At 66.3% G+C, this 56,833-nt stretch carries 56 protein-coding genes and 2 pseudogenes (1 of these 58 cut by a window edge); 32 read left to right on the top strand and 26 right to left on the bottom strand.

The annotated features are described in order from the left end of the window. The first annotated feature begins 66 nt into the window (after nt 1–66). The 4 genes from HYG95_RS10460 to HYG95_RS10475 all read left to right on the top strand — a co-directional run bounded on the left by HYG95_RS10460 (nt 67) and on the right by HYG95_RS10475 (nt 9,563). On the top strand, nt 67–429 hold the full coding sequence (locus HYG95_RS10460; RefSeq protein ID WP_181697798.1) for a hypothetical protein: 363 nt from the start codon (nt 67–69) through the stop codon (nt 427–429). 292 nt (nt 430–721) lie between these two features. Next, complete coding sequence (locus HYG95_RS10465; protein ID WP_181697799.1) at nt 722–6,178, top strand: carboxyl transferase domain-containing protein; 5,457 nt, start codon at nt 722–724, stop codon at nt 6,176–6,178. 331 nt (nt 6,179–6,509) lie between these two features. Continuing rightward, a complete protein-coding gene (locus tag HYG95_RS10470) occupies nt 6,510–7,550 on the top strand; it encodes an acetyl-CoA carboxylase biotin carboxylase subunit family protein (protein WP_225280910.1) in 1,041 nt (346 codons plus the stop codon). Nucleotides 7,551–7,562: 12 nt separating this feature from the next. Further along, the gene (locus HYG95_RS10475) at nt 7,563–9,563 is read left to right on the top strand and encodes a hypothetical protein (RefSeq protein ID WP_181697800.1); all 2,001 of its coding nucleotides are present in this window, start codon (nt 7,563–7,565) and stop codon (nt 9,561–9,563) included. Here the strand turns inward: HYG95_RS10475 and HYG95_RS10480 are convergent. After that, complete coding sequence (locus tag HYG95_RS10480; RefSeq protein ID WP_181697801.1) at nt 9,560–9,832, bottom strand: hypothetical protein; 273 nt, start codon at nt 9,830–9,832, stop codon at nt 9,560–9,562. The two genes, HYG95_RS10475 and HYG95_RS10480, sit on opposite strands and share 4 nt — an antisense overlap. A 222-nt stretch (nt 9,833–10,054) precedes the next feature. Between HYG95_RS10480 and HYG95_RS10485 the strand changes: the two genes are divergently transcribed. Both HYG95_RS10485 and HYG95_RS10490 read left to right on the top strand, forming a co-directional pair. After that, on the top strand, nt 10,055–10,444 hold the full coding sequence (locus tag HYG95_RS10485; RefSeq protein WP_181697802.1) for a hypothetical protein: 390 nt from the start codon (nt 10,055–10,057) through the stop codon (nt 10,442–10,444). Then, a complete protein-coding gene (locus HYG95_RS10490; RefSeq protein ID WP_181697803.1) occupies nt 10,441–10,908 on the top strand; it encodes a hypothetical protein in 468 nt (155 codons plus the stop codon). The genes HYG95_RS10485 and HYG95_RS10490 overlap by 4 nt, the downstream gene beginning before the upstream one ends. Nucleotides 10,909–10,911: 3 nt before the next feature. Here HYG95_RS10490 and HYG95_RS10495 read toward each other — a convergent pair whose 3' ends face one another. From HYG95_RS10495 to HYG95_RS24805, 3 genes are all read right to left on the bottom strand, one after another. Further along, a complete protein-coding gene (locus tag HYG95_RS10495) occupies nt 10,912–11,307 on the bottom strand; it encodes a RidA family protein (RefSeq protein ID WP_181697804.1) in 396 nt (131 codons plus the stop codon). Between the two features lie 119 nt (nt 11,308–11,426). Beyond that, entirely contained in the window at nt 11,427–13,259 is a 1,833-nt protein-coding gene (gene glmS / locus HYG95_RS10500) for a glutamine--fructose-6-phosphate transaminase (isomerizing) (RefSeq protein WP_181697805.1), read from the bottom strand. 10 nt (nt 13,260–13,269) lie between these two features. Continuing rightward, nucleotides 13,270–13,647, bottom strand: coding sequence for a hypothetical protein (locus HYG95_RS24805; RefSeq protein WP_255495183.1), 378 nt, complete (start codon nt 13,645–13,647; stop codon nt 13,270–13,272). Between HYG95_RS24805 and HYG95_RS10510 the strand changes: the two genes are divergently transcribed. Beyond that, nucleotides 13,646–13,825, top strand: coding sequence for a hypothetical protein (locus tag HYG95_RS10510; protein ID WP_067497001.1), 180 nt, complete (start codon nt 13,646–13,648; stop codon nt 13,823–13,825). The genes HYG95_RS24805 and HYG95_RS10510 overlap by 2 nt on opposite strands. Nucleotides 13,826–13,927: 102 nt before the next feature. Continuing rightward, the gene (locus HYG95_RS10515) at nt 13,928–14,521 is read left to right on the top strand and encodes a hypothetical protein (protein ID WP_181697806.1); all 594 of its coding nucleotides are present in this window, start codon (nt 13,928–13,930) and stop codon (nt 14,519–14,521) included. Here HYG95_RS10515 and HYG95_RS10520 read toward each other — a convergent pair whose 3' ends face one another. The 3 genes from HYG95_RS10520 to HYG95_RS10530 all read right to left on the bottom strand — a co-directional run bounded on the left by HYG95_RS10520 (nt 14,522) and on the right by HYG95_RS10530 (nt 16,830). Continuing rightward, on the bottom strand, nt 14,522–16,120 hold the full coding sequence (locus HYG95_RS10520) for a carboxylesterase/lipase family protein (RefSeq protein ID WP_181697807.1): 1,599 nt from the start codon (nt 16,118–16,120) through the stop codon (nt 14,522–14,524). 78 nt (nt 16,121–16,198) lie between these two features. After that, entirely contained in the window at nt 16,199–16,630 is a 432-nt protein-coding gene (locus HYG95_RS10525; protein ID WP_181697808.1) for a MarR family winged helix-turn-helix transcriptional regulator, read from the bottom strand. 17 nt (nt 16,631–16,647) lie between these two features. Next, nucleotides 16,648–16,830 (bottom strand): hypothetical protein, encoded by a 183-nt coding sequence (locus tag HYG95_RS10530; RefSeq protein ID WP_220139303.1) that lies wholly within the window; start codon nt 16,828–16,830, stop codon nt 16,648–16,650. Between the two features lie 283 nt (nt 16,831–17,113). Here HYG95_RS10530 and HYG95_RS10535 point away from each other — a divergent pair, with 283 nt between their 5' ends. Beyond that, nucleotides 17,114–18,340: an MFS transporter gene (locus HYG95_RS10535; RefSeq protein WP_181697809.1), complete on the top strand. Its 1,227-nt coding sequence runs from the start codon at nt 17,114–17,116 to the stop codon at nt 18,338–18,340. Nucleotides 18,341–18,345: 5 nt separating this feature from the next. Further along, nucleotides 18,346–18,708, top strand: coding sequence for a helix-turn-helix transcriptional regulator (locus HYG95_RS10540; protein ID WP_181697810.1), 363 nt, complete (start codon nt 18,346–18,348; stop codon nt 18,706–18,708). 422 nt (nt 18,709–19,130) lie between these two features. Here the strand turns inward: HYG95_RS10540 and HYG95_RS10545 are convergent, their stop codons facing one another. The 4 genes from HYG95_RS10545 to HYG95_RS10560 all read right to left on the bottom strand — a co-directional run bounded on the left by HYG95_RS10545 (nt 19,131) and on the right by HYG95_RS10560 (nt 21,691). Then, complete coding sequence (locus tag HYG95_RS10545; protein WP_181697811.1) at nt 19,131–19,538, bottom strand: arsenate reductase ArsC; 408 nt, start codon at nt 19,536–19,538, stop codon at nt 19,131–19,133. Continuing rightward, entirely contained in the window at nt 19,535–20,632 is a 1,098-nt protein-coding gene (gene arsB / locus HYG95_RS10550) for an ACR3 family arsenite efflux transporter (RefSeq protein WP_181697812.1), read from the bottom strand. Before arsB ends, HYG95_RS10545 begins: the two co-directional genes overlap by 4 nt. Then, the gene (locus HYG95_RS10555) at nt 20,629–20,967 is read right to left on the bottom strand and encodes an ArsR/SmtB family transcription factor (protein WP_370465756.1); all 339 of its coding nucleotides are present in this window, start codon (nt 20,965–20,967) and stop codon (nt 20,629–20,631) included. Before HYG95_RS10555 ends, arsB begins: the two co-directional genes overlap by 4 nt. A gap of 94 nt (nt 20,968–21,061) precedes the next feature. After that, complete coding sequence (locus HYG95_RS10560; protein WP_181697814.1) at nt 21,062–21,691, bottom strand: helix-turn-helix domain-containing protein; 630 nt, start codon at nt 21,689–21,691, stop codon at nt 21,062–21,064. Between the two features lie 58 nt (nt 21,692–21,749). Here HYG95_RS10560 and HYG95_RS10565 point away from each other — a divergent pair, with 58 nt between their 5' ends. Continuing rightward, nucleotides 21,750–22,655: an alpha/beta fold hydrolase gene (locus HYG95_RS10565; protein ID WP_220139304.1), complete on the top strand. Its 906-nt coding sequence runs from the start codon at nt 21,750–21,752 to the stop codon at nt 22,653–22,655. A gap of 94 nt (nt 22,656–22,749) precedes the next feature. Here HYG95_RS10565 and HYG95_RS10570 read toward each other — a convergent pair whose 3' ends face one another. Then, the gene (locus HYG95_RS10570; RefSeq protein ID WP_370465757.1) at nt 22,750–24,063 is read right to left on the bottom strand and encodes an FtsX-like permease family protein; all 1,314 of its coding nucleotides are present in this window, start codon (nt 24,061–24,063) and stop codon (nt 22,750–22,752) included. Then, nucleotides 24,060–24,833, bottom strand: coding sequence for an ABC transporter ATP-binding protein (locus tag HYG95_RS10575; protein WP_181697816.1), 774 nt, complete (start codon nt 24,831–24,833; stop codon nt 24,060–24,062). Before HYG95_RS10575 ends, HYG95_RS10570 begins: the two co-directional genes overlap by 4 nt. 70 nt (nt 24,834–24,903) lie before the next feature. On the opposite strand from HYG95_RS10575, the gene HYG95_RS10580 reads away from it, so the two are divergent. Together HYG95_RS10580 and HYG95_RS10585 are read left to right on the top strand one after the other, a co-directional pair. After that, on the top strand, nt 24,904–25,464 hold the full coding sequence (locus tag HYG95_RS10580) for a TetR/AcrR family transcriptional regulator (protein WP_181697817.1): 561 nt from the start codon (nt 24,904–24,906) through the stop codon (nt 25,462–25,464). 66 nt (nt 25,465–25,530) lie between these two features. Beyond that, a complete protein-coding gene (locus HYG95_RS10585) occupies nt 25,531–25,956 on the top strand; it encodes a hypothetical protein (protein ID WP_181697818.1) in 426 nt (141 codons plus the stop codon). Nucleotides 25,957–26,068: 112 nt separating this feature from the next. Here the strand turns inward: HYG95_RS10585 and HYG95_RS10590 are convergent, their stop codons facing one another. The 3 genes from HYG95_RS10590 to HYG95_RS10600 form a co-directional block, all read right to left on the bottom strand. Further along, complete coding sequence (locus HYG95_RS10590; protein WP_181697819.1) at nt 26,069–26,467, bottom strand: hypothetical protein; 399 nt, start codon at nt 26,465–26,467, stop codon at nt 26,069–26,071. Between the two features lie 160 nt (nt 26,468–26,627). Then, nucleotides 26,628–27,323: a class I SAM-dependent methyltransferase gene (locus HYG95_RS10595; RefSeq protein WP_181697820.1), complete on the bottom strand. Its 696-nt coding sequence runs from the start codon at nt 27,321–27,323 to the stop codon at nt 26,628–26,630. Nucleotides 27,324–27,370: 47 nt separating this feature from the next. Then, nucleotides 27,371–28,495: an NADAR family protein gene (locus HYG95_RS10600; RefSeq protein ID WP_181697821.1), complete on the bottom strand. Its 1,125-nt coding sequence runs from the start codon at nt 28,493–28,495 to the stop codon at nt 27,371–27,373. 507 nt (nt 28,496–29,002) lie between these two features. On the opposite strand from HYG95_RS10600, the gene HYG95_RS10605 reads away from it, so the two are divergent. Further along, nucleotides 29,003–29,626, top strand: a complete 624-nt coding sequence (locus tag HYG95_RS10605) for a hypothetical protein (protein WP_181697822.1) — start codon at nt 29,003–29,005, stop codon at nt 29,624–29,626. Nucleotides 29,627–29,848: 222 nt separating this feature from the next. After that, on the top strand, nt 29,849–30,424 hold the full coding sequence (locus tag HYG95_RS10610; RefSeq protein WP_181697823.1) for a dihydrofolate reductase family protein: 576 nt from the start codon (nt 29,849–29,851) through the stop codon (nt 30,422–30,424). Here HYG95_RS10610 and HYG95_RS10615 read toward each other — a convergent pair. Then, nucleotides 30,406–31,026, bottom strand: a complete 621-nt coding sequence (locus HYG95_RS10615; RefSeq protein WP_220139306.1) for a helix-turn-helix domain-containing protein — start codon at nt 31,024–31,026, stop codon at nt 30,406–30,408. The genes HYG95_RS10610 and HYG95_RS10615 overlap by 19 nt on opposite strands. A 171-nt stretch (nt 31,027–31,197) precedes the next feature. Here HYG95_RS10615 and HYG95_RS10620 point away from each other — a divergent pair, with 171 nt between their 5' ends. From HYG95_RS10620 to HYG95_RS10690, 15 genes and pseudogenes are all read left to right on the top strand, one after another. After that, entirely contained in the window at nt 31,198–31,707 is a 510-nt protein-coding gene (locus tag HYG95_RS10620; RefSeq protein ID WP_181697825.1) for a DUF1990 family protein, read from the top strand. 132 nt (nt 31,708–31,839) lie between these two features. Next, entirely contained in the window at nt 31,840–32,487 is a 648-nt protein-coding gene (locus HYG95_RS10625; protein WP_220139307.1) for an SMI1/KNR4 family protein, read from the top strand. A 346-nt stretch (nt 32,488–32,833) separates the two neighbouring features. Beyond that, the gene (locus tag HYG95_RS10630; RefSeq protein WP_181697827.1) at nt 32,834–33,367 is read left to right on the top strand and encodes a hypothetical protein; all 534 of its coding nucleotides are present in this window, start codon (nt 32,834–32,836) and stop codon (nt 33,365–33,367) included. A 99-nt stretch (nt 33,368–33,466) separates the two neighbouring features. After that, nucleotides 33,467–33,946, top strand: a complete 480-nt coding sequence (locus tag HYG95_RS10635) for an ankyrin repeat domain-containing protein (protein WP_181697828.1) — start codon at nt 33,467–33,469, stop codon at nt 33,944–33,946. Between the two features lie 731 nt (nt 33,947–34,677). After that, nucleotides 34,678–35,349: a TetR/AcrR family transcriptional regulator gene (locus tag HYG95_RS10640; protein ID WP_181697829.1), complete on the top strand. Its 672-nt coding sequence runs from the start codon at nt 34,678–34,680 to the stop codon at nt 35,347–35,349. Between the two features lie 6 nt (nt 35,350–35,355). After that, entirely contained in the window at nt 35,356–36,366 is a 1,011-nt protein-coding gene (locus HYG95_RS10645) for an SDR family NAD(P)-dependent oxidoreductase (RefSeq protein WP_181697830.1), read from the top strand. Continuing rightward, a complete protein-coding gene (locus HYG95_RS10650; protein ID WP_181697831.1) occupies nt 36,356–38,008 on the top strand; it encodes an AMP-binding protein in 1,653 nt (550 codons plus the stop codon). The genes HYG95_RS10645 and HYG95_RS10650 overlap by 11 nt, the downstream gene beginning before the upstream one ends. A gap of 29 nt (nt 38,009–38,037) precedes the next feature. Next, the gene (locus HYG95_RS10655; RefSeq protein ID WP_181697832.1) at nt 38,038–39,540 is read left to right on the top strand and encodes an NAD(P)/FAD-dependent oxidoreductase; all 1,503 of its coding nucleotides are present in this window, start codon (nt 38,038–38,040) and stop codon (nt 39,538–39,540) included. A 19-nt stretch (nt 39,541–39,559) separates the two neighbouring features. Further along, nucleotides 39,560–40,408 (top strand): annotated as a pseudogene (locus tag HYG95_RS10660) (SDR family oxidoreductase); the annotation flags it as partial. 44 nt (nt 40,409–40,452) lie between these two features. Further along, entirely contained in the window at nt 40,453–41,379 is a 927-nt protein-coding gene (locus tag HYG95_RS10665; RefSeq protein ID WP_181697834.1) for a patatin-like phospholipase family protein, read from the top strand. Between the two features lie 340 nt (nt 41,380–41,719). Continuing rightward, complete coding sequence (locus HYG95_RS10670) at nt 41,720–43,033, top strand: lipase family protein (RefSeq protein WP_370465747.1); 1,314 nt, start codon at nt 41,720–41,722, stop codon at nt 43,031–43,033. 59 nt (nt 43,034–43,092) lie between these two features. Beyond that, nucleotides 43,093–44,586: an NAD(P)/FAD-dependent oxidoreductase gene (locus HYG95_RS10675; RefSeq protein WP_181697835.1), complete on the top strand. Its 1,494-nt coding sequence runs from the start codon at nt 43,093–43,095 to the stop codon at nt 44,584–44,586. Nucleotides 44,587–44,611: 25 nt separating this feature from the next. After that, entirely contained in the window at nt 44,612–45,514 is a 903-nt protein-coding gene (locus HYG95_RS10680; RefSeq protein ID WP_181697836.1) for a short-chain dehydrogenase/reductase, read from the top strand. Nucleotides 45,515–45,574: 60 nt separating this feature from the next. Continuing rightward, entirely contained in the window at nt 45,575–47,236 is a 1,662-nt protein-coding gene (locus tag HYG95_RS10685) for an aldehyde dehydrogenase family protein (protein WP_181697837.1), read from the top strand. Nucleotides 47,237–47,251: 15 nt separating this feature from the next. Next, nucleotides 47,252–48,094 carry an SDR family oxidoreductase gene (locus tag HYG95_RS10690; RefSeq protein WP_181697838.1) on the top strand — a complete coding sequence of 281 codons (843 nt, stop codon included), beginning with the start codon at nt 47,252–47,254 and terminating at the stop codon, nt 48,092–48,094. A gap of 138 nt (nt 48,095–48,232) precedes the next feature. On the opposite strand, the gene HYG95_RS10695 is transcribed toward HYG95_RS10690, so the two are convergent. From HYG95_RS10695 to HYG95_RS10725, 7 genes are all read right to left on the bottom strand, one after another. Then, the gene (locus HYG95_RS10695; protein ID WP_181697839.1) at nt 48,233–49,303 is read right to left on the bottom strand and encodes a tyrosine-type recombinase/integrase; all 1,071 of its coding nucleotides are present in this window, start codon (nt 49,301–49,303) and stop codon (nt 48,233–48,235) included. A gap of 273 nt (nt 49,304–49,576) precedes the next feature. After that, complete coding sequence (locus HYG95_RS10700) at nt 49,577–50,440, bottom strand: phosphotransferase enzyme family protein (protein WP_181697840.1); 864 nt, start codon at nt 50,438–50,440, stop codon at nt 49,577–49,579. Nucleotides 50,441–50,459: 19 nt separating this feature from the next. Then, nucleotides 50,460–51,839, bottom strand: a complete 1,380-nt coding sequence (murF, locus tag HYG95_RS10705; protein ID WP_181697841.1) for a UDP-N-acetylmuramoyl-tripeptide--D-alanyl-D-alanine ligase — start codon at nt 51,837–51,839, stop codon at nt 50,460–50,462. Nucleotides 51,840–51,964: 125 nt separating this feature from the next. Further along, complete coding sequence (locus HYG95_RS10710) at nt 51,965–52,777, bottom strand: SAM-dependent methyltransferase (protein WP_181697842.1); 813 nt, start codon at nt 52,775–52,777, stop codon at nt 51,965–51,967. A gap of 87 nt (nt 52,778–52,864) precedes the next feature. Next, nucleotides 52,865–53,008, bottom strand: coding sequence for a hypothetical protein (locus HYG95_RS10715; RefSeq protein WP_181697843.1), 144 nt, complete (start codon nt 53,006–53,008; stop codon nt 52,865–52,867). A 68-nt stretch (nt 53,009–53,076) separates the two neighbouring features. After that, nucleotides 53,077–53,553: a DNA-directed RNA polymerase subunit beta gene (locus tag HYG95_RS10720; RefSeq protein WP_181697844.1), complete on the bottom strand. Its 477-nt coding sequence runs from the start codon at nt 53,551–53,553 to the stop codon at nt 53,077–53,079. A gap of 166 nt (nt 53,554–53,719) precedes the next feature. Beyond that, a complete protein-coding gene (locus HYG95_RS10725) occupies nt 53,720–53,935 on the bottom strand; it encodes a helix-turn-helix domain-containing protein (RefSeq protein WP_181697845.1) in 216 nt (71 codons plus the stop codon). Between the two features lie 338 nt (nt 53,936–54,273). Here HYG95_RS10725 and HYG95_RS10730 point away from each other — a divergent pair, with 338 nt between their 5' ends. Then, a complete protein-coding gene (locus HYG95_RS10730; protein WP_181697846.1) occupies nt 54,274–55,467 on the top strand; it encodes a transcriptional regulator in 1,194 nt (397 codons plus the stop codon). Here the strand turns inward: HYG95_RS10730 and HYG95_RS10735 are convergent. Both HYG95_RS10735 and HYG95_RS25145 read right to left on the bottom strand, forming a co-directional pair. Beyond that, nucleotides 55,464–56,111 carry an HAD family hydrolase gene (locus tag HYG95_RS10735; RefSeq protein ID WP_181697847.1) on the bottom strand — a complete coding sequence of 216 codons (648 nt, stop codon included), beginning with the start codon at nt 56,109–56,111 and terminating at the stop codon, nt 55,464–55,466. The two genes, HYG95_RS10730 and HYG95_RS10735, sit on opposite strands and share 4 nt — an antisense overlap. A gap of 119 nt (nt 56,112–56,230) precedes the next feature. Next, nucleotides 56,231–56,387 (bottom strand): annotated as a pseudogene (locus HYG95_RS25145) (hypothetical protein); the annotation flags it as partial. Between the two features lie 26 nt (nt 56,388–56,413). Between HYG95_RS25145 and HYG95_RS10745 the strand changes: the two are divergent. Continuing rightward, nucleotides 56,414–56,833: the 5' portion of an inositol monophosphatase family protein gene (locus tag HYG95_RS10745; RefSeq protein WP_181697848.1), read on the top strand. The gene runs 507 nt beyond the window's last position; only the first 420 of its 927 coding nucleotides appear in the window; the start codon lies at nt 56,414–56,416; its stop codon lies off the right edge, out of view.

Below are 56,833 nucleotides of genomic sequence, written 5' to 3' on the forward strand. Positions count from 1 at the left end.
GTTCATGCTGTGGCGACGCAGCTACGACACCCCCCCCCCGCCCCCCGCCGCCCCGACGAACTACCGGTGCGGGTCTTCGCCGACGCGCGGCTGTCGGAATACACCGACGAGCCCGATGCCGCGCACTGGCTGGTGGTGTGTACCCCGCGCGACACCCGGCTCTCCCAGCTGCGGGCGGGCGAGGCGACGAGCGCCATCCTGCTCGAAGCCACCCGGCTCGGTCTCGCCACCAGTCTGCAGTCCGAACCCCTCGGCATGCTCGACCTGCGCGACCAGATCCGCACCACGGTCCTGCAGAAATGCGCCTTCCCGCATGTGATGGTCCGCCTCGGCGTCATGCCCCACGCCGCCGCGCCCCTGGAATCCACTCCTCGCCGCCTCGTAGACGACGTCATCGAGTACGACGAGACCGTGTTCGCCATGGCCTAGTTCCCCCGCCCGGCAGTTCCCGTCAGCGCCGCCGCCCGATCCGGGTGTGCGGCGCTGACGTGCGTTCGGGCTCGAACGAAATCGGCTCGCCATCCGTAATCATCTCTGTCACGCGGCGATATACGACTGTATCGCCAGACGCGTACTGCCGCTTCGGACAACGATACGTGCGGGTAACCCTGCCTCGCGGTACACATACGTGGCAGAAGAGGGCAGACTGCCAGCAATCGCGAGTTTCGCAACCTCACCCGTCCGGGCCAGGTCCTTGGAGAATTGTGGAAGGAGTCGGCGAGTGTTCAGCCGTATCGCCATCGTGAATAGGGGAGAGGCCGCCATGCGCCTCATCCATGCCGTGCGTGATCTGGCGGCGGCGACAGGACTACCGATCGAAACGGTAGCCCTGCACACCGACGTCGACCGCACCGCGACCTTCGTGCGCGAGGCCGACATCGCCTACGACCTCGGGCCCGCCGCGGCCCGCCCGTACCTCGATCTCAAGGCCCTCGAGAAGGCACTGGTCGCCACCAAGGCCGACGCCGCGTGGGTCGGCTGGGGCTTCGTCGCCGAGGACCCGGCCTTCGCCGAGCTGTGTGACCACATCGGTGTCACCTTCATCGGCCCGAGCGCCGACGCCATGCGCAAGCTGGGCGACAAGATCGGCGCCAAGCTGATCGCCGAGGAAGTCGGCGTCCCGGTGGCGCCGTGGAGCCGCGGCCCGGTCGACACCATCGACGACGCCATCGAGGCCGCGGGCCGCATCGGATACCCGCTGATGCTGAAGGCCACCGCCGGTGGTGGTGGGCGCGGTATCCGCGTCATCACCAACGAAGCCGAACTCGTCGACGCCTACGAGCGCACCAAGCAGGAAGCCGCCCGTGCCTTCGGCAGCGGCGTGGTGTTCCTCGAGCGCCTGGTCACCGGCGCCCGCCACGTCGAGGTCCAGGTGATCGCCGACGGCCAGGGCAGCGCGTGGGCACTTGGCGTGCGCGACTGCTCGGTGCAGCGGCGCAACCAGAAGGTCATCGAGGAGTCGGCGTCGCCGGTGCTGAGCGCCGAGCAGACCGCCGATCTGAAGGCCTCGGCCGAGCGGCTCGCGATCGCCGTCGGCTACTGCGGCGCGGCCACCGTCGAATTCCTCTACCACCCCGGCGATCAGCTGTTCGCGTTCCTCGAGGTGAACACCCGACTTCAGGTCGAGCATCCGATCACCGAGATCACCACCGGTTTCGACCTCGTGCACGCCCAGATCCGCGTCGCCTCGGGGATCAAGCTCGAGGGCGCCGCGCCCGCCGAGCGCGGCCACGCGATCGAGGCCCGCCTCAACGCCGAGGACCCGGACCGCGATTTCGCGCCCGCCCCGGGCCGCATCGTCCGCCTCGACCTGCCCGCGGGCCCCGGCATCCGTGTCGACACCGGTGTCAGCGAAGGCGACACCATCCCCGCCGACTTCGACTCGATGATCGCCAAGATCATCGCCTACGGTCGCGACCGCGACGAGGCGCTCGGCCGTTTGCGCCGGGCCATGGCCGAGACCCGCGTCGTCATCGAGGGCGGTGCCACCAACAAGAGCTTCGTGCTCGACCTGCTCGACCAGCCCGAGGTGATCGACGCCAGCGCCGACACCGGCTGGATCGACCGCGTGCGCGGCGAGGGCCGCCTGGTCACCCACCGCCACTCCACCGTCGCGCTGGCCGTCGCCGCGATCGACGCCTACGAGGAAGACGAACGCGCCGAACAGCATCGGCTGCTGTCGACCGCGTCCGGTGGCCGTCCGCAGGTGCAGCACCAGAGCGGTCGCCCGCTCGACCTGAAACTGCGCGGCGCGAGCTACCGCGTGCGGGTGGCCCGCATCGGCGCGCACCGTTTCCGCGTCGGCATCGAGGCCGGCGCCGACCTGCGCACCGCCGACGTGGATCTCGATCGTTTCGATCGCCACACCGGCCAGATCGTCGTCAACGGCACCCGGTACCGCCTGATCACCGGCACCCACGGCCCCACCCACGTGGTCGATGTCGACGGCATCACCCACCGCATCAGCCGCGACGAGGGCGGCGTGGTCCGGTCGCCCGCGCCCGCGCTCGTCGTCGGCACCCCGCTGGAAGTCGGCGCCGAGGTCGAGGCCGGTGCGCCGGTGCTCGTGCTCGAGTCGATGAAGATGGAAACCGTGCTGCGCGCGCCGTTCCGCGCCCGCCTCAAGGAATGCGCGGTCTCGGTCGGCACCCAGGTGGAGACGGGTGCGCCGCTGCTGCGCCTGGAACCGCTGGCCGACGACGACGCCGAGGAGACCGCCGCCATCGGCACGGTCGTCCTCGACCTGCCCGCCGAGCCGACCCCGCGCAGCCCGCACGAGCGGATGTCGCGTGGCCTCCAGGACCTGCGCAGCCTGCTGCTCGGCTTCGACGTCGACCCGCACGACAACAGCCGCGTGCTCGACGACTACGTCACCGCGCGCAAGGAAACCGTCGCCGACAACATCCGCCCGCTCGGCGAGGAACTCGAACTGGTGCAGGTCTTCGCAGACCTCGCCGAACTGAGCCACAACCGGCCCGCCGACGACGACGGCGCCCACAGCCACGTGCACAGCGCCCGCGAGTACTTCCACACCTACCTGCAGAGCCTGGACGTGGAGCGGGCCGGGCTGCCCGAGTCCTACCAGGCCAAGCTGTCGGCCGCGCTCGGCCACTACGGCATCACCGAACTGGATCGCACGCCCGATCTCGAGGCCGCCGTCTTCCGGATCTTCCTGGCCCAGCAGCGGCCCGCCGAGACCGGCGCGGTGATCACCACACTGCTGCGCGAATGGCTCACCGAGCCCATGCCCGATCAGGTGCTGCGCGAGCCGGTGGGTCTTGCCCTCGAACGGCTCGTCGCCGCCACCCAGGTCCGTTTCCCCGTGGTCGCCGACCTCGCCCGCGGTCTGGTGTACGCCTGGTACGGCCAGCCGCTGCTGCGCCGCAACCGCGCCCGCGTCTACACCAATGTCCGCAGGCACCTGAGCTACCTCGACGCCAACCCGCAGGCCTCCGACCGCACCGAGCGCATCGCGGAGATGGTGCGCAGCACCGAACCGCTCGTCCGGTTGCTCGGCCAGCGGCTGCAGCGCGGCAAGCCCGACCACACCGCCATGCTCGAGGTGCTCACCCGCCGCTACTACGGCAACAAGGGCATCACCGGGGTTCGCACCGAGCAGGTCGGTTCGACCACCTTCGTCGTCGCCGAACGCGCCGGGTCGAGCCTCGTCTCGACCGCGGTGAGCTTCGCCGCGCTCGGTACCGCCCTGGACGGGCTGGCCGAGCTGGCCCGCGGCGCGGTGTCCATCGACGCCGACATCTACCTCAGCTGGGAGGACCAACCCGAGGACTTCGACGCCATGGCGGTGGCCCTGCAGGAAGTGCTCGGCGCGCACCCGCAGCCGAACCAGGTGCACCGCATCACCGCGACGGTCGCGGGCAGCGGCGGCTCGGTCATGCACCACCACTTCACTTTCCGTCCCTCGGTCACCGGCATGGCCGAGGAGCGGCTGATCCGTGGCCTGCACCCCTACATCGCGCAGCGCATGCAGATGGAGCGGTTGCGCAAGTTCGACCTCACCCGCCTGTCGTCCTCGGACGAAGAGGTGTACCTGTTCCGTGCCGTGGCCAAGGAGAACCCCTCCGACGACCGCCTGATCGCCTTCGCCCAGGTGCGTGACCTGGCGGCGCTGCGTGAGCAGGACGGCAGGCTGGTCGCGCTGCCGACGGCCGAGAGCGCCATCGCCACCTGTGTCGATTCGATCCGCCGGGCCCAGTCGCGGCGCCCGTCGGCCAAGCGGCTCAACACCAACCGCATCGTGATGTACATCTGGCCGCCGATGGACGTCACCCGGGCCGAACTCGAGACCATCGGTGGTCACGTGCTGCCGTCGGCGGCGGGTGTCGGTCTCGAGGAGATCCTGCTCATCGCCCGCCAGCGCGATCCGCAGACCGGCGAGCTGAACAAGATCGTTGTGCGCATCTCCTTCGACGCCACCGGCGGCACCGAGGTGACGGTCGGCGAGCGGACCGACGAAGCCGTCGAACCGCTCGACGAATACCGCCAGAAGGTGCTGCGCGCGGCGGCCCGCAACACGGTCTACCCCTACGAATTGACCGGACTGCTCGGCGAATTCGCCGAGTACGACCTCGACGAGAACCATGCGCTCGTCCCCGTCGACCGGCCGAAGGGCCACAACAAGGCGGCGCTCGTGGCCGGTGTGGTCACCACGCCGACCCCGCGTCACCCCGAGGGCGTCACCCGGGTGCTGCTGCTCGGTGACCCGACCAAATCCCTCGGCGCCCTGTCGGAGCCGGAGTGCCGCCGGGTGATCGCGGCACTGGATCTGGCCGAGCAGATGCGTTTGCCGCTGGAGTGGTACGCCCTGTCCTCGGGTGCTCGTATTTCGATGAGCTCGGGCACCGAGAACATGGACTGGGTCGCGGCCGCGCTCAAGCGGATCGTCGAATTCACCCAGGACGGCGGCGAGATCAACATCGTCGTGGCCGGGATCAACGTCGGCGCCCAGCCGTACTGGAACGCCGAGGCCACCATGCTCATGCACACCAAGGGCGTGCTGGTGATGACTCCGGATTCGGCGATGGTGCTCACCGGCAAGCAGTCGCTCGATTTCTCCGGTGGTGTGTCGGCCGAGGACAACTTCGGCATCGGCGGTTACGACCGGGTGATGGGCCCCAACGGTCAGGCGCAGTACTGGGCGCCGAACCTCGGCGCGGCGCGCGATGTGCTGATGTCGCACTACGAGCACACCTACGTCGTCCCCGGTGAGTCCGCACCGCGCCGGGCCACCAGCACCGACCCCGTCGACCGGGACATCTCGAGCTTCCCGCATGTGTTGGCGGACAGCACCTTCGCCACCGTCGGCGAGATCTTCTCGGCGTCCGCGAACCCGGATCGCAAGAAGCCCTTCGACATTCGCACGGTGATGCGCGCGCTGGCCGACCAGGACCACCCGGTGCTGGAACGCTGGGCGGGCATGGCCGACGCCGAGACCGCCGTGGTGCAGGACGCGCACCTCGGCGGAATCCCGGTGTGCCTGCTGGGTATCGAGTCGCGCAATGTGCCGCGTCGCGGCCTGGTGCCGACCGACGGTCCCGACACCTACACCGCGGGCACCCTGTTCCCGCGCTCGTCGAAGAAGGCCGCCCGTGCGATCAACGCGGCCAGCGGTAACCGTCCGCTTGTCGTGCTGGCGAACCTGTCGGGCTTCGACGGTTCGCCGGAGTCGATGCGCAAGCTGCAGCTCGAGTACGGTGCCGAAATCGGCCGTGCCATCGTCAATTTCGACGGCCCCATCGTGTTCTGCGTGATCTCGCGCTACCACGGCGGCGCGTTCGTCGTCTTCTCGAAGGCGCTGAACCCGAACATGACCGTGCTCGCCCTGGAAGGCTCGTTCGCCTCGGTGCTCGGTGGCGCGCCCGCCGCCGCCGTGGTGTTCGCCGGTGAGGTCAACGCCCGCACCGCCGCCGATCCCCGTATCGGCGAACTGGAGGCGCGCGTGGCCAACGCCTCGGGCACCGACCGGGCGACCCTGGCCGCCGAACTCGACGAACTCCGGTCGTCGGTCCGCGCGGAGAAGCTGGGCGACGTGGCCGCCGAGTTCGACCGCGTGCACAACATCCAGCGCGCGGTGGAGGTCGGTTCGGTCGACGCGATCGTCAGCGTCGCCGACCTGCGCCCGCGCATCATCGAAGCGATCGAAACCCGCCTGGGCTAGGCGATTTCGGGTGACCGGCCGCCCGCTCGGGCGGCCGGTCACAGCTTCGTCATGATTCCGCTCGCCCGAACTGGGTAATTCTCGGTTGGCAGCCTGTCGGCTGTCGATCGAGAAGGGATAAGGTTTGTCGATTTCCGCTGACGAATCCCAGAGTCGAAATCCGAACAAAGGCTATATCGCCCTTTTGGGCTGGAGTTTGAACGCCGTAGCGGCTGTCGATCGTTTCGATCGGCGCTACATCGTGGTAGCCCCCGCATGGGCGCAAGATTATTGCACAGAACACGACATTCCCTATATTCCATGGGATTTCGAACGTCTCAACGATCGTTCGATGGAGATCGCGGAAACGCTGAAGGATCTGGGCGTCGACGTCGCCATTCCGATCTTCGAGGAAACCGTCGAATGGGCGGGCGCGATCAATTCGGTGCTGCTCGACAACCCCCGCCTGCTCGGGCAGGCCATGCTGCTGCGCGACAAGTCGCTGATGAAGCGGCGCGCCCAGCTAGGCGGCATCCGGGTCGGCATCTTCGAGGAGGCACACGACCGCGACGACGTGGCCCGTTTCCTCAAGCGGGTCAATCAGACCCTGCTCAAGCTCGACGGTGACCCCAACGACCCGATCCACCTCAAGGCGTTCGACAAGGCGGGCTGCCTGGGTCACCGCGTGATCCGCACGCCCGACGAGATCGACACCATCCCCGACGACGAGTTCCCGATGCTGATGGAATCGCATCTCGACGGCTGGGAGTTCGCGGTGGAGGCCTGGGTACACAAGGGCCGCATCTGCTTTCTCAACATCTCCGAATACGTCACCCTCGGGTATTCGGTGTTCGTCCCGGCCACTCCGGAGCTCGAGAAATACCGGCCGGAGATCACCCGTCAGGTCGAAAAGCTCATCAAGACTTTCGATATCGAGTTCGGCTTCATTCATCCCGAGTACTTCGTCACCAGCGACGGTGAGATGTATTTCGGTGAGGTCGCCTATCGGCCGCCGGGCTTCAAGGTGTTCGAACTGCTCGAACGCACCTACGGTTTCAACGCCTATCACGCGCTGGTGCTGGCCTTCGACCCGAAGACCACCGACGAGGAGATCGACGCCTTCTTCCCGAAGGAAGTCGTCGACGCCACCGGGCACGCCGGGTGCTTCGGGGTGTATCCGCGCAGGCGGGTGGTCAGCCAGCTGTCGATTCCGCCGGAAACCGAGGACCACGACTACTTCGAGTCCCACGAGCTCACCGAGCCGTTGGCCGAGAAAGTCACCAAGCGAACGGCTTTCGGCAACCATTGGGGCCTGCTCTATTTCTTCGGTGACGACCCGTACACTCTGCGGGATCTGCTGAAGCGACAAGAAGAGCTCGACTTCTACATCTGATCGGATCGGCGATTGAGTCCAAGCGACCAGGCGACGCTCGACAAGCGTCTCGCCACCCTCGACCACGCCACCGGGGCCCTGCACGACACCGGCGAATTCGGCAAGCAGGTGAAGCTGCCGAGAGTGCTCGACGCGCTGCGCCGGGTACTGCTGGTGCCGGGCGGGTGTGCGGCGGTGCGCGAGCGAGCGCAGCGCCTCGAGGCGGCAGGCCTGTTCCTCGGCACCGATTGGGCGCAGCCGCAGATTCTCATTCCCGCGCTGAGCACCGGTTCGCTGCGCAGCGCCAACGCCGACACCGTTGTGGTGGAGGCGGTGAGCGATCTGCGGTTGCTCGCCGTGGCCAAGGGTGATTACCAGCATCCGCTGATCTCGGCCGCGGCGGCCACTGAGCACCTGTCGCAGGTGCTCGCGGTGAATCTGTCGCTGCTGTTCTCGCCGCCCACGGAGGCCGAGCGGGAGCAGCAGGGGCGGATGGCGCAGGTGTCGCGCGAGCTGCTGCACTACCTGGTCGCCGAGGTCGGGTACGAGAAGGTGCTCGAGAATCTCGTGGACGAGATCTGGCGCATTCTGCGACAGCGGCCCATCCAGGTGGACGCGGTGAAGCGGATGATCACCCAGATCGCGGTGGCCAGAGCCAATCCCGATGTCGATCTGGGGGCAAGCGGTCTCGGAGCGGATCGGCTCATCAGTAGCCTCTACGGCACCACCGAGGGGTGCCGGGAGGATCCCGGCGTCGAGATCTACCGCGCCCGGCTCGAATCCATGGACGACAGCGCGTTGCAGTACGAGGCGACAGGTTTCGCGCGCTCCATGCACGACACCGGCCTGGTGTCGCCGTATCACGCTGTACTGCTTCGCTTTCTGCTCGGCAAGGGTGAATATCTGCTCGGCGAGGCGATGGGCCTGTCGAGCACCGGCCGCGACAGCCTGCTCTGCTACCACGAACTCGTCCGCACCTTGATCGAGCAGGCCGTCTTCGTCGAAACCGCGCAGTGTGTCTACGGTTTGGCATTGCTGCTCGAACGCGGCATCCTCTATCAGCCGCCGGTGGCGCCCGCGCTGTGGCGGCAACTGTCGCTGCGCCTCTCACCGCATTCACAGCAGCGGTTGACGCAGGTGTTCGGTGCCGTGCCCGACCCGCGCGCGCGGTTGCTCGCGGGGGTGCTGTCGGTGCTCGGTCAGCCGCTCGGCATCGGCCAGGGCGACAACCCCACCTGCCAATCGGCGCGGGCCCTGTCGATGTGGGCCTACAACGATCCCGACTACCTGCTGCAATCGGTGGTTTGGGCCGCGCGCGACGACGAGATCGTCATGCACTTCGAAGGTCAGCCGCTGTCCTCACGCGAGCACGGCGACCAGGTGAGCGCTCTGCTGCACCACGACCTCGATCCGGTATCGCTACTGGTCGTGCCGCATCTGGACCGCATCTACGCCGAAATGGGCCGCCGGTGCGCGGGCCGTGAGGGCGACCCGCACCGCTGGATCAACCCCGAATTCCACGGGTGGTGGTCCGGGCGGGGTTTCCGCATCAATGTCGACGTCGCCACCGGCGACCTCGTCGACCTCGACGATTTCCAGCGCCACTTCTACGCCGGCTACCACCCCTTCTACAACGGCAATCAGCCGGTGATCCACCCGCAGCCCGCCGGTATCGCGGTCACCGACAGCGCCGCCCGCTTCGTCGGCTGGCACGCGATCACCATCCTGCGCGTGAGCCTCGACCCGCAGGGCAAGATGCGCGTCTACTTCTACAACCCCAACAACGACAGCGGCCAGGACTGGGGCGACGGAGTGGTCGTCGGTACCGCGGGTCACGGCGAACGCTTCGGCGAAGCGTCGCTGCCCTTCGAGCAGTTCGCATCGCGGCTCTACATCTTCCATTTCGACCCGCTCGAGCCCGGCGAATCGGCGGCCGTGGACCGCGCGGAACTCGATCGGGTCACCGGATACATCCGGCGCAGCTGGGGTGCGGACCGCCTGCCACCGGAAGATGTTGTGGCCGAACAGGATTAACTGTGCGTCGCGAGGTAGACCAGCGTGGCCACGCCGAGCGCGAGCGCGCCGAGAATGCCGCCGGCGATGGTGTCGGCGCGATTGGTCGCGATCCCGCGTTCGATCCGGTCCCAGCCGACGAACGCCGCGCCGACCGCGATCACGGCGGCGGGCACCGCGAGAAACTCACTCGCGAACGGGATCACGGAGAATCCGCACGCGAAGATGCCGAGTACCAGCGAGAGCAGTCCCGCACCGTTGCGCGGTGGCGGCACCTGGGGTCCTGGCATTCCCCGAGCGTAGTAGGAAGGGCGTCGGCGGGCACTGCGCTGTCGGCTGTGACGGCGCACATGAGCGCTCGCTCATCGTCGGAACCGGAACGTCGCTGACCGGTTGCTGGTGAACGCAACGCATCTCTTCTGTTTCATTTTCGTTCGGAAGTTACTCCGCGTTATATCGTGCAACTCCCTGTTCGAATGTGCTGATGCTCAGGATGAAATGGGGTTGTCGACATGGTGGTCGGGGCAGAGAAGGGTTCGCTGAGAGGAAGCCATCGGGCGGTTCGGGTGCGTGCGCGGCGGCCGTTGCGGGTGACGGAACTGGTCACCGGGGCGATGGTGTTGCTCGCTGCGGGTGGCGGAATGGCAGGGCCGGTCATCGCGGCCGTACTGGTGTATCGGGCGGGTGTGCCGCAGGTCGGCACCGCCGTCACGGCCTCACTGGTCGTGGCGATCGCGGCGGTGGCGGTGTGCCTGGTCACCGGGCTCTGGCTGCTGGCCACCGCGTGGCGTCGTCGCACACCGCGCCCGGTCCCCGAGACCACGACCGTGCGAACCCCGGTGTCCCACGGCCTCCGGCTCCGGCTGGGGATGAGCGGCGTCGCTGTGCGGGGTGCGCCATGACGGCGGCAGAGCGGGTCGGCGTCGTCGAGTGCCATCGGTGCCGGTTGTTCGTCGAGGTTCTCGACCGGGACCGGTGCGGGACGCGGCTCGCCCAGCTCCTCGCTCGCGCCAGGCAGCACTGGATCAGCCACAGCGATCGCGCCGTGTTCGGTCCTCGGAACCACTGGGACGGCATCACCCTCGACGATGCCGTCCGCTGCCCGGGCGACCTGGTCGAGGCGGCCGCGGCCGGTTGCGGCTGCGGTGACCAGGCCGAGGACCTGGCCACCGTTCTCATGCTGCTGTCGGGCTGCCCCGTCGTGGTCGAGCCGGTCGCGGGGCAGCCGTGTTTCCTGCTGTCCCTGTACGGCCTGGCCGACGACGATCTGGGTCTCGCCGAAACCCTCGTCCAGGTCTTCGAGCTCGACCATTCCCTGCGCGTCGTCGACCGGACCAGCTGGACCGTCCCCGTCGCCGCCCGCTGACCTTCAGCCGCGGACCGCGAGCGCGTCCACCTCGAACAGCATTCCCGGCAGGGCGAGCGCGGCGACGCCGAGCAGCGTCTGGGTGGGCGGCCGCTCGCCCCAGATCCGCGCGATCTGCTTGCCGAGTACGGTCAGCTTGTCGAGGTCGTGCTCGACGATGAACGTCCGCAGCTGAGCGACGTCACCGTAGTCGAGCCCCGCGGAGCGCAACGCGGTTCCGAGGTTGGCGAAGGCCCGCTCGACCTGTCCGGCGAAGTCGTCGGTGGTGGTGTGACCCTGTGCGTCCGAGTCGTACTGACCCGCGATCAGCACGAGCTCACCGCTCACCGTCGCGACATGGCTGTAGCCGAATCCGGTGGGATCGTGCAGGTCGACGGGGTTACTGATATCCAAAGGCATGGCATCTCTCCTGTGTGCGCGAATGGTCGGCACAGAGGAGACGACGCACCGCCGGCGAGTGTGACAAACCGCTACGGTGGCGTGGCCGGTGGTGCGGTTCCGTGACCTGAGCCGCTGACCTATTCGACGGTGACGCTCTTGGCCAGATTGCGCGGCTTGTCCACGTCGCGGCCGAGGGCGAGGGCGCAGTGGTAGGCCAGCAGTTGCAGCGGGACGGTGAGCAACATCGGGTCGAGTTCGGGGGCGACCTTCGGCACCCGGATCACGTCGTCGGCGATGCTCGCGGGCAGGTCCGCGTTGGTGACGGCGATGACCGGACCGCCGCGGGCCTTGATCTGCTCGATGGTGTTGATGTTCTTGGCGAGCAGTTCGTCGTCGGGGACGATCACCACACTCGGCATCTCCGGGTCGATCAGCGCGAGCGGGCCGTGCTTGAGTTCGGAGGCCTGATACGCCTCGGCGTGCACGTAGCTGACTTCCTTCAGCTTCTGCGCGCCCTCGCGGGCCACCGGCCAGGCACGCACCCGGCCGATGAAGAACATGCTGCGTGCCTTCGCGTAGCGCTGGGCGATCTCGGCGATAGCCGCTTCGTCACCGATCAGCTGATCGATGGCATCGGGCACGGCGCGAAGACCCTCGACGATGCGCTGCCCGTCGGCGGCCGAGAGGTCACGCACCCGCCCGAGCAGCAGGGCGAGCATGGTGAACGACACCGTCATGTTGGTGAGCGCCTTGGTGGAGGCGACCGAGATCTCGGGGCCCGCGTGCAGGAACACACCGGCACCGCACTGGCGGGCGATCGCGCTGCCCACCGCGTTCACCGCACCGATCACCCGGCCACCCTTGCGTTGCAGTTCCTGCACCGCGGCAAGGGTGTCAAGGGTTTCCCCGGATTGGCTGATCGCCACGTACAGCGCGTCGGGGTCGACGACCGGATTGCGGTAGCGGAACTCCGAGGCCGGTTCCGCCGTGGCGGGGATGCGGGCGAGCTCCTCCACCAGTTGCGCACCGAGCTGCCCTGCGTAATAGGCCGATCCGCAACCGAGGAACACCACCTTGCTGATGCCGCGCAGTTCGCGCGCGTCCATGTTCAGGCCGCCCAGGCGCGCGGTGGCGAAGCGGTCGTCGAGGCGTCCGCGCAGGGCCCGGCGCACGGCCTCGCTCTGCTCGGCGATCTCCTTGCGCATGAAGTCGGGGTAGCCGCCGAGCGCGTAGTCCTCGGCGGCCATATCGATGGTGGTCGGCACCTTGTCGGTCTGCTCGGGTTCGGCGCCGAGGGTGCTGGTGCGGAAGCCGTCGGCGCGCAGGGTGGCGATCTCGCCGTCGTCGAGGAACACCACCCGCTGGGTGTGGTGCACCAGGGCGGCGACATCGGAGGCGATGAACATCTCGCCGTCGCCGACACCGAGCACGATCGGGCTGCCGTTGCGGGCCACGACCAGTTCGTCGGGTCGGCGCGCGTCGAGCACCAGCAGTCCGTAGGTGCCCTGCACGCGGTGCAGCGCGGTGCGCACGGCGGCCTCGAGCGAGTCGGTGGCGTCGAGTTCGGCCGCGATCAGGTGCGCGATGGCCTCGGTGTCGGTATCGGAGACCAGCTGCACACCGAGTGCCGTGAGCTCGGACCGCAGCTGTTCGGCGTTCTCGACGATGCCGTTGTGCACCACCGCGATTCGGCCGCTGGTGTCGGTGTGCGGGTGGGCGTTGGCGTCACTCGGTTCGCCGTGGGTGGCCCATCGGGTGTGCGCGATGCCGACATTGCCGGGCAACGTGGCGGTGTCGCCCTTGTCCCGCAGATCCTTGACCCGGCCCTGCGTCTTGCGCACCCGCAGTTTGCCCCGGTACGGCAACGCCAGACCCGCCGAGTCGTAGCCCCGGTACTCGAGCCGATGCAACCCTTCCAGCAGCACCGGGACCGCTTGCCGATGCCCGACGTACCCGACGATTCCACACATGCCGGCTCCTTTACCCGTAGACGATGCGCCGCAACTGCCGTTCGGTGAACCGGGGAGCCGCCACCGGCCGCTGCGCGAGTTCGCCCGCGAGCAACCGCCAGATCTCGGCATTACGCACCTGCCGGGCCTGCAACTCCCCGTGCCTGCGGCGCACGAACTCCTCGGCCGTCTCGTCGAAATATCCGACGATATCGGCGACCACCCGAGCCGCGACCCGCTCCGGAAGCCCCGTGGACATGGCCACATGCCGCACCAGCTCCGCCGAGGATCCGTCGTTCACCGCCGCAATCTTGCCCGCCGCGACTGTTTCCGCCAAGTTCCCTGCCCGATTTCGGGCAGAATTGTTGCTCATGGCACCGCGCGGGTATTCGGCGGACACTGGAACCATGGTCGACAGAGAACAACGCACCCCCTTCTACGGGGTGGTGCTGATTCTCGCAGCGCTGGGAGCAACCATGGCGGTGACGTTCTACGGCCCGACCTGGCTGCGCGTCGTCGTCTACCTCTTCATGGTCGTAGCCATCATGGTCGGCGGCGTCATGACCTTCCGCGACTACTCCCGCTGAGCTGCGATCCCACCCGCGCCCCTGGTCCCGCCAGCGGGCGAGTTCCGAGCGTTCGCGATCTGCGGGTGCTTTCGGGCGCCGCTGCCGTGGCACCATGCGTGGGTGGGTGACTATTTCGAGCGGATCGTCGATGTCGAGGTGGGTGTGGCCGAGGCGGAGGCGCTCGGCGCGCGGGTGGTGGACTGGATGGTGTCGCGTGGCTTGCTGACGCGGGAGATGTCCAGCGAGTCGATGTACAGCGGGAAGGTCGAGGCGGGTTACGTCCCCGGGCCGCAGTGGGCGGCTGTCGCGGACGACTGGGGCGCCGATTGGGTGCCCGGCCCGGTGGCCGTCATCGTCGGCCGCCACGCCCATCACGGCGGCCAGGGCGAAACCGAACCCGAGTACGCCACCTGCCCGCACTGCGCCACCCGCACCGTCATCATCGATTACCCGAATCGATGGGAAGCCGATGCCGATGTCTGGCAACCCTTTTCGACCGCGATCGAGGAATGGGTCACCACCGGCGCAGGCGACGTCACCTGTCGAACCTGTCGGACATCCGCGTCGATCACCGCCTGGACCTGGTCCGACGACTTCGCCCTCGGCGCACTGGCTGTCGAATTCTGGCACTGGCCACCACTGCACGACACCTTCGTCAGCGAACTCGCGACCCAGCTCGGCCACCGGACGGTGCACCACACCGGCAAATTCTGACTAACCGATTCGGCTGATTCCCGCCCACAGGTCGCAATGATGCTGGGCGGCAAAGGATTCGCCGGCGCTGATCCCCGCGCTGCTCATTTCGAGGGTAGCGCCGGGGGCGGTCGGCCAGTCGGCGAAGTCCGCCGTCACCGGATCGCCGGTGTGGGCGAACCGGGCCCAGCTCTGCTGAATGCGGCGGGAGAGTTGGTCGCCTGCCGGTGGCAACGGGATCGGGATGCCGAGCAGATCGGTGAACACGTAGGGGAGTTCGGCCGCGTGAAAGGCGCCGGGCAGCAACGGGTTCTGGCCGAGCGGTGCTTCGTTGAAGCGGTATTGCCAGACCTCTGCGCCACCGGCGCGCGCGGCCTCGGTGGTGAAAAGTGCTGGGCAAGCGAAGAATCCGTCGGTGAGCACCTTTTCTTTCGCCTTGGCCGCAGAGGGGAAGTCGGCCGTCGGGTATCGGTGCAGAACCTGGCCGGCGTTGTCGCCGAACAGTTCCTGCGCCCAGGTCAGGTAATCGGATTCATCGGGGACCGTGCCCTTCAGATAGTCGAGCAGGGCGATGAAAGCGGCACCCTCATCGGCGTTGCTGCCGACCACCAGCGGCATGTCGCGGGCGGCTCCGGCGGCGAGCGCCTCTTCGGGAGTGGAGGTCAACACGACCCCGTCCTGTACGGGGCTCCAGGTGACCGCCATCGAGTGCAGTTCGGCGCTGGGCGAATCCAGCAGTTTCTCGATCGGAAGCGCGCGCAGGCAGTTCAGTCGCGTGTGCGGATCGTGGCAACCGAGGCTCGCCGCGTAGTCGGCCGACCGCTGGAAGGCGAGTTCCCTGTCCGGCGGTGACAGCGGACTGCGCGCGCACGACCCGCTCTGGATGATCGCCCGGTGGAAAAGGCCCTGTGCCAGCGGCGAAGCGAGCTGTGTGCACACACTCATCCCACCGGCCGATTCGCCGAAGATGGTGACATTTCCGGGGTCGCCACCGAACGCGGCCGCGTTCTCCCGAACCCACCGCAGCGCCGCCTGCTGATCGAGTGTGCCGTACGTTCCGGTGATGCCGCCGGTGCTGTCGGCCAGTTCGGGCAGCGCGAGGAAACCGAACGGGCCGACCCGGTAGTTGGGGATGGCCACGATGACCTTGCCCTCACGCACCAACCGGTCGGGGGAGTCGTACTGAGCATTGGAGCCGAGTACGAAGGCGCCACCGTAAAGCCAGACCATCACCGGAAGTTTCGCGCCTGCGGCGTTCTCCGGCACATAGATATCGATGCTCAGGCAGTCCTCGCTGGATTCCTGCAGCGTCAGTCCGAACGGCGCCGGAGAAGCCTGCGGACACTGCGGTCCATGCGCGACCGCCGCACGCACATCCGTCCACGGAACTGCGGGTTGCGGAGGGGCGAAACGGTTTTCGCCCGCAGTTGCGGCAGCGAACGGAACACCGAGGTATTCGACGATGCCGTTGGTGTGCCGACCGCTGATCGGCCCGCCTGCGACGGTGACAACCGTGTCGTCGGGTGCCGCGGCGGCGGGCGAAACCACCACCGCCGCACCGGCACTCGCGAGGACAACGGCTACCGCCAGCAGTTGACGGATGAAGTTCGGGCTCCGCAACGCACGCTCCCACAGTGAAATACTTTTGAAACAAAACTACTGTAGGTGACCAGCTTCACAGACGGAAGAGTGTGCGACCTATTCGTCCAGCACGGACAGCAGCCGCTGCAAGGCGGGCACGGCGGTTTCCAGCGCCCGTCGATCCGCCGATGACAGTTTCGCCAGCGAGTCCCGCAGCATGGCCGCACTGGCCCGGTCGTACCTGACCAGCAGTTCCCGCGCCCGCGCCGACGCGACCAGCACTGCACCGCGTCCGTCCTCGGTCGACGGCACCCGATCCACCAGATCGGCCATCGTCCGAACCAGATTGCTCACCGTCGACTGCGCCACCTTGAGCTCGTCCGCCGCCCGCCCCGGCGCCAGACCATCATGTGCCACAAGCAATCTCAGCAGTTCGATCTGCGCCTCCGGCAGATCGGGCAGTCCTTCCAGCGCCCGCGTCCGCCGTAGCACCGCCCGCCGCAGCGGTCCGAGCAACGCACTCAACTGAGCTTCGACGCTACCTGCCATCCCGCCATTCTCCCGGCCTAGTGCGCGGGATCGCCGATCAGGCCCGTCACGTCAGCGGGCGACATGGCGTGCAGATAGTCGGCCTCGATCAGGATGTTTCGGCCGATCTTCCCGTCCGCCAAGGCTTTCCGGATGAGATTCACATGCGGATGGAACACGTCTCGGCTGCCTCGGCCCGCCGCGCCGGATCCCGATCGCACGCGGCGATCACCTCCATTCCCAGTCGGCGACACCACGTCGCCAGATGTAACCCCCACCCGGTCAGCATGAGCGTCAGGGTGGCGGCAGTCGACACCACACCTGCGCAGGCAACTTCTCTGGAGATCTCTCGCACGCCAAGCCGCATACGGAACTATTAGTTTCGATATCAAGAGTCTCGTATCTTGCTGCGAGCCTTGGACGCCCTGTGTCCATCTATTAGGTTCGCAATTGCGCACATGAGGACTTATTCTGAATTTCGAGGCGGAAGTCAGGAGGTGGGTCGTGCTGGAGGTGTTGCGGTATCGCCGATTCCGGCGACTGTTCACCGCGCAGGTGGTCGCACTCGTCGGAACCGGTTTGTCGACGGTCGCATTAGGGCTGCTCGCCTTCGACCTGGCAGACGACGATGCGGGCGCTGTGCTCGGCACCGCGCTCGCGATCAAGATGGTGGCGTATGTCTTTGTGGCGCCGGTCGTTTCGGCTCTCGCCGACCGTGTACCGCGACGCGTGTTACTCGTGTCGGCGGACGTGATGCGGGCGATGATCGCCCTGTCGTTGCCGTTCGTCGGGGCCGTCTGGCAGATCTATGCGCTGGTCTTTCTGCTGCAGGCGGCGTCGGCGACCTTCACCCCGGCGTTCCAATCCGTCATCCCGTCGGTCCTGGAGGACGAACGGGACTACACCCGGGGGCTGTCGCTGTCACGGCTGGCCTACGACCTGGAATCCCTGCTCAGCCCGATGCTGGCCGCGGCCCTGCTGACGGTGCTCAGCTACAACCTGCTGTTCGTCGGCACGGCCGTGGGCTTCGTGGTCTCGGCGATCATGGTTCTCGGCACACCGTTGCCGCGGCTCGTCCCGGTCGACCGGTCGGCGCCGCTGTTCACCCGCATCACCCTCGGCGCGCGCGTCATGACCGGCGATCCGGTCCTGCGCGGACTGCTGGCGCTGAACATGGTCGTCGGTGCGGCGACCGCACTTGTCGTGGTGAATACCGTTGTCTACGTTCGTGATCTGCTCGGCGGCAGCTCGGCGGCGGTGGCGCTGGCGCTCGGGTGTTACGGCGCCGGATCGATGATGGTGGCGCTGCTGGTGCCGCGCGTGCTCGAACGGATCTCCGACCGCGATCTGATGCTCACCGGCGCCACGATCGTGTCGTTGGGGTTGATGCTCGCCGCCGTACTGATCGCATGGCCAGGCTGGGTGGCCCTCGTCGTCGGCTGGCTGGTGCTCGGAGCGGGCACCTCGATGATCAACACACCGTCCGCGCGACTGTTGCGAGCACAATCCGACGAGGCCACCCGTCCCGCAGTGTTCACCGCACAGTTCTCCCTCTCCCACGCCTGTTTCCTGCTCACCTACCCCGTCGCGGGCTGGGTCGGTGCCCTCGCCGGACAACTCACGGCGGCGCTCACCCTGACGTTGCTGGCTACACTTGCGGCGACCACGGCCACCCGGGTGTGGCCCGCGAAGACCACCTCCACCCCGGCGGTGGTGACGGCAGAAAGGTGACGGCGATGACCGGTGAGCTCCGTCCGGTATCGGAACCGAGCCTCGTCCACGCCGTCCAACCCGACCAAGCCCACCTCGAGGCCGCCACGGCAGCCTTCCGCATGCTCGCCGACGCCACCCGGCTACACATCCTGTTCCTCCTCGCCCAGGGCGAACAGGATGTCAGCGCACTGACCGAGGCCTGCGGTGCATCCCGCACCGCCGTCAGCCAGCACCTGGCGAAACTGCGCTTCACCGGAATGGTCGAAACCCGCCGCGAAGGCAGACGCATCGTCTACCGCATCCGCGACGGCCACCTCGCCCGCCTGGTCCGCGAGGGCCTCAACCTGGCCGACCACATCGTCACAGGCGAACAGCCCCACGAATAAGCCTCGCCACCTGCACCTTTCAGTACTCGAGCGGCTGAGGTCGGTGGGTGAGTCTGTGTCGGCAGCGCCCGGCTGAGAGCATCGGTCTTGCGTTCGGTGAGCGCGGCCAACCGGGGATCGGCTTCCATCGACGGATTTTCCTTGATCTGACCGGAATCGGTCAGGGTCCATCGGTGTTAGGGCACTGAACAGCTCGAACAGTTCATCGACCGGCACAGCACGACGCCGACTCGGCTCCGCCGGTTGGTTGATGTAGTGGTCGATAGCTGCCAAGGCGATCTGCTGCATCGACGTGTGTTCGGCCTCCGCGCGGCGCCGCAGGGCATCTGCCTGTTCGTCGGACAACCGCAGAGCCATAGCCATACACGAATGATGCCGCTGGGTATCACTGATGTCGACGGCGTTGTAAGCGGGTCGCGGTGTCAGCCTTCCGGCAGCAATTCGGCGATCAAATCCTCGATGCGTTTCTTGATCTCGTCGCGGATCGGGCGCACTGATTCGACGCCCTTGCCTGCCGGATCGTCCAACTTCCAGTCCCGGTAGTCGATGCCGGGGAAGTAGGGGCAGGCGTCGCCGCAGCCCATGGTGATGACGACTGTGGACGTCTCGACTGCTTCGGGGGTGAGGACTTTGGGGGATTGGGCGGTGATGTCGATGCCGAGTTCGGCCATGGCTTCGACGGCGGCGGGATTCAGGGTGTCGCCGGGGGCGCTGCCCGCGGAACGGACCTCGATCGCATCGCCCGCGAGGTGGGTGAGGAACCCCTGTGCCATCTGGGATCGGCCGGCGTTGTGGACGCAGACGAAGAGCACCGACGGTTTGCCGCTCATTTCATGTCCTCGGAAGTGAAAGCCGGGGTAGCACCGGCGAATCGGTTGCGCAGCGCCAGCGAGACGTACACCAGGGCTACAAGAACGGGGACCTCGATCAACGGCCCGACAACACCGGCAAGAGCCTCGCCGGAGGTGGCGCCGTAGGTGGCGATCGCCACGGCGATGGCCAGTTCGAAATTGTTGCCCGCGGCAGTGAACGCGAGGGTGGTGGTGCGCGCGTAGCCCAGACCCATGACGGCACCGAGTGCGTAGCCACCACCCCACATCACGGCGAAGTACACCAGCAGCGGCAGCGCGATACGTGCCACGTCCCACGGGTGGGAGGTGATCTGGCTGCCCTGGAGCGCGAACAGGATCACGATCGTGAACAGCAGCCCGTACAGCGCCCACGGACCGATCTTGGGCAGGAATGTCGACTCGTACCAGTCACGTCCCTTGGTCCGTTCACCGATGCGCCTGCTCAGGTACCCGGCCAGCAGGGGGATGCCGAGGAAGATCAGGACCGATTTCGCGATCTCCCAGGGGGAGGTGTCGATGGTGGTCTGTTCCAGGCCGAGCCAGCCGGGCAGCACCGACAGGTAGAACCAGCCGAGCACGGCGAACATGAACACCTGGAATACCGAGTTCAGGGCGACCAGCACGGCGGCGGCCTCGCGGTCGCCGCAGGCCAGGTCGTTCCAGATGATGACCATGGCGATGCAGCGGGCCAGGCCGACGATGATCAGGCCGGTGCGGTATTCGGGCAGGTCGGGCAGGAAGATCCAGGCCAGGGCGAACATGAGGGCGGGGCCGAGCACCCAGTTCAGTACCAGGGAGCCGATGAGGAGTTTGCGGTCGCCGGTGACGGTGTCGAGCCGGTCGTAGCGGACCTTGGCCAGCACCGGGTACATCATGATCAGCAGACCGATGGCGATCGGCAGCGAAACACCGTCGATCTCCACCGCACCGAGAGCGTCGCCGAGGCCGGGAATCATGCGCCCCAACAGGATTCCGGCCAGCATCGCCGCACCGATCCACAACGGAAGGAACCGGTCGAGGGTCGACAGCTTGCCGACGACGGGCGGCTGCTCGGCGGTGGTCGCCGTGCTCACGCGTGCACATCCTCGGTGCTCAGCGCGCTGGAAATGCGGGCGAACGCTTCGGGCACCACGCGGTAGTACACCCACGAGGCACGCCGCTCACTGGTGAGCAGCCCGGCCTCGCGCAGCACCTTGAGGTGATGGGAGATGGTCGGCTGGCTCACCTCGACACCGTCGGAGATGTCGCACACGCACGCCTCACCACCGGCGCGACTCGCGACCAGTGACAGCAACCGAAGCCGCACCGGATCCGACAACGCCTTGAACACCGCGGCGAGCTCGGCCGCCTCGGTGTGGGTCAAGGGATCGCGAACGACCGGTTCCGCGCAGCACGCGGCCTCGGTCATCAGGTTCAGCTCCGACTTCGACATACATCGATATTGACGTATATCGAATCAATGCGCAAACGGGAGCGGTGACAGCTGCCCAGGATGCGCCCGGTCAGCCGCCGAAAACGTTGTCGACGACCGACTCGTCGCCATGGATCTCGACCAACTGGAGGGCGCGCGCTTCATCCAGCGTCAGCGCGCCCGCAGCGAGGCCGAGAAGGCATCCGGGATCGGCGCGCACGCCTGCGTCGAGTTCGCGGCCGTCGTGTCGCCCGACCTCGAAGCCCGACCGGGTACCGCGCAGCTGGAAGAACTCCGCATCGATCTCGAGGCCGATCGTCACCGCACGGCGAAGCTCGACCCGTGCGTTGAGCAAGGCGGGGAGCGCGAGCGCGAGCCACCCGGGGCGGAACGAGTCACCCTCGGCCGGGCCGCGGCTCATCAGCGGCGTCGACCAGCGGATCAAGCCTTCGATCGGCTCGCGCAGCTCGGCACCCCACGGTGTGAGGGCGTACTCGACGATGCTGCCCTCGCCGGTCAGCCGCCGCTCGACCACGCCCGAAGCCTCGAGGTCGCGGAGCCGGTCCGCCAGCAGATTCGTCGCGATGCCGGGAAGGCCTTCCAGAAGGGCGCGGTAGCGGGCCGGGGCGAGGAGGAGTTCCCGGACTATGAGCAGATTCCATCGGTCGCCGACAACTTCGATGGCTCGGGCGAGCCCGCAGTACTGACCGTAGCTGCGCATCATCACCTACTATCGCTTGAAATTCTAAAGTGCACGTGAGATCCTCAAGCATACTCTGATGCCGAGTTCTGAGGAGACCACCGTGGCCGACACAACCAAGAGCGTGCGGCCCGGTTGGGTCGACGACGAACTGTTCCCGTTCGAGAGCCGATTCGTCGAGATCGACGGGCACACAGTGCATTACGTCGACGAGGGATCCGGCCCGACCCTGCTGTTGCTGCACGGCAACCCGACCTGGTCGTTCCTCTGGCGCGACGTGATCCGTGAGCTGCGCGGCGACTATCGATGCATCGCCCTGGACTACCCCGGCTTCGGGTTGTCGACGGCGAAACCCGGCTACGGCTACCTGCCGGAAGAACACGCCGACGTGGTCACCGCCTTCGTCGACCGGCTCGGCCTCGACGGCGTCACCCTGGTCGGGCAGGACTGGGGTGGCACGATCGGGCTGGCTGTCGTGCAGCGTCGGCCTGCCGTCTTCGATCGGCTGGTGCTTGCCAACACCTGGGCCTGGCCGGTCAACGGCATTCTCCACTTCGAGGCTTTCGGCCGCCTCGCCGGCGGGCCCCTGAGCCGCTTCCTGATCCGCCGGTTCAATCTGCTGGTCAACACCTTCATTCCCACGGGACACCGGAGGCGCAAGCCGACAGCGGCCGAAATGTCGCACTACAGCAAGGCATTGGATACGCCGGAGCGCCGTCAGGCTTGCGCCGTGCTGCCCGGCCGTGTCCTGGCCAGCCGGGCATTCTTCGCCGAAATCGAGGCCGGACTCGCCACCATCGCTCACCTGCCGACGCTGATCGTGTGGGGTGACGCCGACATCGCCTTCCGTGCTCAGGAGCGTGAGCGACTCGAAGCGACATTCGTCGCTCACAAGACCGTGATCGTCGAGGGCGCGGGAACTTACGTGGAGTCGGACGCACCCGAGGAGTTCGTCGCCGCTTTCCGTGAATGGGCCGCGCGGTAGCGGAACCGTCTGTCCGAGAACGAAATCCGGTCGATTGCGCTCAGCGCACGTCGGGCCGACCGGTTGACGGCTATCCGGTCGGCCGACGGTCCTGTTACGCCGCAGCTGCTCGAACCGCTCGACGGCCTGCCGCCGCGGTCACCCCGACCGTCGTGCCCGCACCGAGCACGACGGCGAGCGCATAGGGCAATGGTGCGAACGCGGCGAGCGGATCACCGGTCTTCACGATCGCGAACGGGACGGTGGTGACGAACGCTCCGAACGCACCGGTGACAGCGCTGATGATGACGGCTGCTGCGGCCTCGCCGACGAGCATCCGTTGTGACTGGCTCGCCGTCGCGCCGATGAGGTGCATGGTGGCGAACTCCGGGTGACGGCGGGCGATGGCGGCGATCAGGTTGTTGGACAAGGCGATTACCATGAACGCGGCGATGAGGAATACCACCAGGTAGTTGATGGTGGCCATCAGCTCCCCGTCGGTGCCTGCGGCGCCGTGACGGTTCTCGATGCTCTGCATGGACAGGGTGCCCGCGGCGACCCCGATGAACAGAGTCAGGAAAGTGACCGCAGGACGTAACCGTTCCGGTGCGGTTGCGAGGTTGCGTGCGATGAGGTGCCCGGCGGGGCCGGACCGCAGGACCGGGGCCTTGGCGATCACGCGGTGCGCCGCACGGATCAGCTCCGGTGCGAGCAGGCCGGACCCGACTGCCGCGAGGACACAAGCCGGACCGGTGAGGGCGGTGGTCAGGATGTCGTCCGCATCGACCGCGAGCACGGCCGTCGACGATCCCAGACCGGCCGCGAGCGCCGCACCTGCCGCGATCCGGCGGATGCGCGTCGCACCGCCGCGCATCCGTGCCGGAGTGGGATCATCGATGGGGCTGCGGGCGGCGATGGTGCGGCTACCGAGCCAGGCGGCGGCGACGGCCGCACCAAGCATCAGCACGGTCGCGACCGAGGGGAGCGCCGCGCCGGGCGAATAGCCGGTGGCCTCGTCGACCAGGCCCGCGCGGCGGATTCCCGCGAGCAGGCCCGCGCCGAGCAGTTGTCCGCCGATCAGGCCCGGCACCGCGGCGATGCTCGCCACGATGGCGGTCTCACCGGCGACCATCCGGCGTATCTGCGACGGCGTGGCGCCGATGAGACGGATGCCCGCGATCTCGTTCGTCCTGCCGTGCAGTGCCACCGCGATCGTGGAGATCATGGCGAACAGGACGATCGCCAGTACCCAACCGCCGAGGATGAGCGGGAACCGCACGAGAAAATCGCGGTCGCCGCCGGCGGAAAGTCCGGTGCCCAACAGGCCAGCCATGGCGGTGACCAGCGCGGTTCCGGCGGCTGCGACGAGCCCGGTGGCGACGGCGGAGGTTCGGTGATGCGCGAACGAGCGCGCGGCCAGGCGCATCATCGCGACCACGCGTTCGAGCCGCGTTCGGCGGATTCGACCAGCACGGCCATCCGGTTCGCGACATCGCCCGCCGTCGGTCGCGAGAGGCGGTCGACGAGGGTGCCGTCGGCGAGGAACAGGACCTCGTCGGAGTACGACGCGGCGACCGGGTCGTGGGTGACCATGATGATGGTCTGCCCCTGGTCGGCCAGGCGGCGCAGCAGGGTGAGAACGTCACGGGCGCTACGGATGTCGAGTGCGCCGGTCGGCTCGTCGGCGAACACCAGCTCGGGGTCGGTGATCAGGGCACGGGCGATCGCGACGCGCTGGCGTTGGCCCCCGGAGAGCTGGTCGGGCCGGTGATCGGCGCGCTCGCCGAGCCCGACGTGGGCCAGGAGCGCGCGGGTGCGGTCGCGGTCGGGGCGTCGCCCGTCCAGGCGCAGCGGCAGCTCCACATTGTCAATGGTCGACAGTGCGGGCAGCAGGTTGAACGACTGGAAGACGAAACCGATCCGGCGGCGACGCAGTTTCGCCAGCTCGGTCTCGTCGAGCGCGTCCAGTGCCTGGCCGCCGAAGGTGATGCGGCCCGAGGTGGGTGGCTGTAATCCGGCCGCGCAGTGCAGGAGCGTGGTTTTGCCCGAACCCGAGGGGCCCATGACTGCCGTGAACGAACCGGGCGCGAGGTCGAGGTCGACACCGCGCAGCGCGTGGACCGACCCGCTCTCACCGGGATATTCGCGACGCAGCCCGCGCAGTGACAGCACTGGCGGGGCCGAAGTAGTGGCGTGCATGGGATTCCTCCATGTGAACGACTGTACTAAACGATCGTTGTAAACGAACGTTTATATATACTATCGGGACATGAGCAATCGAGACAAGCTCCGGCAGGCGGCACGTGACTGTCTGCTCTCGCTGGGCTACGCGAACACGACCGTCCGCGAGCTGGTCAAGGCGTCGGGAGCCAATCAGGCGTCGATCAACTATCACTTCGGCTCAAAGGAGCGCCTGCTCACCGAGACGTTGCACGACCTCAACCGGGAATGGGGTGACGTTCTCTTCGCGGCACTCGACGGCGTGGATCCACCCGGTCCGGCGGGCAACGCGGCCAGATGGGAACGCATCATCGCGTCGATCAACGAGCACCGGGCGCTGTGGTACGTCAACTTCGAGTCGGTGTCGGCCGCCCGTCACGACGAGGAGATCAGGGCGATGATCGCCACCGGGCAGCGCGCGGCTCGCCGCATCCTCGCCCGCGCCTTCGGCGGGCTCGACCTCGACACCGCTGATGCCGATGTCATCGATGCGGTCGGGTCGCACTACTTCGCGCTGCTGGTGGGTGTGGCCAGTCAGTGGCTCGCCGACCCTGATCACGCTCCCACCGCGGAGCGCATCGTTTCGGTCGACACATTGCGAAACTCATAGTCCCGTAACTAGGGTGTGCCGTGTGCGCCTCAGATCGGCGAGGCAGGAAAGTGGAGGAGTTGTCCCATGAAGCAACGGTTTACGGTCGCTGTGCTCGGCGCAGCATTCGCCGCCCTGGTCGCGGCGGCCCCGGCCGCGACGGCGCAGCAGGTGGTGCCGGGGGTCGATTGCCACCGCTTCACCTGCACCAACAACACCGACGACCCCTACCGCGTCGACGCCCTCGTCCTGTGCACCGAGGGTGCGAGCGCCCGGCGCAGCGTCTGGATTCCGCCGCGCGAGTCCGCCGACCTGCCTGCCTGGTGTCCCACCGTCACGAAGCTGGGCACACCGGAACCGCCCCGCTGGGAGCTGCAGGCGGATGGGACCTACGGCTACACCTACCCCGGCCCGCCGAAACCCGAGTTGGTGCAAACGTTTCCGATGAGCGCGAATTTCCTGGGTGCGGAAATCGACCGTGATGGGCCTTCGGCCCTGTCGTCGGGTTCGTAGGCAGCACAGCGGCGCCCCGGATCGTGAAATCAGGGGCGCCGCAGGTGTATTCGGTATTCAGTTCGGGCCTCCGGTCCGCGACTGCCGATGGTGTCTCGGTACCGGTCGATGCTCAGACCTCGAGCGCGCCCGCGATCTTGGCGGCCATCGCGGTCACCGCCGGGAGCGGAGCACCCTTGGCGGCGTGATTGGCCGGCTCGATCGCGATGAGCACGGTGTCACGGAAGTTGGCTGCCTCGGCGGGGTGAGCGGCAAGCGCAGCCATGGCGGCGGTGAGGCTGGGCAGCACGGTGTCGGCGAGGTCGGCGACAGTCTTGCCCGGCAGCCGGATATCACGCGACTTCGCCGACAGGACATGACCGACGAGTCCCGTCGCGGAGGTAAGAGCGATGGTGCCGTGCGAAACAGCCTTGTGCGGAGCGCCCGCGGCAGCGATCAACGCGACGGCCCCGTACGCGGCGGTGCGCAGGGTGGCCTTGTCCTGGTCGGTCAGGGTGCTGGTGGCGTTCATGATGTGCTCCTCGTAATCCGTTGTGGTCCAGCTCCTTCGGAGTAGGACCGCTTTGTTCGATGAACACACTCTGTCGGCCCTCGCTGACACGGACCTGACGCTCAACTGACACCTGCGCTGACGCGCCCGCATCCGGTGAACGATTGCAGCGATGGGGATGTCAGCTTGGCGATGATGGTCGGCGACGTGGTCGTCGAGCTGTGAACAGCGTGACGGCACCGACGTCGGTGATGCTGCACTCGCCGAACGCTTCGCTAAGGGAGGTCTCGAGTTCGCCGCGGTCGTCGTGGCGGTTGTTGAACGCGCCTACTCGGCTGTAGACGGCAGTGAGTGCGCGGCCGAATAACGTGCGTGATGCCTTGTGCCGGCCGAGGATGGTGGATCCGAACAGTACGCCGTCGTCGGTGAGGACAGCGGCGAGGTGGCTGAATGCCACTCCCTTTTCGGTGAAATCGCCTGGTACGCAGTGCAGGACGAAGTTGATTCCGACCGAGTCGTATCCCGTTCCGGCCTCGACCGGGACCGGATTCAGGACACTTCCGCAGACCGACTCCACCACCCGATCGGGCCTGTTGATGCGGCGAGCGGTGAACGACAGTGGAGTCGGATTCAAGTCCATCAGCGTGATGTGCCCCGGGTTGGGCGCGGCAGAGGTATTCGCGAGATACCAACCGCTGCCGGGGCCGATCTCGAGGTGCCGCCTGCCGAGGTTCTGGTTGTAGAGCTCGAGCATGACGCCGGAGTCGCATCGCCAGGCAAATCTGTTGCTCAGCCGGATCACCCAGGCGTCGTAGACCGTCAGGAAGGCCCGCGTGTACGGGGCGGCGGCCTCGTGTTCAGGATCAGGTCGAAACAATGTCGGTCCTACTGTCCTAGTGGCTGATTCCGCGCGGTCCTCGGGGCTCAGCAGGGTTCGGCGACTTTGACACCCGCGCAGGCCAATTCCGCGCGGACCAGTTCCAGGAGTCGGCCAATCCAGTTGGCTCCATCCGAACCCTCCGTCCCCCAGTACGGGGCGTCGAATTCCTGATAGTAGATGGGGCTGTCACCGGTTGCGATGAGCTGCTCAGCCAGTTCGGGGTATCGAGCGAACTTCGCGCGAAGAAGCGCGGCCATGACGGCGGCCCGCCTCACCGACCATCCGGAGTGTCGTGTGCCTGACCCGGCAATCTTTTTGGCGTCGAAGGGGCGCTCGGTCTGCCGGATCTGTTCAGCGATGTCAGGTTCTTGCGTGGACAGCGCCCAATATGCGTGCACGACTGTTGGATACAGTTTGCCGGCATAACTGATCGGCGCGGGAAACTCGTTGCGCAGCACCGAAAGCCCGGCGTCTTCCGGCCAGCCTTGTGGGTACACGACATGGCTCAACGTGATCGGGCCGGATCGGCCACCTTCCGGCTCGTCCGTCACTCGCTGTTTCGCCCACTTGGCTCCGGACTGTTCGCGTTCAATGAAATAGGCGAACGCTGCCTCCCGCATCTTCTCGGTGACGAACTCACCGCCGCCGATCATCGGCTCATCCACGGGCGTGCAGATCACCCGTAGGGGACGGTCCTTGTTGTCCATGTCGCCGAGTGCATAACGGCGATCCGACTCCGGGATCTTCAGGTACGCCTCGGCCAGCGCACGGCGGTCGGCCTCGTCGCGGCTGCTCACGTAATCGGCGATCAGCCGGCGACAACGACCGGTCGAATCAGGTCGATCGTTGAGCCGGTCGATCGCGTCGGCGACCTGAACAACGAAGTCGTCCGGGTTGATCCACACCTGCGGATCGAGAAACTGCCAACCGGCCAGGTCGTGCGCCGACGCACGGGCACCCGCCTCGATGGTGGTCGCGATCCACCCGCTCGCGAGTTTGTCGCGCAGCCCGTCGAGATCGACCATGCCCCAGCAGTCGATCGCACCGTCGGCGTAAATCTTCAGGTCGGTGAGGAAATAGCTGCCACCGTTGCGGATGAAGATCGGCCGCCAAGTGCCCTCGATCCGCTGCCCATCGACAACCCGATATGTCCGATTACCCCGACCCATGAGGCTCAGCGTAGTCCGCCCGCACCGGGCCCCAGCCCACCGATGACCCACCCCACGTTGTAGTCACCATGTCTATTGAGAAGGCTCTCGCCTACTTCCTCTATTGACGCAGAGAGCGGCGGCCTGGCCCGTGGTCTCATCAGAGAGATACCCCCACACAGAACAGTCCCCGGTAGTCTCCATCGAACCATGAGTTGTCAGTCGTCGCTGACAGCTCCGGAATTCGACTGGCTTGCCGGGGGCTTAGCCGGATCCTGAAAAACAACTCACCGCTGTCGACGGACGTCTCTGTCGGTAGCGTAGCCATTTTCCGGTGCTCCGGTATCTCTCCAGTCTGCTCCGATTTCTCCTGCTGTCAATACTTGTCGCCTGACTATTTCGCCGAAATTCCGAGGTCGGGCGAGGTGTTGGTGTGCGGCATTGTGCGGACGGCCGGTGCGGAGGACAGTGGGTATGTCCGGTGGTGTCCACCGGGGGCGCCACTCTTGGAGAAGCAGGAGGTTGCCTGTGTACGCACGTTCGAGCACTATCGCGGCTCAGCCGTCTTCGATCGACAGCGGGATCGCGTACCTCCGTAACAACGTGATGCCGCAGTTGCCCGAGCTCGACGGATGGGTCGGCCTGTCGCTGATGGTGAACAGGGCGACGGGACGTTGCATCGCCACGACCGCGTGGGATTCGGAGGAAGCGCTGCAGTCGAGCCAATCGCGTGCCCAGCCGTTGCGGGACGGTCTGGCCCAGGCGATGAGTGGGCGGCTGGAGAAGATCGACGAATGGGATGTCGCCGTCATGCACCGCGAACATCTGGCAGGCCCGCGCGCGTGCACCCGATGCACCTGGTTGCAGGTGGAGCCGGCCGGGATGGACCTGCTGATCGACACATTCAAGAACAGACTGCTGCCTGCGTTCGAGGAGCTCGAAGGGTTCCGCAGCGCCAGCTTGTTCGTCGACCGGGAAACCGGGCGCGCGGTCGGCTCCACCGTCTGGTCGAGTGTCGAGGAGTTGGACAGCAGCCGCGAACACACGGACCGGATGAGGGCCGCGGCCTCGCGCAGCCTGAGCGCCGACGTCCTCGATGTAGCGGAGTTCCGGCTCGGCTTCGCGCACCTGCGCGTACCCGAATTGGTGTGATGCGCTGGGTGATCCGGCCGGGAGGGTGCTTCCGGCCGGATCGGCCGTGCCCGGCGGACACCGAGTCGAGGTGGCCCGGATCACGGCGTTCACCGAGGCAGTGGAGAGCTCGGTCCGCCTGATCTCCGGCCGGGGTGATCGTGTCGGTTTCGTCCAAGACGGGCGTTGGTGCCTCGACTTAGGGTGAGTGCAGTCCGACGCACGATCTTCAGGAGGAATCGCATGACACGCGAGCTGGTTTACACGGGATTCATGTCGCTCGACGGAGTGGTCGATTCGCCCGGTGGCACCGTTGAAGGGCATCGCAGTGGTGGGTGGGTCATGCAGACCGAGTTCGTGCCGGAGGCGTATTCGCTCAAGGGGGAGGAGCTCGCGGAGACCTCGGCGCTGATGTTCGGGCGTCGCAGCTATGAGGCGTTCGCGCCGATCTGGCGGGATTCCGAAGACCACGCCGCGTACAAGGATCTGCCCAAGTATGTGGTGTCCTCGACACTGTCCGAGGACGATCTGATCGACGGCTGGGGTGACATCACGATCCTGCGGACCGTCGCGGACGTGGAGAAGCTGAAGCAGTCCGACGGTGGGGCCATCTTCATCCACGGCAGTGCCGAACTGGCACGGAGTCTCGGCGATGCCGACCTGATCGACCGCTACAACCTGTTGGTCTTCCCGGTCCTGCTCGGCGCGGGCAAGAACCTCTTCAGTCATTCGGACCGACCGAAACAGCAACTGCGGCTGCGGGATTCGGATACCTACAGCAACGGTGTAGCGAAACTCGTCTACGACGTGGTGCGCTGACCGAGCGCGATCGCCCCGCCCGTACCTTCGCGTAATTGCCGCGCTGTGCGCCCGACATAGCGTCGCAGCGCGCGGGCGAGGTGGGGTTCGTCGTAGTACTCGAGCTTGGCCACCACATCGGCCGCCGTCTCACCCGCACTCAGCAGCTGAGCCGCGGTGCGGACGCGTTCGATCTGACGGACCGCCCCTTGCGTGAGGCCGGTGGAGGTGCGGAATCGGCGTTCGAGTGTCCGCTCACCGACCGCGGGCTGTGCACCACGCAGTGCCTCGACGACCAGTTGGTCGCGACCGACCACCCCCGCCGCGACCAGCCGTCCGACGAGCGCCTCGGCGTCGTCCGGGTGTGGTGTCTCCCAGCGTGTTCCGTCGAGCCAGAAGCCGCGGTCGGTGATGTCCGGCAGCATGATTCCACCGTCTACCAGCGACGATGTCGCGACGGTACGCAACGAGGTGCCGACAGCGAACTGGACACCGAGGAAACTGGCGCCCTCGGGTACCGGCGCCGTTCCCGCCCGGCTCTCCGGCCCCGTCACCGCGGCTCCGCGCACACCGTCCTGGTCCCAGAAGACCAATCCCCACGTCTCGGTCGCCACGGAGGTCATCTCCGCCACGTGCTCGCTACGACAGGTCCATACCGTGGAAACCCACGGCGAATCGGACCCGCGCCCCTCGAACACCAAACCCACACGTCGATGCTAATCGGCCGTGCGACGATCTGGTCCCCGTCTCTGGAGCTGACCGCCGCCGTTGTCGGGGAAAGTACCGTCCTAGGCATGCACGATCTGACCTACGCACCCGCAGGCTCGACCTGCCCCGCCGAGCGCATGTGGGCCGAAGGTCCCGACGGGTTCCAGCGATTCGAGACCTGCGTGGTGATCGGGGACGGTGAGCAGGTGTGGGAAGCGGCGAGGCAGGCGGTGTTGTGCTGGGGTGTGAAGCGGCGCAGTGGGTTTCGGGTCGTCCCGGATGGGACCGTCGCTGTCGGCGCGGAGTATCGGGTGAGCGTGGGGTGGGGGCCGCTGTCGGTCCATGAACCCGTGCGGGTGGTGGCGGTGGTCGATACCGAGGACAGGTGTGGGTTCGCTTATGGCACCCTGCCTGGGCATCCGGTGTGTGGTGAGGAGGCGTTCGTGGTGCATCGACGACCTGACGGGACCGTGGAATTCACACTGAGGTCGCTCACCCGACCCGCGCCGACCGGATTCTGGCGGACGATCTTTCCGATCCTGCTCGTCGCCCAGCGTCACTACCGCCGCCGCTATCTGCGTGCACTGCTGCGCTGACCGCGTCGACGTGCGTTGTTGACGCGGCGACACCAGCCCACACGTCGATGCTGAACAACAGCGGTGACACCGCCAGCAGAGCCGCAGATTTTCGCTGGTGCAGCAGCGAACGGCCGTGCGACGATCCTGCCTATGTCCGGGGAAATGACCGCCGAAGCCGTTGTCGAAGAATGGAAGTCGCGACTGATCGCGCTCGCGCGCACGCCGGAGTATGTCTTTGTCGACACGCCGCAAGAGTTGATCGACCGGCATCAGGCACGGCTCACCACCTTCGAGGGCTGTACCGACGCGGAGCTCGAGGCTGTCGAGAAGCGGATCGGCGGGCGGTTCCCTGAGGTGTTTCGTCAGTACCTGCTGCAGATGGGTGGGGCGTGCGGTGACCTCTTCCGGGGGAGCGATCGCGGGGGTATCCGATGCTTCGATCGGCTGTGTGACGACGCACGGGAGATCGTCGAAGACGTGGGCGGCAGGTGGACACTACCGCCCGACGCCGCCATCGTTCTCACCCATCAGGGCTATACATTCGATTACGTGCGTGCAATCGGGGGATTCGACGGACCGGTTCTGCGATGGACGGATGGAAGTCCCGACGAGGACATTCAGATCGCGGCCACGTTCGCCCACTATGTCGACGCACAGCTCCGCCTGAGTGAGCGCAACAACCGCACAGCCCGTGAGCGAGGTGGCTACTGCCTCGTTCTTTATCCAGGTGGCGGCCAGCGCTTTTACTCAGCGCGAAACTCAGCTCGAACCTTCTCGGCCGCCGAGAATCAGCGGTGACTTTCGGACGGCCATCTCCAGGGGGGCGTTCATCCCGGCGAGACCCACGACGCCGCCGACCGTGAGCCGGGCAATCACGCCGAATTCCGAACGCTGCATGCGTGTTTCAAATCTGTGCGCGAAAGGTGATTCGCATATCGATCGCGGATCTGAACCAAAGAATGGATTGGTCGATCGGCGCAGATGTGAAATAGATCACAAAGATTGATTTAATATCTTTCGGCTATTACTAATAGCCCGGTCGACATTCGCTTGGTCCAGCTTTGGGGGGCAAAAGGTCGAGAGGGAGTAGTCAATGTTCATGCGTTCAACCCGCAACATTCTCCTCGGTGCACTGCCCGTAGTTGTGGCGGTCGCCTTCGCCGGTAGCGGCGTCGCGTCGGCGGACGCCGCCGCCGACCAGCAGGCTCAGTCGGCCACCGTGCTGGCCGTCCCGGGGGACAACTTCGCGACGGCTGTTGCCGAGTTTTCGTTCGGATCCGCCGTCCCGGCCGGCGCAGTGATTTCGCAGGATGCCGAGCCTTCGATTCCGCAGGCCGCCGAGCTTTCGGACGAAGGCTTGGTTTCGGAGGTGGCAGCTCCCGCGATTTCCGAGGCAACCGCCCCCGTTGTTTCGGACGTGATCGAGAACCAGGTGGAAGAAGTCGCAACCAATCCGAAGGCCGAGAACTCCGACCCGGTGGTCAACGGTGCTCTCGCCGGTGCCGGTCTCGGTGCGCTGGCCACGCTGGTCAACTGCATCCCGTCCGCGATCGTCTTGGGTGTGGGCTACCCGATCTGCCTCCTCCTCGGCGTTCTTCCCCACGCGGCAATCGGTGCCATCATCGGTGGCGTTGTGGGCCATGTGAATCCGGAGGTCGTTCCGCAGGTCCTGCCCTGAGAAGGTAGGTCGGAAGTTGCCCCTGCTTCGGGACTCCCGGTGCCGCTGTGGTGAAAAGCCCAGTCGCACCGGGGGTTTCGCTGCGGGGATACTGATGTGGTGCTCGGAGCGGAAGAGTTCGATCTCGTAATGGCTGTCATTCGTCGCGACATCGACGAGGTGCGACGCGCTCACGAGGCCGGCGTCGACCTGGCGAGCGCCACCGCGCCGGGAGGCACTCTTTCCGGCTGGGCCGCGGAGTGGGGCAGACCCGAGATCCTCGCGTACCTGCTGGCCGAGGGAATCGAGGTGGAGCCGAGAGCTCTTTCGAAGGCCGCGGACAAGGGCCATGCCGAGACGGTGAGGCTACTGCTCGACCATGGCATGAATCCGGATCTTCCGACTGAGTGGCCGCCGCTGTGCGCAGCAGCCTACGGCGGTTCACTCGAGTGCATCCGAGCTCTCTTGCAGGCCGGAGCGCGGGTCGATGTTCGGATGGGCCCGCAGGCAGGCCTCGCGAGCGGAAAAACCCCTCGGGAGCTCGCCGCAATGCGTCCTACAGACGGGACGGCGGAGATACTCCGGCTGCTCGAACAGTAAACTGCGGCGCACCGCCACCGGCCGGACCGGCGACGCCGTCGCCCGAGGTCCACTCGCAACTCACCGACGCTGCCGCGCCCAAGCGAGCAGGGGCGGTGGTTCATGCAACGCGGACGGTGGGTCTCGGAACCTCATGGAGTACCTCGACCGCCGCACCGGTCTGTGGCTGAACGTGAGCCACTTGGTCACCGTGCAGGACGCCGAGACGTTTCTCGCACGCGCCGGGTTCTAGACACGCGCGGACCCCACTCGGCGCCGTCCGATCAGCCGCGATCTGACCCGAAAGCCAGGAATGTGTGCGCGAGAGGGGACTTGCATTCTGATCTCGCGCCGAACGACCGGGAATCTGTGATCGAGTGCGATCGAATACATATCGAAGGATCGTGGCAACACGATAGCAGCCAAGACGCGGCTGTCTCGGTACCCCCGGCGGGGTTGCTTCTGCTTTCGGCCCGTCCCTGTCTCTGCGCACCGCCTGGTTGACAGGAGTGGTCGAGCGCTTGCGAGTCGGCCTCGATGTCGCCGTCATTGGTCGTCATCGGCCGAGTCAAAGCCGAGCGGGCCGTACTCGGAATACCGATCGCCCACGGCCCGGGATTGACGGTCGCGAACCCCGTACTCCCGGACTCCCACCAGATATTTGAATCTTGTTCAGATAATCCTTGACCTGCCTTGCTGGCAGCACCTACCCTCTAACTAGCTGAATCTGATTCAACAACTTGGGAGGTGTGATGGTCAGCAATCGGCGCGGCGCGGCCTCGCGTACGGCGCTGCTCGCGGCGGGCAAGGCGGCGTTCAGCAGCGACCGCTACGAAGAGGTCTCCATCGTCGACCTGGCGCGCTCCCTGGGGGTGGCAGCGGGGTCGATCAGCTATCACTTCGGCGGGAAACGAGGGTTCTATCTGGCGGTATTGGAGCAGGCGGCCGAGGAGTTCTGGGGGGATCTGCTGGCCATGCGCGGCCCGGCGCTGGATCGGCTGAACCGGGGCATCGACCGGCTGCTCGATGAAGCCGAGCAGCAGCCGCGCGCGTTCGAAGCGCTGTTCGCCGACGTGGCCGACGCCGAAGTGCGCCAGATCCGTGACCGGCACCGCACCCAGTTGACCGATGCGCTGGTCATCGAGGTGACCGGTTCGGAGTCCTCACCGGTGTTGCGTGCCGCGATCAGCGGCTTCGTGTCCTATATCGAAGGTCTGGTTCTGCATTGGTCGCGGACCCGCGAGATCAGCCGTGAGCAGGTCAAGGAGTTGGTGGTCGGAAACTTGTTCGGCACGATCCTGGCGGCGCTGCGCACCGATCCCGATATCGAGTTGACCCAGCGAGCCATCGACGCTGTGCTCGCCGATCCGCAAGCTGTGGCTTTCCTGGGCCCCCTTTCCACCGTGTCGAAGACGACGGAGTGATTACTGATGTCTGAAGTTCTGCCTACCGGTCCCTCGCGGATCGTCGAGACACCGTTCGCGCGAGCGATCGCGTGGGTCGTCGGCCCGCGCGGGTTGCGTAGCCAAGCCGTCCTTCGTCGTGAGGTCGAGGGCAAGGTGGTCGTGATCACCGGGGCATCGTTCGGTGTCGGGGAGGCAACCGCGCGATGGTTCGCGGCGGCCGGCGCCCGGGTGGTGATCGCCGCTCGAACGATGGATCGGTTGCTCGAGGTGGCCGAGGAGATCAACGCCGCTGGGGGAGAGGCCCACCCGTACCGACTGGACCTGACCGATGAACAGTCGGTCGCGGAATTCGCGGCGTCGGTGCGTTACGACCTCGGCGAGGTCGATGTGCTGATCCACAACGCGGGCAAGTCGTTGCGCCGTTCGATTCACCTGTCCTACGACCGGCCAAAGGACATCACCGCGACGACCGGTGCGAACTATCTCGGGCCGATGCGCCTCACCCTGGCTCTGCTGCCAGGGATGCGGGCGCGCGGTAGCGGTCACATCGTGAACGTTTCCACGGTCGGGATCATGTTCCCCAACGTCCCGAAGTGGGGGTTCTACCTGTCGTCGAAGCTGGCGTTCGACTGGTGGATGCGTGCGGTCGGCATGGAAGCTCGCGCCGACGGGGTCACGTTGACCACGTTCTACGGTGGTTTGCTGCACACCCGGATGAGCGCGCCGAGCCGCTGGATGCGGGTGCTGCCCGGTCAGACCCCAGACGATGCGGCGAAGGTGCTGGCCAAGGCGGTGGTGAAGAAGCCGCGCACGATGACCCCGCTCTACGGGTTCCCGTTGGCGATGTTCGCAACAGTCTTGCGGTGGCCGTTGGAATTGATCGTCGAGCGGATCTTCCGCAACCTCGGTGACACCGAGGTCTCGTTGTCGCGGCTGAAGCCATCTGCCCCGGTTGCTGCCGCTCAAGCGGCTCCGGCACCGGCGGCGGTCACCGATCCCACCCGTAACGGGCAGGTGATCACCGATGTCCGCTGACCTGACTCACAGTGTGCGGCAGTGGTGTTCGGCGATTCCGGCGGTGCTCGCTTCGGGAATGTTGGCCCCGGTCGGCCCGCGCAAAGCCGCGGCGTTGGCGCGCAGCTTCCACCAGTACGGCCCGACACCGGCGATGTTGTTGTCGGCCACCGCGATTCGACATCCGGACAAGGTCGCCATCATCGACGACACCGGGCAACTGACCTACCGGCAGCTGCAGCAGCGGGCCGAAGCGATCGCCGCGGCCTTGTATGCCGCGTGCCCGGTACCGCCGAAATCGGTGGGGATCATCTGCCGTAACCATCGCGGGTTCGCCGAGGCGATGGCGGCCGGTGCGCAGCTGGGCGCGGAGCTGATCTTCATCAACACCGAGCTTCCCGCCGCTCAGTTGCATGCGATTCTGGCCCGGCACAACCCGGATGTGCTGATCTATGACGCCGAATATGCCGACACGGTGCAGGAGACGAACTTCCCTGGTCTTAGGGTGCTGGCCTGGCGTGAGCCGGACGCCGACCTGGCGGGACTTCCGACGCTGGACGATCTCGCCACTCGAAGCCACCCGAAACCACCGCGGGTACGGCACGCCGTGAAGCTGACATTGCTCACCTCGGGCACCACGGGACTGGCCAAGGGCGTACCTCGTGCGGTCAAGCCGACCGCGATCGTGTTGCTGACGTTGACTGCGATGGCGCACCTGCGGCTGCGGTCCACCGACCGGGTGTTGGTCGCGCCGCCGATGTTTCACGGCTTCGGGCTGGTGGCGCTGCTGGGTCCGTTGGCTCTGGGCGCGACAGCGATCTGCCGACGTCGCTTCGACGCGGCGACCGCGCTCGATGACATCGCCCGCCACCGGGTCACGGTGGTGATGGCGGTGCCGGTGATGCTGCAACGGCTGCTCGCTGTGCCGGGGCTGGCCGAGAGCCGGTCGGCGCGGTCGTCGCTGCGGGTCATGGTGACCGGGGCGGCACCGATCTCGCCGACCACGGTCTCGAAGCTGATCGAGACCTTCGGCCCGATCCTGATCAACGGGTACGGCTCGACCGAGGCCGGCCTGGTCACCATCGCCGCCCCCGCCGATCTTGTCGCCGCGCCTGACACGATCGGGCGAACCTCGCTGGGCGTGTCCGTGCGGATCCTCCGCGCGGACCGCACCGAGGCCGCGCCGGGAGAGATCGGCGAGATCTTCGTGCGCAGCGGTCTGGAGTACACCGGATACACCCCCGACCCCACCGCGAAGGTCTCGACCAAAGAGGTCATCGACAGGCACGTGTCCACCGGCGACATGGGGCATTTCGACGGTGAACGTCGGTTGTTCATCGACGGTCGCGCCGACGACATGATCGTCTCCGGTGGAGAGAACGTCTTCCCCGGCGAGGTCGAAGACCGCCTCGCCGCGCACCCCGACATCACCGACGCGGTCGTAATCGGCGTGCCCGATGCCGAGTTCGGGCAAGTCCTCAACGCCTTCATCGTGCTCGCACCTGGTGCTGCCGCGCTGGGGGAGGACGCGCTCAAACAGCATGTGCGCGAAGGCCTCGAGCGCTACAAGGTGCCCAAGCGGTTCGTCGTGCTCGACGAGATCCCCCGCAACGCCAGCGGCAAGGTCTTGCGGGCGAAACTGCACTCTCTGGCCGGGTCGTGAACCACCCTTCTGCTCGAAAGGCAAAGCTGATGGCAATAAGGCCGGTTCGTGCGCCGAAGATCATCATCATCGGTGCTGGTGTTGCCGGGATCTCGGCGGCGGTGACGTTCAAGAAGGCCGGTTTCGACGATTTCGTGATCCTGGAGAAGGGATCCGATGTCGGTGGGGTGTGGTTCTGGAACCGTTACCCGGGGTTGACCTGCGACGTGCCGTCGCAGCTCTACCAGTTCGGGTTCGCGCCCAAGCCCGATTGGAGCCGGGTCTGGGCCACCGGTCCGGAGATCCAGCGCTACCACGCCGAGGTCGTCGACAAGTTCGGGCTGCGTGAACACCTGCGTCTGAACAGCGAAGTGACCGACGCGGTATTCGACGGACGCGGTTGGGTCGTCACCCTTGCCGACGGCACCGAGTCGACGGCAGACTTCGTCATCGCCGCGACCGGGGTACTGCACCACCCGTTCACCCCCAAGATTCCGGGCCTCGACACTTTCACCGGCGACACGGTGCACACCGCCCGTTGGGACGACTCGCTCGACACCGTGGGCAAACGGATCGCGGTGATCGGCTCGGGATCGACTGGTGTGCAGGTTGTTTCGGCACTGCAGCCGGGCGCGTCGAAGCTGACTCAGTTCACGCGCACGCCGCAGTGGGTGCTGTGGGCGCCGATGGGGTTGACCCAATCCAAGCTGGTCGCAAAACTTCTCGCGGCGTCACCCACCGTGCATGACCGGGTGTACGCGGTGTCGTTGTGGGCGTCGGGGATTCTCGCCGATGTCGCGTTGCGCCCGACCTGGCGCAGGCGGACCATGCAACAGCTGGCGCGGTGGTCGTTGCGTGCTCAGGTGCGTGACGAGGGTTTGCGTGAGGCGTTGACCCCGGATTACGAGCCATTGTGTAAGCGGCAGGTGATCTCCGGTACCTACTATCGGGCGATCCAAGCCGACAATGCCGAGCTGGTCACCGACAAGATCACCGAGGTCACCCCGAACGGGATCCGCACCGCCGACGGACGCGAACATCCCGTCGACGTCATCGTTTTCGCCACCGGTTTCCACCCGCACAATTACATGCGTCCGATGAACCTGCGCGGCCGCGACGGCCTGCACATCGACGAGGCTTGGGCGAAAGGCCCACGCGCCTACCGGATGACGGCGATACCCGGGTTTCCGAATCTGTTCACGGTGCTGGGCCCGAATTCGCCGACGGGCTCGATCTCGCTGCAGTACTCGGCCGAACTGACCGCTCGCTACATCACCCGCTGGTTGCATCGGTTCGCCACCGGCGAGCTCGACACCGTCGAAGTCACCGAGGCCGCGACGGCCCGGTTCAACGATGCCGTCGCGCAGGCGATGGGCCCGACGGTGTGGAACACCGGCTGCAACTCCTGGTACTTCACCGACCAGAACACCATCGATCTGTGGCCGTTCGACCGCAAAACGATGACCACCATGCTCACCGAACCCGACGACCGCGACTTCCTCATCGACGCGACGGCTGACACCAGCGCGGTGTTCGCACCGACCACCATCTGAACTCGAAGCAAGGACAACGATGTCTCGCAATTCTCGAATCGACCTCAACGGCGCTGTCGTCGTGATCACCGGTGGTGGCCGCGGCATCGGTGCCGCCACCGCACAAGCGTTCAGCGCCAAGGGCGCCCGGGTGTGGATCGGCGACATCGACACCGACGTCGCCGCGGCCACCGCCGCCTCGATCCCGCACTGCCACAGCGCACGCTTGGACGTCACCAGCGTCGAGTCGTGGCGCGAATTTCTCACCGAGGTCTTGTCCATCGAAGGACGCCTCGACGTGCTGGTCAACAATGCCGGCGTGATGCCGCTGGGCAGCTTCACGGAGGAATCCGAAGCGACCACTGATCTGATCCTCGACGTCAACGTGCGCGGGGTCATCAACGGCATGCGCGCGGTGCTGCCCGGCATGGTCGAAACCGGTCGCGGCCACATTGTCAACGTCGCCTCGATGGCCGGGATGATCCCGATCCCCGGCATGGTGACCTACAACGGTTCCAAATTCGCCGCCCTCGGCTTGTCGCTGGCCGCGCGTCACGAATACGCGGGCACCGGCGTCACCGTCACCGCCGTGCTGCCCTCGGCGGTGCGCACCGAACTGGCCTCCGGGGCTGATCTGGGCAAGACTATTCCCTACGTGGATCCCGAAGACGTCGCTCGTGCCGTCGTCGACACCGTGCGCCGCACACCCGCAACCGTCTCGGTCCCAGGCTGGATGGCGCCGGGCTGGTCGGCGGTGCAAGCACTGGTGCCTAGCTTCATCGAAAACGGTGTGCGCCGGCTCCTCGACGACCGCCGAGCACTGACCGGTATCGATGCCGAGAGCCGTCGCGCCTACACCGAGCGCATCGAACGCCACGTCAACGAACACACCGCCACCACGGCGCCGAAGCCGGGCCGCAAGGCGGGTTCCCGATGACCTCATGCGCACTGGTGATCGGCTGCGGCGGCACGATCGGCGCCGCCTGGATCGTCGCAGCCCTGGATGCTCTGTCGAAGCAACTGGACTGGGATCCACGCACTGCCGACCTCATGCAAGGCACCTCTGCCGGTGCCGAACTCGTCACCCTGCTCGCCAGCGGGGTCGGGGTCGACGAGTTGGTCCGCTGGCAACAGGGCACCGCCCACGACAAGCGGTTGCGTGATCACCACGACGCCGCACCGTCTTCCCTGCCGCCCATACCGTCGCCGCGGCTGCTCAATCCGGGTCTCTTGCGGACTCAGCACGGGCTGGCCGCGTTGTCGGGCATCGCGCCGACCGGGCGTGGCGACGCAAGCTGGCTGGCACGCTTGGCCCATGCCTACACCGGCGACCGGCCATGGCTCGACCATCCTGCCGCCCGGATGGTCGCGGTCGATACCGAGACGGGCGGGCGGGTCGCGTTCGGCGCCCCCGATGCGCCCGCGGTGTCTCCGGCGACCGCGTTGCAGGCCTCGTGGGCGGTACCGGGGTGGATGCCACCGGTGACCGCAAACGGGCGTACCTACATCGACGGCGGCGCCGCCTCGACCGCATCGCTGGACTTGCTGGCAGACCACGGGTTCGACGAGATCTACCTCATCGCACCGATGGCATCGCCCGACCGCGCCCGCATCCCCGGCCTCGGCGGCTTCCTCGAAGACCGGTGTCTGCGGCGCCCGATGACCGGCATCCTCACTGCCGAAATCGACATGGTGCGCGCTCGCGGCACCCGGGTGATCACGATCTGCCCGCGCGTCAACGATCTGACGCACCTGCCGGCGAACTTCATGAACCGGCGAGCCCGTCACGTCGCTTTCGCCGCCTCGATGCGCACCGCCCGGGCAACGGTCGCGGCCGCCCTGGCCGTGGTCGCCGCATAACGGGGACTTCTTGTTCGAGGCGGCTGTCCGGTTGATCCGGTCAGCCGCCTCACCCGGCGCATCCACATTGTGCGGGTTTTTTCGTCGCGGATCTGCGTGGACCGCCGGTATCGCCGCGCTCGTCGTTGTCGTCCAGCGACGACCGAGCAACGCCGTGACACGAGGATTCCGTCTTCGAGCAAATGTGACCGTTGACACTCTGCGGCCAGCATGGGAATGTGAATTCAATTCATATTGAATTCAGTTCAAAAAAGGGGAGTCGATGTCCAGATCCACGATGAGGTGGCGGCGAACACGAAGCACTGGTAGTCGGAGACGGCCGCTGGCGATACTCGGTGCGGTGGTCCTCGCGGCCACGACGGTGCTGACCGTCTTCGCCGGACCGGCTACCCCGGGACCGAATTCCGGTTCGGCATCGGGTTCGTCGCAAGGCAGCGATTTCTACCTGCCGCCCGACCCTCTCCCCACGGGGGCGCCTGGACAGATTCTGCGCAGCGAGCCGTATTCCCTGGCCCTAGCTCTGCCTGGCCAGGAGGGGCAGGTCCCCGCCAACGCCACTCGCATCATGTATCTGAGCGCCGACACTCACGGAGACCCGGCCGCGGTCACCGGCACCTATCTCGAACCCACGCTGGCGTGGAACGGACCCGGTCCTCGCCCACTGATCGCGGTCGCCCCCGGCACCCAAGGCCAAGGCGACCAATGCGCACCCTCGAAAGGGTTCGCCCAGCTCATCCACTACAACTTTCCCCTCGATATCTGGGCCAGCTACGAGGTGATCACCGCCTACGCGCTGCTCGCGCGCGGCATGGCCGTGGTCATGACCGACTACCACGGTTTGGGCACCCCGGCCGTGCACGACTACGTCAACCGGGCTGCCGAAGCGCATGCGGTCCTCGACTCCATCCGCGCCGCCGAAGCACTGACCGGAATCTCGCGTCCCAGCGGGATCTTCGGTTACTCCCAAGGTGGAGGCGCGGCGGCCGCGGCCGCGGAGTTGCAGGGCGAATACGCTCCCGAGCTGGACCTACGCGGCACCTATGCCGGAGCTCCGCCCGCTGACCTACGTGAGGTCATGCTCACGTCCCCTGCGGTCAACGGGCTCGTGCCCGGCGTGCTCGGTGGCGTGGGACCTGGCGTGGTGGGCTATGTGCTCAACGGAATCGTCGCAAACCATCCCGAAACCGCGCCGATCATCGATGCCTTCACCAATCCCGCGGGCAAGCAGATGATGGCCGAGCTGGCCACGACCTGTGTCGGTGAAACCGTCCTGCGCACCATGTTTCGGCCTATGACCTGGTACACCGCCGGAGGCCGCACACCCGCCCAGCTTCTCGACAGCTCACCGGAATTGACGGCCATCGTCGATGAACAGCGCATCGGCAACCGCAAGCCGGTCGCACCGGTATTGATCGCCGCCGGTACCAATGACGATATCCTGCCCTTCCCGCAGGCACGTCAACTCGCGGTCGACTGGTGCGCTCGAGGCGCGAGCGTGCAGTTCGAACCGACCACCTGGCTGCCTCCACTGTTTCCCAGCCTCGGTATCGGCCATCTGCTGGAGTACCTACCGGCCACCTTCGCCGCCCATGACTGGCTCACCCAACGCCTTGCCGGTGCGCCTGCCCCGAGCAACTGCTCGGCATTGCCCTGACCCTGTAGCCGCGGCGCTGTGGGCGGCGGCTACCAACAGCCTGTACGAACGGACAAAGCATGTCTGATATTTCCTCTGCGACCCGCCACGAAATCGTCATCGTCGGCGCCGGGTTCTCCGGTCTGGGGACCGCGATCGCCTTGCGCAAGGCCGGCTTCGAGGACTTCCTCATCGTCGATGACGCCGAAGGGCCCGGTGGTACGTGGCGATGGAACACCTACCCCGGTGTTGCGGTGGACATTCCGTCGTTCAGCTACCAGTTTTCGTTCGCTCAGCGATCGACCTGGTCGCGTACTTACGCTCCCGGTCGCGAGTTGCGAGCCTACGCCGAGCAGATCGTCGACGAGTACGACCTGCGCCCTCATCTGCGGTTCGGTACCCGGGTGCGCACCGCCGCCTTCGATCAGCAGAGCGCGACGTGGCGGATCTCGACGAGCGCAGGCGAGCTCACCGCGCGCTGGCTGATCCACGCCGGTGGACCGCTGAGCCAACCGAAGCTGCCCGAGATCGACGGCATCGATACCTTCACCGGTTCGATGATGCACACGAGCCGGTGGGACCAGGAGGTGTCCTTGGTGGGCAAGCGGGTCGGCATCATCGGAACCGGAGCGACGGCAGTACAGGTCATCCCGGAAATCGCGGCGCAGGTCGAGCATCTGACGGTTTTCCAGCGCACTCCGATCTGGTGCTTGCCGAAACCGGACTTCTCCCTCGGCAGGGCTGGCCAACTCGCCTTGAGCAAAGTGCCGGGCGGCAGGCGAACCGCCCGGTTCGCCAGCCAGGCAATGGTCGAGGCGACGTTCCCTCTGCTCGCCCACTTCCACCGGTGGGTCCCGGCCACGGATGTCGTCCAGGTCGCCGCACGAAGATACATCCGGTCCCAGGTCCACGACCCGGTCACCCGGGACAAGCTCACCCCCAGGTACGCGCTCGGATGCAAGCGACCCAGCTTCCACAACTCGTACCTGTCGACGTTCAATCGCGACAACGTCGCTCTCGAGACGACATCGATCGAAGCGATCACCCCGACTGGCATCCGCACAACGGACGGCACCGAACACGAGCTCGACGTGCTGATCCTGGCGACAGGGTTCAAGGTCACCGATAAAGACGCGCTGCCGAGCTATCAGCTGATCTCCGGCGACGGCGTCGACTTGGCCGAACACTGGGCCGAGCGACGGTTCCACACCTATCAGGGTGTCGCGACCGCCGGGTTCCCGAACTTCTTCACCGTCTACGGGCCCTACGGCTACAACGGCGCGTCCTTCTTCACCCTTGTCGAGAACAGCGCCGCCCATATTGTTCGGGTTCTCGACGAGGCACGGCGGCGCGCAGCATCATCGGCGCAGGTGACCGAGTCAGCGCAGTCCCAATACATGGCCGCGATTCTCGCCCGCCGCCCGCTGCAGGTCTTCAGCAATCCCACGTGCGCGAACGCCAACAGCTACTACTTCACCAAACAGGGCGACGTTCCACTGCGTGCCTCCACAACCGTGGAAGCAGCGTGGAAAAGCCGCCGATTCCCGCTCACGCATTACAAATTCGCCGGCTGACCGCCCGGATTCAGGAGATAAAACCATGAAGTTCGACCTCGCCGACAAGGTCGTCGTCATCACCGGCGCCGCCCGCGGAATCGGCCTCGGCACAGCGGAAGCGGCCGCATTGCGCGGCGCGAAAGTCGCCGTGCTCGACCTACGCCGAGACGACGTCGACCGCGCCGTCGGGCGACTCGGCGACAAGGCATTCGGGTTGGCCGTCGACGTGACCGATCGCGAGGAGCTGGCCCGCGCATTCACCACCATTGCCGACCGGCTCGGCGGGATTGATGTCGTCGTCGCCAACGCCGGAATCGCGCCTCGCGGAGCGACCGTGCAGGGGATGGCGCCCGAGGTCTTCGACCGGGTTGTCGAGGTGAACCTCACCGGGGTCTACAACACGGTCCTCGCCGCGCTTCCGTTCATCGTCGAACGTCGTGGCCATCTCTTGCTGACGTCCTCGGTGTATGCGTTCATGAACGGTGTCGGCGTAGCCCCCTACGCGGTCGCCAAGGCCGGAGTCGAGCAACTGGGCCGCGCGTTGCGCGTCGAACTCGCACCCTACGGGGCAACGGCGGGAATCGTGTACTACGGATTCATCGACACCGACATGGTCAAAGTGGGGTTCGACGAGGATCCTCTCGCGAATGCGATCGTGGACCTCATACCGCCGTTCCTCACCAAGCGGCTCACACCGGCGCAGGCGGGCGAGGACACGGTCCGGGGGATCGAACGCCGCGCGGCACAGACCATCACACCCGCCCGATGGGCAGCCCTCAGCGCCTTCCGTGGCCTGATCACCCCGGTGATGGACGGGATCGCGATACGTCATCGCAAGGTTCACAAGATGATCAGGGGTTTCGACGCACGATCGGCTATCCCACCACGCGTGGAACAGACCGCCGAACCTGCGGTGCCGGGCGCCTGCGCCCGTGTCGAGAGCTGAGGAAGTCGTCGACATGACCACCGCCCGTTCACAGTCCGCGATAATTGAGGTGGCCATCCCATGACCGACATCGACGCGACCATCACTCGCCTGGAGGCGGGTGCCGCACGGTGGGCGAGGATGTCCTACGCCGATCGCGCGGCGCTGTTGCGCGCCACGCATGCGGCGACTGCCGAGGCGGCAGATGCCTGGGTTGCGGCCGCGCTCGCGGCGAAGCAGACGCCCGCCGGACCGGCCGAGGGCGAGGAGTGGCTCTCCGGCCCCTTCCCGGTGATGAACGCCGCCGCCGAGTACGCCACCTCCTTCGAGGCGCTGGCGCGGGGGCGCTCGCCGATCGAGGGCGTGCATACCGCTGCCGCTCCCGGCGGCCGGACTGCCGTGCGCATGCTGCCGCGCACCGTCGTCGACCGCCTGCTCTACAGCGGGATCACCGCGGACCTGTGGCTCGAGCCAGGCGTCACGGCGGACGAGGCACGAGCGGGTGCGGGGCCGCGCGCGCGTCCAGGTGATCAGCCTGCGGGCGTCGGTGTCGTCCTCGGGGCGGGCAACATCAGCTCCATCGGCCCGATGGACGTGCTCGACGAGCTCGTCATCCACGGCCGCGCCACGATGTTCAAGCTGAACCCGACTTTCGACGGTCTCACCGCGGTGTACCAGGGCGCACTCGCGCCGCTTATCGCCGCCGACCTTGTCGCGGTGGTCAACGGAGGGGCCGAAATCGGTGCCGCATTGGTCGAGCACCCGGGCACTTGCCACGTCCACATCACCGGCGCCGAGACCACCCACGACGCGATCGTCTGGGGCCTCGGTAGCGACAAGTCCGGCACGCCGCGGCTCACCAAGCCGATCAGCAGCGAACTCGGCGGCGTCACGCCGGTGATCGTCGCCCCCGGCGACTGGGCTCCGAGCGACCTCCGCTTCCAGGCCGAGCACGTCGCCAGCATGAAGGTGCACAACAGTGGCCACAACTGCGTGGCCGCCCAGATGGTCATCCTCCCGGTGGAGTGGGCGCTGCGCGAGGAGTTCCTCACCGAGCTGCGGCGTGCGCTCGCCGCCGTCCCTGCCCGGCCGCCTTGGTACCCCAACACAGCGCCCAAGCTCGACGCCGCCCGGTCGGCCTACCCCGACGCCGAGGAACACGGCGGGCGTCTGCTTGCCGAGGTAACTGCCGACAGCTCCCAGGACCTGCTGACGTGTGAATACTTCGGACCCGTACTCGGCCATACATCCCTTCCCGGCACCGGCATCGACTACCTCCGCAATGCCGTGGCCTATGCCAACGACCGCCTCACCGGCTCGCTGGGCGCGACTGTGATCGTGCGCCCGGTCGAGCGGAAGACGTGGGGTGCGGAGTTCGACCAGGCCATCGCCGACCTTCGCTACGGCACTGTTGGCATCAACATCTGGAGTGGAATCGCCTTCCTCGATCCGCGCCTGTCATGGGGTGCCTACCCGGGCAACACCCTCGATGCGGTCGGTTCCGGTATCGGACGCGTGCACAACGCCGGTCTCGTACCGGCGGTGGAGCGCGTCGTCGCCGTGGGACCGTTCCGTCCCTTTCCGCGGTCGGTCGTCAACGGGGAACTCAGCATGCTGCCCGTTCCGCCGTGGTTCGCGACAGCGCGAACCGCTCACCACACCGCCCGAGCTATCACCCGGTACGCCGCTGAGCCTTCGCTGCTGCGGATCCCGGCCATCTTCGCCCACGCCCTGCGCGCCTGACCTGAGGACACCGCCATGCCCCACACCCCCATCGACCTCGCCGGTGTGCTCGTCGCGGTAACCGGCTCCGCCCGCGGTATCGGCCTCGCCACGGCGAAGGCGTTCTACGCCGCCGGAGCCCACGTCGCGATCGGCGACCTCGACGCCGGTCTCGCCGCCGAAGCCGCCGCCGAACTCGGCGAGCGCGCTTCCGGACACGCCCTCGACGTCACTGACCGAGCCTCGTTCTCGGCGTACCTCGAGGCCGCGCAGGCGGCGCACGGAGGTCCGCTCGAAGTCTTGGTCAACAACGCGGGCATCATGCCGACGGCGGCCTTCCTAGAACAGCGCGAGGAGATCGACCGGATGACGATGGAGATCAATTACTTCGGCATGGCGACCGGTCTGCGGTTGGCGCTGCCGGGCATGATCGAGCGCGGACGCGGCCACATCATCAACGTCTGCTCGATGGTCAGTGTCTACCCCCTTCAGGGGCTCGCCGGCTACAACGCCAGCAAGTTCGCCGCGCGCGGGCTCACCCAATCGGTGCGCCTCGAAACCGCCGGTACCGGCGTCAACGTCAGTGCGGTACTGCCGAGCGCCGTGAAGACCGAGCTGGCCTCCGGCATCGATTTCGGGTTGATGCCGCAAGTCGAGCCCGAGGACATCGCCGCGGGTGTGCTGCGCGCGGTACGCACCGGCAGTCCCGAGATCTCGGTGCCGCGCTACCTCGGTGCCGCCGCCAAGGCAGGCACCCTCTTCCCTGAGCTCGTCATGCGTCCGATGCGCCGCCTACTGCGCGACGACGCACCGCTGACCCACGTCGATGCCGCAGGACGCGCGGCCTACCACAAGCGCATCGTAGGCAACGGTGAGTGAACACCGCCAGGTAACCATCGTCGGCGCCGGATTCTCCGGCCTCGGCATACCGATCGCCCTGCCAAATCGTGGCTCCTCGGTTGGTTCGTAGACGCCGCCGAAGGTAAGCACGTGAGAAGCGGAACTCGATCTCAGGATTCATTTTGGCGGCTGCGTGGGTCTCCACACAGGGAGCGGTAGGGCAGGGCCCGCTGTGGGCGTTGTCGGCTGACGGGCCGCGAGCGGGTGGATTTCATTCGTGAGCGCTGTGAGTGCCCCGGCGACCTCGAAGATGCTCGCTCGAACGTAGGTCAGAGTAGCTCCGCCAGGAGTGAATTGGTGTGCGTGGGCCGCGTAGGCCCGGGCGACTGCGAAGCCGAAGTTCCGTTCTACCCAGGTCAGCACGGTGTGCCTGATCCAGTGGGTGGAGATCTGTTGTGTTGCTACCCAGGGCAATTCGCGTCCGGCGCGTTCCCATAGGTGGTCGTGTCGGCGTCGCGTGATCGGACGACCGTGTCGGTAGCGGAGTAGCTGATCGTCGGGGCCGGCGCCGCGATCGAGGTGAGCTGTCAGCATGCTCAGCAAAGTTGCGGAGATCGGCTGCCAGTGGATTGTGCCTCCTTTTCCGCCGAGCCTGACCAGGTGTTGGCCGACGTCCAGGTCGGAGCGGCGGATTCCGAGCGCGCTGCCCGTGCGGCACGCGGTTTCGATGTGGAGGCGGAGGAGCAGAGTGTCGAGTTCTTTGTCGTCTCCGGTGGTGGTGACCACGTCGATGACCTCGCGCAGTCTGTCTGCGGAGATGCTGCCGCGCGGGCTCGGCAGGCGGCGTGGTTTGTTCAACCCTGTGGCGGCGTTGATCGTTGGCACGTAGCCGTCGTTGGCGGCGCTTCGGTACAGGTACCGCAGAGCGCCGACCATATGTTCGGCGGCGGATCGGCCGTCGCGCGAATTTCGGCGGTGGACGGCGCGGGCGCGGGTTTGCTCGACCAGGGCCCGCATCTCCAGTGCCGTGGGGTCGTTGATGCGGCGTGGGCCCCACTCGGTTCGGACGCGTTGCCAGTACGGGCTATAGGTTCGCAGGGTGCCGTTCGGGACTGTGGGGATGATCCGTGGGATGTATTCCTCGAAGGTCGGAACCGGCGTCGGCTCGGGACTGGATAGCAAGTCCTCAGCTCGAATACCTAGTTGCTCCAGCACTTTTCGTGCGAAATCGTGCTTAGACTCGGTCATTGCTCGCTCCGCTGAGCGTTGACCGTGTGCACATCCACTCGAGCTGAGGCCGTGTTGCGGGGATACGGAGAGGTCTCTGGTCGGTCGCACACCATTCGAGGATGGTGGGCATGTCGAAGTAAGGCTCGTGGTTGATTTCGAACATTCATCGGGCACCTTAGGTTTGCCCGATCAGTGGCTCTTCCTACCTCCAGGAAACCCTAGAACGTCAGATTTCGCCACCGAGCTCTGCTGATGTCAGTGCAGGGTCGCGGTGGATAGGCCGTGCTGGCTTCAGGGCGCCACCCATGCCCACGGGCGTTGTCCCTGATGGCCATGAAGGCAGGCCAGTCTGTAGTCGGCCTGGCGGCGGGCATGTTCGGAGACCGCGGCGTGACGGAGCGCGAACAGGCACAGCTCGAAAGATCGGACGTCGCGGATTACCGGGTAACCCTCCCAGTCGGTGACGTCGCAGCCGTAGGCGTCGACGAACTGTTCCCACCGCGCTGGTGGGTCTGAAAGGGTGTCGGATTGGAAGGCGACAGTGGCTTGGTCCCACTGTGGGGGACCGATGCAGCAGCGTTCCAGGTCGACGACGTGTCCACCGGTGGGAGCGGCCATGGTGTTGGCCGGGGATGGGTCGCCGTGGATGACGCACCACGGGCTCGGCCACTCCAGCGCGTGCCAGCGTGCGGCGAGGTTTTCGGCGTAGCCGCGTAGCCACGCCTTTTCCCGATCGTCGGTGAGGCATTGGTGGATCCGGTCGGTGAAGTCGGGCAGGGTGAACTGGGGTAGCCCGAGGTGGCTGGGCACGCGAAGTGTGTGCAGCCGTGCGAGCATCGCCCCGGTTTCGGCGGCTTCGGCCGGGCCGCCCGATCCGAGGTCTTCCCAGAATGTGACAGGCCGTCCGGCCACAACGACCGGGTCGGGCACCAGTGGTTCGGGTGCTCGAACGTGGTGGGAGCGCAGCCAGTCCGCAGCTCGCAGCTCCCGGACCGCGGTCGTCAGTTCGCCGTGCTGGTGGACACGAATAATGGTCGCGGCGTCGGTGCGTAGCATTGCGTTGTCGCGCAACCGGATCGGGTCGATCCGGGTAGCGGGGACCTGGGCTTTGGCGCAAGCTGCTCGGGCCAGGTCCACGATGTCTCTGCTTCTCATGGTGTTTCGCTTCTTGTGATCAATGACCGGTGGCGAGTGCTGCGGCGGTCTCGAACAGTCCCGCGGAGTTCGCGCCCTTGATCAGGACGACGTCACGCCCGCGCAAACCTTCGGTGAGCAGGCCCAGTACATGGTCTTTGGATTCGACGTGGATGACCTTTGCGGAGCCCGCGTCGCGGGCAGCGGTGGCCATGAGTTCGGCGTGGTGGCCGCCGACGGTGATCAGGGTGCCGATGCCCAGGTCAGCGACCTGCCGCCCGATCGTTGCGTGCAAAGCCGGTGCGGTGTCGCCGAGTTCGCGCATCTCCCCGAGGACTGCGACAGTGGGCCGGAGGTCGGCGGCGATCGTGGCCAGCGACCGTAGGGCGGCTTCGACGCTTTCCGGCGAGGCGTTGAACGCATCGTTGATCACGGTGACGCCGTCTGGGCGTTCGGTGACCTCCATCCGGCTGCCCGACACCAATGCCGCTCCTTCGAGACCTGCGGCGACAGTGGCGAATTCGACACCAGCACTCAGTGCCAGGGCGGCTGCGGCGAGTGCATTGGTCAGATGGTGCTCACCGACAACGCCAAGGGTGATGGCCGCTGCATCGTCACGGTGACGCAAGGTGAACTGGGCGCAGGCGTTGGCGTTGATGGTGATGTCGGTGGCCCGCACATCGGCGTCCGCGACGGTGCCGAAGCGCAGGATCTGGGCTCGAGTGTGCTCGGCCATTCCCGCCACCAGTGGGTCGTCGGCGTTGAGGACCGCGATACCCGAGCTGTCGAGGGCTTCGACGAGTTCGCGTTTGGCAACCGCGATCGCCTCGCGGCTGCCGAATTCGCCGATGTGGGCCGAGCCGATGCCCAGGACTGCGCCGATCTGTGGACGAGCGATGGAGGCGAGGTGGCTGATGTGGCCTCGTCCGCGTGCGCCCATCTCCAATACGAGGAAGTCGGTGTCGGCTTGAACCCGAAGCACGGTGTGCGGGAATCCGATTTCGTTGTTGAACGAACGCTCGGTGGCTACGACACTGCCGTGGCGGGCCAGGATCTGAGTGAGCAGATCCTTGGCGGAGGTTTTGCCCGCCGATCCGGTGATCGCCAGCACCTGGCCGGTGTAGCGGGTCGCGACGCTGTGGGCGAGATCGCTCATCGCGGTGACCACGTGGTCAACGATGATCGCCGGGGTGCCGGTCGGGCGGGTGGCCAGGACCGCCACTGCTCCCTTTTCTATTGCGGCGGTAGCGAAGTCGTGGCCGTCGACACGGTTTCCGCTCAGCGCGGCGAACAATCCGCCTGCCACGACCTGTCGGGAGTCGAACGCGGTCGGTGCAGTGACGGTCACTTGGTCGTCGGTGACCGCGTCGAGCCGACCGCCGACCGCTTGGGCGATCTCGGCGAGGGTCATAGGGATCATGGGTTTCAACCTTTCGGTAGCTCTGTGGTGCGCGGGAATTTGGGGCCAGACCCTGTGTGATCGGCGAGATCGACCGTGCGCACGATCTTGCTTGTCATCGGCTCGCTCGGTTCGCCGGGATCGGCTCAGGTTCGGCGCTGTTGCCCGATTGCGGCGTAGGCGCTCAGATCCCGGTAAGTGGGTTGTAGCGGTTCGGTGGCGTGGTCGAAACGGCCGGGGCGGATGAGTTCGGGTCGCCACCGGTGCGGGGCAACCAGTCCAGGAGTGTGCAGGTGGTAGCCCGTGAGCATCTCAGTGATCTCGTCGTGGGTGCGGGGGTGATAGCTGATCCCGGCCGCGCGCAGAGTCTGCGCGGCGGAGTTGACGTCGTGCCCATGGATGTCGGCGGTGATGTGGGTGAGCACCAGCCATGTTCCGGCCGGTAATGCGTGGGTCAACGCCGTGACCATCGCCGCGACATCGTCGATGAGTTCGGCGGTGCCGGACAGTAGCAGCGCTATCGGTTCGCTGATGTCGAGGGCGGCGGTGACGGCTTCGAGTACGGCGGTGGTGTCGCGGAGGTCAGCTTCGGCGATATGGGTGGTGTGATGCCGCATCAGTGCGCGGGCGTGGGTGGCCACGAGTTTGTCGTTGTCGATGTAGAGCGTGCGCGCGTTGTCGATGCGTGCTGTGGCGATGTCGTGAATGTTGGGTGTGTGCGGGAATCCGCATCCCAAGTCCACGAATTGGGTGATCTGGTGGTGGTCGATGAGGTGTCCAACCGCGCGTAGGGCGAACCGACGTGATTCGACGATCGTGCAGGCGATCTTGTCGGGCAGGTTCTGGGTGAGCGCGTGGTCCACGGTGTAGTAGTCCTTGCCGCCCAGGATGGCGTTGTGGACGCGTGCGCTGCTGGGGTGGGACTGGTCCAACGCGATGGGCTGGTGCTGCACGCTCACGGGTGTCGCGTCCTCCTCGGTGGTCGGCGGTTCTGGGCGGGGGGTCTCCGCATCGCCTGGGAATGAAAGTGCGTGCTGGTCGCTCAGTCAGGGAAGTAGATAGAGCCGCTCGTTGGGCAGTCTCGGGAGTCCGGCACAGCGGCCGGAACCGACGGCGATGGTGCATACCGGACGGGTGGCCATGTCTTGCACGAACACCAGGGCGGCGGTCAGGCAGGCCGCGAAATCCATTCGAACGCTGGATAGTTGGACTGTCAGATGGATATCGGGTTCGTCGGGACGGGGTGACTCGCCAGGCTTCATCGGGGCAACTGTCTCGGTAGGCATGCTCGCGCGCATTCGAGCACAACCGTTCCTGACGGCCGGAACTTGCTGATGGCTGGGGATATCCACGTGCGAGCCATCAGGCTGTCCGGCACCGGCGACGGCAACGCGATATCGCCCTCGCGGATCACCACCACCCGCGCCCGCCACAGCCGTGCCACTTCCACAGGGTCACCGAGCGGCCGGATATCCGAGCGGACCAAGAAGGTCCACATGTTGGAGCGGGGATGGCCGATGATCGGCAACGGCGCGACCCCGCGCACATCAAGGGTGGTCTTGACTTGTCGTGCCAGCTCGGCGGGCATCATCACCGCGCCGACGAACCCGGCCTTCATCGTGATCTGCCCGGTGTCGGGGTCGATCACGGTGGGCAGTGCGCACTCGTGCCGGTAGAACTCACACCGCGAACGCGGAGTTTCGGTGTAAGCAGCCGGTGGGCTGATATGGATCACCGGAACTCCTCGGGCAACCGGGTCGTGGCGGTGAGTGGTTCTGTCGCGTCGACTGTTGGTGGAACGGGTGCGTCGATGAGCCAACCGGCTTCGCGCATCGCTTCAAGCGTTTGGGCGAGTTGCGTGAGCGATGGCGGTGGCCCGGACGTGCCGGAGGTGAGATGACTCATCGCGAGGCCTGCCGTTCAATGAGACTTTGTCCGGCCGTGACCTGCCACTCTGCACGCCGATTCTGAAATGTGTCACCGTTGCGCCGCAACGAGTGCAGGGCGCGCACCACACGCCAAGGCGGAACGTTCAGGTTGCGGGCAATCGTGTCCGCGGTGAGCTGTCCACCGGCCACAAGGATGGCGAGCACATCGGTCTCGATGGTGGATGTCACCGAGGATGTAGGCCGCCCGGTAGGGATCGCATCTGTCTGACGTTGTGAAGGGTATGGCTCGTTCATCGTTCCTCCGTGTCATCCTTCGCGGATGTCCGTTTCGTGACGAGGCGGGTGGCTACCGCAAGCCGAGTAGCGCTGCCAAACCACATTGACTCAGTGTCAAGGTCGAAAGAAGGCCAAATAGGAGGACATAGAGCGGCCATATGCGAAGACCCTCTCGTCAAATGTCCCGATAGCGGACTACTCTCGCTCGCATGGCAAACACTGGGAATGCGGCTCTTCGCGCAGCCCGACAGGCGTTGGGGTACCGATCCCAAGCGGCTTTGGCTGATGCCTTGACCGACGCCGCGCGCGCGATCGGACTCCGCATCGAAGTAGCCGCCCGCACCGTGCGGCGCTGGGAGTCGACTGATCCGCCCTGGCCGCATCCAGAACATGCCGCAGCCCTGGAAGCGCTGTTCAAACGGCCCATTGCCGAACTCGGATTCACCCCGCCCTGGCCGAACAACTCGGAAGGTGGTGCGTCTAGAGAAGTGTTGGGCACCAACAGTATTCAGCAACCGGCTCGGTATCGGCGCGTCATGAGTGGCGCGGAACTGCCTGCGACGGTCGCGAAGAACTTTATGGCGATCACGGTTGCTCATCGCGGAATGTACTGGTCACTGCCGGCCAAACAACTGCACCGATCCGTCTCCCATCACGCTCGGATGGGGTCCGATCTCATCCCGCAGATCGAGGTGCGGGCCGCTGTCCCGCTCGCCAAGGCGGTCTCTGAATCGGCGCTGCTGGCAGGCCGTCTGGAGTTCTTCGACCTTCAGCAGCCCGACGATGCCCAGACAAGCTTCGTCCTCGCGCTGCAAGCGGCACACGAAGCAGGCGACGCCCTACTTGGCTGCGCTGTCCTCGCGCATATGGCCTTCATCCCTGCATTCTCCGGTGATGCGAAGCGGGCAGAAGAAGCGAGAGAGCGCCTTCGCGCGGCTCGGGCATTCGCGCGGCGGGGCAACGGAAACCATGAACTGACGGCTTGGCTCGATGCTGTCGAGGCTGAGGTCGAGACCCGGTTCGGCAATACGCGACAGGCTCTGAGCCTCATCCGGCACGCCGAACAGTCATACGCCCTGCACGATCCGCAGCAGCAACCGTCGCCGCAGTGGTTGGATTGGTTCTCCCCGACCCGCCTGGCGGGCTTCAAGGCCAACACTTTGATTTCCGCGGGGGACGGTCGTGAAGCTCTAGCGACCTTGCGACAAGTCCTCGACGACCTTCCGGCGGAATCGGTGAAACAGCGGTCGGTCTACCTTGCTGATGCTGCGGCTGCGTGTGTATTGGAGAAGCTTCCGGAGCAAGCGTGTGGCTTCATCGAAGAAGCGTTGGATGGGATCGGCGAGCACTGGTACGCAACGACTTTGGACCGAATCAAGGTGGTTCGGCAGGACCTGCGCAAGTGGGACTCGCTCCCAGAGGTGCGGGCACTGGATGAGCGGTTGTATGACTGGCACACAACCGTCAACTCGCTCTCCGACTAGCGCTCAGCCTTCACAATGTCAGGGAGTTCGGACAGGCTTTGGATTCGCCAGTCCGACAGCTCCTTCACGTCCTGCCGGTCTTTGTGAATCCATCCCCAAGGCCCGCGCTGGATGTAGGCGGTTCGCATCCCGACCTTCGTGGCCGGGGTGATGTCGTTGTCGATGCGGTCACCTACGTAGATGATCTGTTCTGCCGGGTAGCCCGCGACCTCGACAACCTTGTCGAAGAACGCAACATCGGGCTTTGCCACTCCCCAGTCGTCGGAGGTCGCGATGAAGTCGGTCGGCAGATCGAGCCCACGCAGCAGGCCGCCCGCGCGGACGGTCTGGTTCCCGACGATGCCTACCCAGACACCCATCTCCCGCAGGGCCGACAGAGCTGGACGAACATCGGGGTAGAGGTCGTCTTCACCGAACCACTCGGGCTTGCCTGCATCGGCGCGAGCTTGGCGCTGTTGGTCGAGATCGAACCCTGGCTTGAACACCTGGAACGTTTCTCGGTAGTCCAGGCCCTGGGCGATCACTGCACCGAAGACGGAGACGAAGGTATGGCGTGGTACGCCCAACCAGTCGGCCCAGGTGCCGTACTCCCGGGTCTCGTCCACGAGAGTCTCGCCGACATCGAAAACAACAGCCTGGATCACCACAAACTCCTACTCCAGCAGCCCGATGGCGTGGTGCCGATCTTGCTGGGTCAGTCTAGGGCGCACACGACTGTCGGGTCGTTCCTCAGTTGCACTCCCCACTTCAACGGAGAGGTAGGTCAGGCGGGGCGCGACGCGTGCATGTCGATCACGACTCCGGCCAGTCAGGTAGCCACGCCGTCACACTCCACCGGTCGGGGCGGAACCCATCCAAGGCCAACCCCACAGCAGTGATCTGGCGACGAATACTCCGGCGTAGACGGCCAGGATGCGTCCGGAATTCCGAGAAAGGTGAAATTTGCATGAGTGACCTGAAGACAAGTCAGCTGGCGCAGCAGATCACCAGCATGGTGTCGACGATGATGGACGAGATTCGGCCCCGTCTCGTGCAGGCAGGGTTGAGCGGGCGCCGTTCAGAAACGGAGAACGTCCGACATGAAGACAACTTCTTGTCCGACTACGACTTGTGGATGCACGGCCGCTACAAAGAACTCCTAGCTGAGCTGATCCCCTCCTTCATATACGCATCAGAAGAGGCCGACCCACTGATCATTGGAACCGACCCGGAACCAGACCTGTGCATCCTGGTCGATCCACTGGACACAAGCGAACTGGCCGTTCGATCGCTGCACGGCTACACCCATATCATGGTCTACTCCCGGTCTCTGAAACGGCCGATTATCGCAGTTGTCGGCGACATCTTCCATCACGTGCAACTCTAT

This window comes from Nocardia sp. GTS18 (genome assembly GCF_013839555.1).
In the GTDB taxonomy this organism is placed as follows: Bacteria; Actinomycetota; Actinomycetes; order Mycobacteriales; family Mycobacteriaceae; genus Nocardia; species Nocardia rosealba.

Coding starts and splice junctions, on each gene's coding strand:
- HYG95_RS10655 (WP_181697832.1), top strand. CDS start 38,038: ATGGCAATAAGGCCGGTTCGTGCGCCGAAGATCATCATCATCGGTGCT.
- HYG95_RS10575 (WP_181697816.1), bottom strand. CDS start 24,833: ATGCACGCCACTACTTCGGCCCCGCCAGTGCTGTCACTGCGCGGGCTG.
- HYG95_RS10570 (WP_370465757.1), bottom strand. CDS start 24,063: ATGATGCGCCTGGCCGCGCGCTCGTTCGCGCATCACCGAACCTCCGCC.
- glmS (WP_181697805.1), bottom strand. CDS start 13,259: ATGTGTGGAATCGTCGGGTACGTCGGGCATCGGCAAGCGGTCCCGGTG.
- HYG95_RS10600 (WP_181697821.1), bottom strand. CDS start 28,495: ATGGGTCGGGGTAATCGGACATATCGGGTTGTCGATGGGCAGCGGATC.
- HYG95_RS10495 (WP_181697804.1), bottom strand. CDS start 11,307: ATGCCTTTGGATATCAGTAACCCCGTCGACCTGCACGATCCCACCGGA.
- HYG95_RS10715 (WP_181697843.1), bottom strand. CDS start 53,008: ATGGATTTCGCGGCCTGCCTGACCGCCGCCCTGGTGTTCGTGCAAGAC.
- HYG95_RS10525 (WP_181697808.1), bottom strand. CDS start 16,630: ATGGCAGGTAGCGTCGAAGCTCAGTTGAGTGCGTTGCTCGGACCGCTG.
- HYG95_RS10545 (WP_181697811.1), bottom strand. CDS start 19,538: ATGAGCGGCAAACCGTCGGTGCTCTTCGTCTGCGTCCACAACGCCGGC.
- HYG95_RS10560 (WP_181697814.1), bottom strand. CDS start 21,691: ATGCGCAGCTACGGTCAGTACTGCGGGCTCGCCCGAGCCATCGAAGTT.
- HYG95_RS10690 (WP_181697838.1), top strand. CDS start 47,252: ATGCCCCACACCCCCATCGACCTCGCCGGTGTGCTCGTCGCGGTAACC.
- HYG95_RS10640 (WP_181697829.1), top strand. CDS start 34,678: ATGGTCAGCAATCGGCGCGGCGCGGCCTCGCGTACGGCGCTGCTCGCG.
- HYG95_RS10565 (WP_220139304.1), top strand. CDS start 21,750: ATGCCGAGTTCTGAGGAGACCACCGTGGCCGACACAACCAAGAGCGTG.
- HYG95_RS10555 (WP_370465756.1), bottom strand. CDS start 20,967: ATGACCGAGGCCGCGTGCTGCGCGGAACCGGTCGTTCGCGATCCCTTG.
- HYG95_RS10680 (WP_181697836.1), top strand. CDS start 44,612: ATGAAGTTCGACCTCGCCGACAAGGTCGTCGTCATCACCGGCGCCGCC.
- HYG95_RS10510 (WP_067497001.1), top strand. CDS start 13,646: ATGGTCGACAGAGAACAACGCACCCCCTTCTACGGGGTGGTGCTGATT.
- HYG95_RS10695 (WP_181697839.1), bottom strand. CDS start 49,303: ATGACCGAGTCTAAGCACGATTTCGCACGAAAAGTGCTGGAGCAACTA.
- HYG95_RS10625 (WP_220139307.1), top strand. CDS start 31,840: ATGTCCGGGGAAATGACCGCCGAAGCCGTTGTCGAAGAATGGAAGTCG.
- HYG95_RS10540 (WP_181697810.1), top strand. CDS start 18,346: ATGACCGGTGAGCTCCGTCCGGTATCGGAACCGAGCCTCGTCCACGCC.
- HYG95_RS10700 (WP_181697840.1), bottom strand. CDS start 50,440: ATGAGAAGCAGAGACATCGTGGACCTGGCCCGAGCAGCTTGCGCCAAA.
- HYG95_RS10615 (WP_220139306.1), bottom strand. CDS start 31,026: ATGACCTCCGTGGCGACCGAGACGTGGGGATTGGTCTTCTGGGACCAG.
- HYG95_RS10590 (WP_181697819.1), bottom strand. CDS start 26,467: ATGAACGCCACCAGCACCCTGACCGACCAGGACAAGGCCACCCTGCGC.
- murF (WP_181697841.1), bottom strand. CDS start 51,839: ATGATCCCTATGACCCTCGCCGAGATCGCCCAAGCGGTCGGCGGTCGG.
- HYG95_RS10490 (WP_181697803.1), top strand. CDS start 10,441: ATGACGGCGGCAGAGCGGGTCGGCGTCGTCGAGTGCCATCGGTGCCGG.
- HYG95_RS10580 (WP_181697817.1), top strand. CDS start 24,904: ATGAGCAATCGAGACAAGCTCCGGCAGGCGGCACGTGACTGTCTGCTC.
- HYG95_RS10675 (WP_181697835.1), top strand. CDS start 43,093: ATGTCTGATATTTCCTCTGCGACCCGCCACGAAATCGTCATCGTCGGC.
- HYG95_RS10665 (WP_181697834.1), top strand. CDS start 40,453: ATGACCTCATGCGCACTGGTGATCGGCTGCGGCGGCACGATCGGCGCC.
- HYG95_RS10610 (WP_181697823.1), top strand. CDS start 29,849: ATGACACGCGAGCTGGTTTACACGGGATTCATGTCGCTCGACGGAGTG.
- HYG95_RS10650 (WP_181697831.1), top strand. CDS start 36,356: ATGTCCGCTGACCTGACTCACAGTGTGCGGCAGTGGTGTTCGGCGATT.
- HYG95_RS24805 (WP_255495183.1), bottom strand. CDS start 13,647: ATGGTTCCAGTGTCCGCCGAATACCCGCGCGGTGCCATGAGCAACAAT.
- HYG95_RS10480 (WP_181697801.1), bottom strand. CDS start 9,832: ATGCCAGGACCCCAGGTGCCGCCACCGCGCAACGGTGCGGGACTGCTC.
- HYG95_RS10645 (WP_181697830.1), top strand. CDS start 35,356: ATGTCTGAAGTTCTGCCTACCGGTCCCTCGCGGATCGTCGAGACACCG.
- HYG95_RS10620 (WP_181697825.1), top strand. CDS start 31,198: ATGCACGATCTGACCTACGCACCCGCAGGCTCGACCTGCCCCGCCGAG.
- HYG95_RS10585 (WP_181697818.1), top strand. CDS start 25,531: ATGAAGCAACGGTTTACGGTCGCTGTGCTCGGCGCAGCATTCGCCGCC.
- HYG95_RS10470 (WP_225280910.1), top strand. CDS start 6,510: ATGGAGATCGCGGAAACGCTGAAGGATCTGGGCGTCGACGTCGCCATT.
- HYG95_RS10485 (WP_181697802.1), top strand. CDS start 10,055: ATGGTGGTCGGGGCAGAGAAGGGTTCGCTGAGAGGAAGCCATCGGGCG.
- HYG95_RS10685 (WP_181697837.1), top strand. CDS start 45,575: ATGACCGACATCGACGCGACCATCACTCGCCTGGAGGCGGGTGCCGCA.